The sequence below is a fragment of the Flavobacterium ichthyis genome (assembly GCF_009915155.1).
Classification (GTDB): Bacteria; Bacteroidota; Bacteroidia; order Flavobacteriales; family Flavobacteriaceae; genus Flavobacterium; species Flavobacterium ichthyis.
Genome location: NZ_JAABLM010000002.1, coordinates 115,344 through 173,014 on the forward strand (window position 1 = coordinate 115,344; position 57,671 = coordinate 173,014).

At 33.9% G+C, this 57,671-nt stretch carries 60 protein-coding genes (2 of these 60 cut by a window edge); 45 read left to right on the forward strand and 15 right to left on the reverse strand.

Features of this window, described 5'->3' with window-relative positions; genetic code table 11:
- A protein-coding gene (locus GV828_RS02215; RefSeq protein ID WP_166535836.1) for an MBL fold metallo-hydrolase crosses the window boundary here: on the reverse strand, positions 1–466 show its 5' portion. 626 nt of this gene lie to the left of the window's left edge; 466 of the gene's 1,092 nt are visible here — the first part of the coding sequence; its start codon is at positions 464–466; its stop codon lies beyond the left edge, outside the window.
- Positions 467–633: 167 nt separating this feature from the next.
- Between GV828_RS02215 and GV828_RS02220 the strand changes: the two genes are divergently transcribed.
- The 4 genes from GV828_RS02220 to GV828_RS02235 all read left to right on the forward strand — a co-directional run bounded on the left by GV828_RS02220 (position 634) and on the right by GV828_RS02235 (position 4,328).
- Positions 634–939 carry a hypothetical protein gene (locus tag GV828_RS02220; protein ID WP_166535837.1) on the forward strand — a complete coding sequence of 102 codons (306 nt, stop codon included), beginning with the start codon at positions 634–636 and terminating at the stop codon, positions 937–939.
- A 12-nt stretch (positions 940–951) separates the two neighbouring features.
- Positions 952–1,524 carry a non-canonical purine NTP diphosphatase gene (locus GV828_RS02225; RefSeq protein WP_166535838.1) on the forward strand — a complete coding sequence of 191 codons (573 nt, stop codon included), beginning with the start codon at positions 952–954 and terminating at the stop codon, positions 1,522–1,524.
- A gap of 100 nt (positions 1,525–1,624) precedes the next feature.
- Positions 1,625–3,490, forward strand: coding sequence for a DEAD/DEAH box helicase (locus tag GV828_RS02230; RefSeq protein WP_166535839.1), 1,866 nt, complete (start codon positions 1,625–1,627; stop codon positions 3,488–3,490).
- Between the two features lie 88 nt (positions 3,491–3,578).
- Positions 3,579–4,328 carry a carboxypeptidase-like regulatory domain-containing protein gene (locus tag GV828_RS02235; RefSeq protein ID WP_166535840.1) on the forward strand — a complete coding sequence of 250 codons (750 nt, stop codon included), beginning with the start codon at positions 3,579–3,581 and terminating at the stop codon, positions 4,326–4,328.
- A gap of 29 nt (positions 4,329–4,357) precedes the next feature.
- Here the strand turns inward: GV828_RS02235 and GV828_RS02240 are convergent, their stop codons facing one another.
- Positions 4,358–5,029: a TrmH family RNA methyltransferase gene (locus GV828_RS02240; protein WP_166535841.1), complete on the reverse strand. Its 672-nt coding sequence runs from the start codon at positions 5,027–5,029 to the stop codon at positions 4,358–4,360.
- Positions 5,030–5,084: 55 nt separating this feature from the next.
- On the opposite strand from GV828_RS02240, the gene GV828_RS02245 reads away from it, so the two are divergent.
- The 6 genes from GV828_RS02245 to GV828_RS02270 all read left to right on the forward strand — a co-directional run bounded on the left by GV828_RS02245 (position 5,085) and on the right by GV828_RS02270 (position 11,541).
- Positions 5,085–5,615, forward strand: coding sequence for an RNA polymerase sigma factor (locus GV828_RS02245; protein ID WP_166535842.1), 531 nt, complete (start codon positions 5,085–5,087; stop codon positions 5,613–5,615).
- Positions 5,616–6,398, forward strand: coding sequence for an anti-sigma factor (locus GV828_RS02250; RefSeq protein WP_166535843.1), 783 nt, complete (start codon positions 5,616–5,618; stop codon positions 6,396–6,398). It begins immediately after the preceding gene.
- Positions 6,399–6,566: 168 nt separating this feature from the next.
- Positions 6,567–7,256, forward strand: coding sequence for an SIR2 family NAD-dependent protein deacylase (locus GV828_RS02255; protein ID WP_166535844.1), 690 nt, complete (start codon positions 6,567–6,569; stop codon positions 7,254–7,256).
- Between the two features lie 96 nt (positions 7,257–7,352).
- Positions 7,353–8,696: an adenylosuccinate lyase gene (purB, locus tag GV828_RS02260; protein WP_166535845.1), complete on the forward strand. Its 1,344-nt coding sequence runs from the start codon at positions 7,353–7,355 to the stop codon at positions 8,694–8,696.
- Between the two features lie 345 nt (positions 8,697–9,041).
- Entirely contained in the window at positions 9,042–9,641 is a 600-nt protein-coding gene (locus GV828_RS02265; RefSeq protein ID WP_166535846.1) for an NAD(P)H-dependent oxidoreductase, read from the forward strand.
- Between the two features lie 25 nt (positions 9,642–9,666).
- Complete coding sequence (locus tag GV828_RS02270; RefSeq protein WP_166535847.1) at positions 9,667–11,541, forward strand: monovalent cation:proton antiporter-2 (CPA2) family protein; 1,875 nt, start codon at positions 9,667–9,669, stop codon at positions 11,539–11,541.
- A 37-nt stretch (positions 11,542–11,578) separates the two neighbouring features.
- Here the strand turns inward: GV828_RS02270 and guaB are convergent, their stop codons facing one another.
- From guaB to GV828_RS02285, 3 genes are all read right to left on the reverse strand, one after another.
- Positions 11,579–13,051, reverse strand: coding sequence for an IMP dehydrogenase (guaB, locus tag GV828_RS02275; RefSeq protein ID WP_166535848.1), 1,473 nt, complete (start codon positions 13,049–13,051; stop codon positions 11,579–11,581).
- Positions 13,052–13,127: 76 nt separating this feature from the next.
- Entirely contained in the window at positions 13,128–15,011 is a 1,884-nt protein-coding gene (locus tag GV828_RS02280) for an ATP-binding protein (RefSeq protein ID WP_166535849.1), read from the reverse strand.
- Between the two features lie 73 nt (positions 15,012–15,084).
- Positions 15,085–15,948, reverse strand: coding sequence for a beta/alpha barrel domain-containing protein (locus GV828_RS02285; protein WP_166535850.1), 864 nt, complete (start codon positions 15,946–15,948; stop codon positions 15,085–15,087).
- Between the two features lie 201 nt (positions 15,949–16,149).
- On the opposite strand from GV828_RS02285, the gene GV828_RS02290 reads away from it, so the two are divergent.
- Both GV828_RS02290 and GV828_RS02295 read left to right on the forward strand, forming a co-directional pair.
- On the forward strand, positions 16,150–16,749 hold the full coding sequence (locus GV828_RS02290) for a SatD family protein (protein ID WP_166535851.1): 600 nt from the start codon (positions 16,150–16,152) through the stop codon (positions 16,747–16,749).
- A 5-nt stretch (positions 16,750–16,754) separates the two neighbouring features.
- Positions 16,755–17,483, forward strand: a complete 729-nt coding sequence (locus GV828_RS02295) for a DUF3307 domain-containing protein (RefSeq protein ID WP_166535852.1) — start codon at positions 16,755–16,757, stop codon at positions 17,481–17,483.
- On the opposite strand, the gene GV828_RS02300 is transcribed toward GV828_RS02295, so the two are convergent.
- Positions 17,436–18,461, reverse strand: a complete 1,026-nt coding sequence (locus tag GV828_RS02300) for a quinone-dependent dihydroorotate dehydrogenase (RefSeq protein ID WP_166535853.1) — start codon at positions 18,459–18,461, stop codon at positions 17,436–17,438. The genes GV828_RS02295 and GV828_RS02300 overlap by 48 nt on opposite strands.
- Positions 18,462–18,826: 365 nt before the next feature.
- Between GV828_RS02300 and pepT the strand changes: the two genes are divergently transcribed.
- The 3 genes from pepT to GV828_RS02315 all read left to right on the forward strand — a co-directional run bounded on the left by pepT (position 18,827) and on the right by GV828_RS02315 (position 25,791).
- Positions 18,827–20,068 carry a peptidase T gene (gene pepT, locus GV828_RS02305; RefSeq protein WP_166535854.1) on the forward strand — a complete coding sequence of 414 codons (1,242 nt, stop codon included), beginning with the start codon at positions 18,827–18,829 and terminating at the stop codon, positions 20,066–20,068.
- Between the two features lie 132 nt (positions 20,069–20,200).
- Positions 20,201–23,023, forward strand: a complete 2,823-nt coding sequence (locus GV828_RS02310; RefSeq protein WP_235935399.1) for a gluzincin family metallopeptidase — start codon at positions 20,201–20,203, stop codon at positions 23,021–23,023.
- Between the two features lie 365 nt (positions 23,024–23,388).
- A complete protein-coding gene (locus tag GV828_RS02315; protein ID WP_166535855.1) occupies positions 23,389–25,791 on the forward strand; it encodes an alpha-ketoacid dehydrogenase subunit alpha/beta in 2,403 nt (800 codons plus the stop codon).
- A 73-nt stretch (positions 25,792–25,864) separates the two neighbouring features.
- Here GV828_RS02315 and GV828_RS02320 read toward each other — a convergent pair whose 3' ends face one another.
- The 8 genes from GV828_RS02320 to GV828_RS02355 form a co-directional block, all read right to left on the reverse strand.
- Positions 25,865–26,566: a sulfite exporter TauE/SafE family protein gene (locus GV828_RS02320; protein ID WP_166535856.1), complete on the reverse strand. Its 702-nt coding sequence runs from the start codon at positions 26,564–26,566 to the stop codon at positions 25,865–25,867.
- Positions 26,566–27,015 (reverse strand): FixH family protein, encoded by a 450-nt coding sequence (locus GV828_RS02325; protein ID WP_166535857.1) that lies wholly within the window; start codon positions 27,013–27,015, stop codon positions 26,566–26,568. Before GV828_RS02325 ends, GV828_RS02320 begins: the two co-directional genes overlap by 1 nt.
- Before the next feature lie 138 nt (positions 27,016–27,153).
- Positions 27,154–28,569 carry a cytochrome c oxidase accessory protein CcoG gene (ccoG, locus tag GV828_RS02330; protein ID WP_166535858.1) on the reverse strand — a complete coding sequence of 472 codons (1,416 nt, stop codon included), beginning with the start codon at positions 28,567–28,569 and terminating at the stop codon, positions 27,154–27,156.
- 6 nt (positions 28,570–28,575) lie between these two features.
- Positions 28,576–29,496: a cbb3-type cytochrome c oxidase N-terminal domain-containing protein gene (locus tag GV828_RS02335; RefSeq protein ID WP_166535859.1), complete on the reverse strand. Its 921-nt coding sequence runs from the start codon at positions 29,494–29,496 to the stop codon at positions 28,576–28,578.
- 9 nt (positions 29,497–29,505) lie between these two features.
- Positions 29,506–29,718 carry a CcoQ/FixQ family Cbb3-type cytochrome c oxidase assembly chaperone gene (locus tag GV828_RS02340; protein ID WP_166535860.1) on the reverse strand — a complete coding sequence of 71 codons (213 nt, stop codon included), beginning with the start codon at positions 29,716–29,718 and terminating at the stop codon, positions 29,506–29,508.
- A 5-nt stretch (positions 29,719–29,723) separates the two neighbouring features.
- The gene (ccoN, locus tag GV828_RS02345; protein ID WP_166535861.1) at positions 29,724–31,919 is read right to left on the reverse strand and encodes a cytochrome-c oxidase, cbb3-type subunit I; all 2,196 of its coding nucleotides are present in this window, start codon (positions 31,917–31,919) and stop codon (positions 29,724–29,726) included.
- A gap of 6 nt (positions 31,920–31,925) precedes the next feature.
- Positions 31,926–32,114 (reverse strand): cbb3-type cytochrome oxidase assembly protein CcoS, encoded by a 189-nt coding sequence (ccoS, locus tag GV828_RS02350; protein ID WP_166535862.1) that lies wholly within the window; start codon positions 32,112–32,114, stop codon positions 31,926–31,928.
- Between the two features lie 84 nt (positions 32,115–32,198).
- The gene (locus tag GV828_RS02355; RefSeq protein WP_166535863.1) at positions 32,199–34,583 is read right to left on the reverse strand and encodes a heavy metal translocating P-type ATPase; all 2,385 of its coding nucleotides are present in this window, start codon (positions 34,581–34,583) and stop codon (positions 32,199–32,201) included.
- Positions 34,584–34,688: 105 nt separating this feature from the next.
- On the opposite strand from GV828_RS02355, the gene GV828_RS02360 reads away from it, so the two are divergent.
- The 21 genes from GV828_RS02360 to GV828_RS02460 all read left to right on the forward strand — a co-directional run bounded on the left by GV828_RS02360 (position 34,689) and on the right by GV828_RS02460 (position 48,733).
- Positions 34,689–35,369 (forward strand): Crp/Fnr family transcriptional regulator, encoded by a 681-nt coding sequence (locus tag GV828_RS02360; protein ID WP_166535864.1) that lies wholly within the window; start codon positions 34,689–34,691, stop codon positions 35,367–35,369.
- A 360-nt stretch (positions 35,370–35,729) separates the two neighbouring features.
- A complete protein-coding gene (locus tag GV828_RS02365) occupies positions 35,730–36,113 on the forward strand; it encodes a tyrosine-type recombinase/integrase (RefSeq protein WP_166535865.1) in 384 nt (127 codons plus the stop codon).
- A 17-nt stretch (positions 36,114–36,130) separates the two neighbouring features.
- Entirely contained in the window at positions 36,131–36,529 is a 399-nt protein-coding gene (locus GV828_RS02370; RefSeq protein WP_317163805.1) for a tyrosine-type recombinase/integrase, read from the forward strand.
- A gap of 144 nt (positions 36,530–36,673) precedes the next feature.
- Positions 36,674–37,390 carry a hypothetical protein gene (locus GV828_RS02375; RefSeq protein ID WP_147405266.1) on the forward strand — a complete coding sequence of 239 codons (717 nt, stop codon included), beginning with the start codon at positions 36,674–36,676 and terminating at the stop codon, positions 37,388–37,390.
- A gap of 153 nt (positions 37,391–37,543) precedes the next feature.
- Positions 37,544–37,954 carry a DUF3010 family protein gene (locus tag GV828_RS02380; RefSeq protein ID WP_166535866.1) on the forward strand — a complete coding sequence of 137 codons (411 nt, stop codon included), beginning with the start codon at positions 37,544–37,546 and terminating at the stop codon, positions 37,952–37,954.
- Entirely contained in the window at positions 37,951–39,033 is a 1,083-nt protein-coding gene (locus GV828_RS02385; RefSeq protein WP_166535867.1) for a protein kinase domain-containing protein, read from the forward strand. Before GV828_RS02380 ends, GV828_RS02385 begins: the two co-directional genes overlap by 4 nt.
- A 185-nt stretch (positions 39,034–39,218) precedes the next feature.
- Positions 39,219–39,794 carry a Panacea domain-containing protein gene (locus GV828_RS02390; RefSeq protein ID WP_235935400.1) on the forward strand — a complete coding sequence of 192 codons (576 nt, stop codon included), beginning with the start codon at positions 39,219–39,221 and terminating at the stop codon, positions 39,792–39,794.
- Positions 39,795–40,151: a hypothetical protein gene (locus GV828_RS02395; RefSeq protein ID WP_166535868.1), complete on the forward strand. Its 357-nt coding sequence runs from the start codon at positions 39,795–39,797 to the stop codon at positions 40,149–40,151.
- Positions 40,152–40,326: 175 nt separating this feature from the next.
- The gene (locus GV828_RS02400; RefSeq protein ID WP_166535869.1) at positions 40,327–41,310 is read left to right on the forward strand and encodes an SMODS domain-containing nucleotidyltransferase; all 984 of its coding nucleotides are present in this window, start codon (positions 40,327–40,329) and stop codon (positions 41,308–41,310) included.
- Positions 41,303–42,208 carry an S-4TM family putative pore-forming effector gene (locus GV828_RS02405; RefSeq protein WP_166535870.1) on the forward strand — a complete coding sequence of 302 codons (906 nt, stop codon included), beginning with the start codon at positions 41,303–41,305 and terminating at the stop codon, positions 42,206–42,208. The genes GV828_RS02400 and GV828_RS02405 overlap by 8 nt, the downstream gene beginning before the upstream one ends.
- 189 nt (positions 42,209–42,397) lie before the next feature.
- On the forward strand, positions 42,398–43,036 hold the full coding sequence (locus tag GV828_RS02410; protein ID WP_166535871.1) for a hypothetical protein: 639 nt from the start codon (positions 42,398–42,400) through the stop codon (positions 43,034–43,036).
- Between the two features lie 198 nt (positions 43,037–43,234).
- Positions 43,235–43,600 carry a hypothetical protein gene (locus GV828_RS02415; protein ID WP_166535872.1) on the forward strand — a complete coding sequence of 122 codons (366 nt, stop codon included), beginning with the start codon at positions 43,235–43,237 and terminating at the stop codon, positions 43,598–43,600.
- Positions 43,601–43,618: 18 nt separating this feature from the next.
- On the forward strand, positions 43,619–44,341 hold the full coding sequence (locus tag GV828_RS02420; protein WP_166535873.1) for a DUF6994 family protein: 723 nt from the start codon (positions 43,619–43,621) through the stop codon (positions 44,339–44,341).
- Between the two features lie 162 nt (positions 44,342–44,503).
- Positions 44,504–45,115 (forward strand): hypothetical protein, encoded by a 612-nt coding sequence (locus tag GV828_RS02425; protein ID WP_166535874.1) that lies wholly within the window; start codon positions 44,504–44,506, stop codon positions 45,113–45,115.
- 179 nt (positions 45,116–45,294) lie between these two features.
- On the forward strand, positions 45,295–45,846 hold the full coding sequence (locus tag GV828_RS02430) for a DUF488 domain-containing protein (protein WP_166535875.1): 552 nt from the start codon (positions 45,295–45,297) through the stop codon (positions 45,844–45,846).
- Positions 45,818–46,324, forward strand: coding sequence for a DUF488 domain-containing protein (locus GV828_RS02435; RefSeq protein WP_208103126.1), 507 nt, complete (start codon positions 45,818–45,820; stop codon positions 46,322–46,324). Before GV828_RS02430 ends, GV828_RS02435 begins: the two co-directional genes overlap by 29 nt.
- A complete protein-coding gene (locus GV828_RS02440) occupies positions 46,321–46,983 on the forward strand; it encodes a dual OB domain-containing protein (RefSeq protein WP_166535876.1) in 663 nt (220 codons plus the stop codon). The genes GV828_RS02435 and GV828_RS02440 overlap by 4 nt, the downstream gene beginning before the upstream one ends.
- Complete coding sequence (locus tag GV828_RS02445; protein WP_208103127.1) at positions 46,964–47,293, forward strand: hypothetical protein; 330 nt, start codon at positions 46,964–46,966, stop codon at positions 47,291–47,293. The genes GV828_RS02440 and GV828_RS02445 overlap by 20 nt, the downstream gene beginning before the upstream one ends.
- Before the next feature lie 80 nt (positions 47,294–47,373).
- The gene (locus GV828_RS02450) at positions 47,374–48,177 is read left to right on the forward strand and encodes a phospholipase D-like domain-containing protein (protein WP_166535878.1); all 804 of its coding nucleotides are present in this window, start codon (positions 47,374–47,376) and stop codon (positions 48,175–48,177) included.
- A gap of 3 nt (positions 48,178–48,180) precedes the next feature.
- Positions 48,181–48,558, forward strand: coding sequence for a hypothetical protein (locus tag GV828_RS02455; protein WP_166535879.1), 378 nt, complete (start codon positions 48,181–48,183; stop codon positions 48,556–48,558).
- A 22-nt stretch (positions 48,559–48,580) separates the two neighbouring features.
- The gene (locus GV828_RS02460; protein WP_166535880.1) at positions 48,581–48,733 is read left to right on the forward strand and encodes a hypothetical protein; all 153 of its coding nucleotides are present in this window, start codon (positions 48,581–48,583) and stop codon (positions 48,731–48,733) included.
- A gap of 124 nt (positions 48,734–48,857) precedes the next feature.
- Here the strand turns inward: GV828_RS02460 and GV828_RS02465 are convergent, their stop codons facing one another.
- A complete protein-coding gene (locus GV828_RS02465) occupies positions 48,858–49,214 on the reverse strand; it encodes a hypothetical protein (RefSeq protein ID WP_166535881.1) in 357 nt (118 codons plus the stop codon).
- 204 nt (positions 49,215–49,418) lie between these two features.
- Between GV828_RS02465 and GV828_RS02470 the strand changes: the two genes are divergently transcribed.
- From GV828_RS02470 to GV828_RS02510, 9 genes are all read left to right on the forward strand, one after another.
- A complete protein-coding gene (locus tag GV828_RS02470) occupies positions 49,419–50,147 on the forward strand; it encodes a tetratricopeptide repeat protein (protein WP_166535882.1) in 729 nt (242 codons plus the stop codon).
- A 176-nt stretch (positions 50,148–50,323) separates the two neighbouring features.
- The gene (locus GV828_RS02475; RefSeq protein WP_166535883.1) at positions 50,324–52,129 is read left to right on the forward strand and encodes a DUF4365 domain-containing protein; all 1,806 of its coding nucleotides are present in this window, start codon (positions 50,324–50,326) and stop codon (positions 52,127–52,129) included.
- 152 nt (positions 52,130–52,281) lie between these two features.
- Positions 52,282–52,563, forward strand: a complete 282-nt coding sequence (locus tag GV828_RS02480) for a hypothetical protein (protein ID WP_166535884.1) — start codon at positions 52,282–52,284, stop codon at positions 52,561–52,563.
- Positions 52,560–52,799, forward strand: a complete 240-nt coding sequence (locus tag GV828_RS02485; protein ID WP_166535885.1) for a hypothetical protein — start codon at positions 52,560–52,562, stop codon at positions 52,797–52,799. The genes GV828_RS02480 and GV828_RS02485 overlap by 4 nt, the downstream gene beginning before the upstream one ends.
- Before the next feature lie 150 nt (positions 52,800–52,949).
- Positions 52,950–53,600 (forward strand): DUF6843 domain-containing protein, encoded by a 651-nt coding sequence (locus tag GV828_RS02490; protein ID WP_166535886.1) that lies wholly within the window; start codon positions 52,950–52,952, stop codon positions 53,598–53,600.
- 162 nt (positions 53,601–53,762) lie between these two features.
- Complete coding sequence (locus GV828_RS02495) at positions 53,763–54,263, forward strand: hypothetical protein (RefSeq protein WP_166535887.1); 501 nt, start codon at positions 53,763–53,765, stop codon at positions 54,261–54,263.
- A 197-nt stretch (positions 54,264–54,460) separates the two neighbouring features.
- Positions 54,461–55,072, forward strand: coding sequence for a hypothetical protein (locus tag GV828_RS02500; protein ID WP_166535888.1), 612 nt, complete (start codon positions 54,461–54,463; stop codon positions 55,070–55,072).
- A 156-nt stretch (positions 55,073–55,228) separates the two neighbouring features.
- Positions 55,229–56,935, forward strand: coding sequence for an AIPR family protein (locus GV828_RS02505; protein WP_166535889.1), 1,707 nt, complete (start codon positions 55,229–55,231; stop codon positions 56,933–56,935).
- Positions 56,936–57,067: 132 nt separating this feature from the next.
- Positions 57,068–57,671, forward strand: partial view of a Crp/Fnr family transcriptional regulator gene (locus GV828_RS02510; RefSeq protein WP_317163803.1) — the 5' portion only. Its footprint extends 41 nt past the window's final position; 604 of the gene's 645 nt are visible here — the first part of the coding sequence; the start codon lies at positions 57,068–57,070; its stop codon lies beyond the right edge, outside the window.

The following is a 57,671-nucleotide window of genomic DNA, read 5'->3' on the forward strand; positions in this document are numbered from 1 at the left end:
TAATTAAATAATTAATATCAGGAAAATCCTCGGCTTTAAAAATATGCGTTCCTTTAAAACCTTTGGAACCAACAGGCAAAGGCGAAACTGAATTACTAAAAACAGGATCTACCAAAAAAGTCCTTCCGCTAAGATTCATGAAATAGGATGAATGCCCAAACCATGCCAAGACATCTCTTGAATCATTTAAAGATTTTAAATTGCTTTTCAAATTGGGAATTTGACTTTCGGGAACTGCACGCTTATTTTTTGTAAAAAAAAATTTATAAAAAACTTTATAAATATTGGTATCTTCGGCAAATGATGGGGTGAACGACTGATTTTGAAATTGTGTCCCTTTATAATTATCTAACTTCGAAAACCTTAATTTTAAAGCAGCAGAAGGCGATGCGCCAAACTTTGGATGATTCATAAAAAGAAAAACACCCACAATTATAAAGATTAGAGAAACCAAGAAAAATGTCATAAAGATCTATGAAGTATTAAAGTGAATCGTCAAAGCTATTTTAAAAATTTCAGCAAACCTTTTTTATTAAGAAAATATTTAACATTCGTTTACAAAAATTAATCTGCAATTAAGATATTAACTTCGTATTTTAGTGTAAAATTTACAATTGAAATAAAATATTTACAATGAATGATAATTATAAAAATATAGTAGATGCTTTAATTAAAGAAGGTTTTATAGAATCTGAAAAGCATATAAAAAACTTAGGAAGCAAACTTGATTTTAAGATTACACAATATTCTTTAAATACATCTTTAAGCTTTAAATTTCACAACAGTGAAGAATTTATTTCTTTTCTAAATTTTTCAAATCCAGACGAATTAGACCGTGAAAAAATCAGTTTAATCAACGCTTCAATCATGGAACAAGGATTAAACCCTAATGATTTTTTCTACGTTAATTTTTATAAAAAAGAGGTCAACGAATTATAATCAATTTCAACTATGAAACTAGTTTTTGCCTCTCATAATCCAAATAAAATAATAGAAATTAAAGCGTTGCTTCCGCAAAATTTTGAAATTTTGAGTTTAGATGATATTGGCTGTCACGATGAAATTCCTGAAACCGCTGACACGATTGAAGGAAATGCCCTTTTAAAAGCTAATTTCGTGGCCACGCATTATGGTTTAGATTGTTTCGCAGACGATTCTGGCTTAGAAGTGGATGCATTAAATGGAGCTCCAGGGGTTTTTTCGGCACGATATGCGGGAAATCAAAAAAATTCTCAAGACAATAACAAAAAACTTTTACAAGAAATGCAAGGTAAAAGTAATCGAAAAGCTAATTTTAAGACAGTTATTGCCTTGAATCTTAAAGGGGAAAATTATCTTTTTACCGGGATTGTGAACGGAAAAATTGCATTAGAGCAGAGAGGAATTCATGGTTTTGGGTACGATCCTGTGTTCGAGCCAGAAGGATTTTCCTACACTTTTGCCGAAATTTCCGCAACGGAAAAAGCAAAAATAAGCCATCGAGCTCGGGCGGTTACACAACTCATTGCTTTTTTAAAAAACTAACTTACTGATTTTCAAATAATAATTAAAAAATAAAGTTCAAATTTCTGTTAGCTTTTCTCACTAATTCAACGTACCTTTGCACCCAATTTTAAATAACTTTATGAATAAATTTGAACAATTAGGATTGAGTGAGTCGCTGCAGAGGGCGATTTTAGATCTAGGATTTGAAAGTCCGACGGAGGTGCAGGAAAAGGCGATTCCCCTATTATTGGCGCAAGATACAGATATGGTTGCGTTAGCACAAACAGGAACCGGAAAAACCGCAGCATTTGGTTTTCCATTGATCCAAAAAATTGATGCTAACAACAGAAATACACAAGCTTTGGTGTTGTCACCAACTCGCGAACTTTGTTTGCAAATTACAAACGAATTAAAAAATTATTCGAAGTACGAAAAAGGAATCAACGTAGTTGCCATTTACGGTGGCGCAAGCATTACAGAGCAAGCCAGAGAAATTAAAAGAGGTGCTCAAATTGTGGTAGCCACCCCAGGAAGAATGCAAGACATGATTAACAGAGGATTAGTGGATATTTCTCAAATTAGTCACTGTATTTTAGATGAAGCAGACGAAATGCTAAACATGGGTTTTTATGAAGATATTGTAAACATTTTGGCTACTTCTCCAGACGATAAAAATACCTGGTTATTTTCGGCAACGATGCCACAAGAAGTTGCCCGAATTGCAAAACAATTCATGGCAGAACCATTGGAAATCACCGTAGGAACCAAAAATTCTGGTTCTAAAACGGTGTCGCACGAATTTTATTTGGTAAATGCTAGAGACCGTTACGAAGCCTTAAAAAGATTGGCAGATGCTAACCCAGATATTTTCTCAGTAGTTTTTTGCCGAACCAAAAGAGACACACAAGCCGTTGCCGAAAAATTAATTGAAGACGGTTACAGTGCCGCAGCTTTACACGGAGATTTGTCACAAGCCCAAAGAGATGGCGTGATGAAATCTTTCCGAGGAAGACAAATTCAAATGTTAGTCGCCACTGATGTTGCCGCTCGTGGAATCGATGTGGACAATGTAACACACGTGATCAATTACCAACTTCCGGATGAGGTAGAAACTTATAACCACCGTTCAGGTAGAACAGGTCGTGCAGGAAAATTAGGAACTTCAATTGTTATTGTTACCAAAAGTGAATTGAGAAAAATTTCGGCAATTGAAAGAATCATCAAACAAAAATTTGAAGAAAAATCAATTCCTTCAGGCATTGAAATCTGCGAAATTCAGTTACTTCACTTGGCTAACAAAATCAAGGATACCGAAGTTGACCACGAGATTGACACCTATCTTCCTGCAATTACTGATGTACTGGAAGATCTAACTAAAGAAGAATTAATTAAAAAAATGGTTTCGGTAGAATTTAACCGTTTTATTAATTATTACAAAAAAACCCGCGATTTATCAACACAATCCGCTGGTGATAGAAGTGAAAGCAGAAACGAAAAAGCGGATTCTGGACAAGTACGTTATTTTGTAAACATCGGTTCAAGAGATGATTTTGATTGGATGTCTTTAAAAGATTTCCTAAAAGAAACCTTAGATTTAGGAAGAGATGACGTATTTAAAGTAGATGTAAAAGAAGGATTTTCTTTCTTTAATACTGATGCAGAACATACTGATAAAGTAATGGAAATCCTAAACGGAATGGTTCTCGAAGGAAGAAAAATTAACGTTGAAATTTCTAAAAATGACGGTGGCGGACGAAACAGTTCTAGACGTGATCATAACAATAGAGGAAGATCTGGCGAAAGAAGTGGCGGTTTCCGTGGTGAAAGAAGTGGAACTTCAAGACGAGAAGGTGGTTTTAGATCCGAAAGAAATTCGGGTTCTGAAAGAAATTCAAGACGAAGCGAAAGTTTCTCTAACGAAAGACCAAGACGTGAAGCAGGTTTTTCTGAAAGAACACCAAGACGTTCAGAAACCACACGCTCAAAAAGACCAAGAAGAAGCTAACACATTTAGTTAATTTTCTTATAAATCCTACTATTACTGCAAAATATCTTAAAGAGTTTTACTACTTTTAGCGCTTCATAATAAGCCAATGAGATATTTTGCAGTTTTCTTTTTCCTCCTCGTTTCTGGCATTGCCTTTGCCCAAAACGAAAAAGTTTCGGCAACTATAATTAATGACATTACCTTACTTCCTATTGCCGAGGTAAGTATTATCAACATCAACAAAGTAAAAGGAACAACCAGTAATGGCGTGGGTTACTTTGATATTGCTGCAGAAGTGAACGATACACTTCATATTTCTACCCTAGGTTACAAATCCATAAAAGTTAGGGTAACGAATGACTGGTTTAAAACTAAAAGCACCAAAATTAAAATGACCGAAAAAGCTTATGCTTTACCCGAAGTTGTAGTAAACCAATATCAGCTAACCGGTTATTTACAAATTGATTACAAAATTATTCCGCTTACGCAAAATACACGCTACAGCATTTCTGGTTTAAATCATGGCTACGAAGTTTCTAATAACGGAATCTCCCGCGTGATGGGATCGCTTTTTAACCCCGCAGATGCATTGCACAATTTCTTCGGAAAAAAACCTACCGAACTTAGAAGGTTAAAAGAAATGAAAAAAGACGATGCCGTGAAAAATGTTTTGGCCTCAAAATTTGATCGTGAAACCCTTGGAGCATTGTTAGGCGTTTCGCCAAAAGAAATCGCCGAAATCTTAGAACGATGTAACTATTCGGAAACATTTATCACTACTGCCAACGATTTGCAAATCATGGATGCCATCAACGAATGTTACGAAGAATACCGAATTTTAAAGGGCAAAAGATAATAGCGTTTTGCTATAAACTAAAAAAAATATTACCCAAAAGTCTCCAAATACCGCTGATTCACACTTTCGAAATTTTTTATCGAGGCTTTTGTCCATTGTAAACGCAAATTAAAAATTTCTTCCTCGGTCAATTTCCACTCAACATTAGATTTTCGCAACCTCGAAGTCAAATTTTGCAACACAATTGCTGCCGAAACCGAAATATTCAAGCTTTCGGTAAAACCCGCCATAGGAATTTTTAAAAACCCGTCAGCAGCATCCATAACTTCGCCGGACAAACCATGTCTTTCTGTTCCAAAAAAAATTGCCGACCGCTTGGTGATATCAAAATCATCTAAAAAACAAGAATCATTATGAGGCGTTGTTGCTATAATTTGATAACCTTCCGCTTTTATTTTGGCAATACAATCCGCATTAGAATTATATCTGTGAATATTGACCCATTTTTGAGCACCCATAGCAATTTCCGTGTCGATTTTTTTTCCAAATTTTTCCTCCACAACGTGTAAATTTTGCACTCCAAAAACCTCACAACTCCTCATCACCGCTGAAGTATTATGCAATTGATATACATCTTCAATTGCCACCGAAAAATGATTGGTCCTGTTTTGAAGCACTTTTAAAAATTTTTCTTTTCGGCTATCTGTAATAAAATCTTGTAAATAATTAAAATAATGAAGTTTATCAGTAAAATCTTTCATCAAAAAATGGTTTTTTGAAAAATGTTTATTAATTTGGTGAAACTAAATAAATAATATGACACAGGAAGACCTGCTACCACAAATTTACAAAAAAGACGACAGAGCTTTTACACTATTATACGATATGTATTCTAAAAGTCTCTATGCCGTAATCCACAACCTCATTAGCGATACTGAAGAAGCCGAAGACGCACTTCAGGAAACCTTTGTAAAAATCTGGAAAAACATCGATTCTTACAATGAAAGTAAAGGAAGGTTTTACACTTGGATTGTAAACATTGCCAGAAATACTGCAATTGACAAATTACGCTCTAAAGGTTTTAACAATAGCAGAAAAAACCTTTCCTCTGACAATTTCGTACATCTCTTAGACGACACCAACAAACTCACACAAAAAATCGATACAATAGGTATCAAAGAATTTATCAAAAAATTAAAACCAAAATGCATTCGCATTATTGATTTACTATTTTTTAAAGGTTACACACAACAGGAAGCGGCAGATGAACTTGAGATTCCATTAGGAACCGTAAAAACTCAAAACCGCACCTGCATTAATGATTTACGAAATTTTTTAGGAGTATAAATGAACAATCAAGAATACATAGAATCAGGATTACTTGAGCTTTACGTTTTCGGACTACTAGACGAAACGCAAACAGCCGAAATTTCCCGATTGTCACAAACCGAACCCCAAATTCAAGCCGAAATTGTGTCAATCGAAAAAGCCATCATCAACCTTTCCGAAAGCATGTCGCCGTTTTTATCTCATAAAAACTATGGTAAAATTCGCGAAGCATTGCTTATCAAGCATAAGGTTCACGACATTAAACCCAAAACCAACATTTTCAATTTTATCGGTTGGGCTGCAGCAGCCGCATTACTTATTGGCATTGGCGTTCAATACATTTCTCTGCAAAATAAAAACGAGCAAATCGAACAAATTACCGCCAATAACGAAAAAATCAATAACGAACTCATCCAATCCAAACTCGAAAATCAAACGAGCCAAACCGCTGTTGCCGTTTTGCGCGACACCGCAAATACCGTCGTAACCCTTGCCGGACAAGAAGTTTCGCCAAAATCTCAGGCCAAAATATATTGGAACAAACAATCCAAAACCGTTTATGTTGACGCGTCAAAATTACCAACTCCTCCAAAAGGCATGGAATACCAGGTTTGGTCGCTCAAGCTCGATCCTTTAACGCCAACAAGCATCGGAATGTTGCAAAAATTTGAAGAAAACGGAACCAAAATTTTCAAAGTCGAAAACGCCACCGAAGCACAAGCCTTCGGAATCACACTCGAACCAGCTGGCGGAAGCGCCACGCCAACACTCGAGCAATTATACACTTTAGGAAAAGCATAAAAATTTTTGGGAGCGAAACATCAGTGATTTTTAACAATCGTCCGTTCCCGCCATTTTCCAGAGATTCCGCTCCAAAAAAAGGAGCGGAATGCTCTTCCCTACTGTCGGGGCTAATTGAAAATCTTGAGGCATTTTTGGAAACTTTTGGCTAAAAAAAAACAACAAAACATGAAAAATTTAGTGGTACTTTCTGGAGCAGGAATCAGTGCCGAAAGTGGTATCAAAACCTTCCGCGATGCCGATGGATTGTGGGAAGGTCACAATGTAATGGAGGTAGCATCGCCTCAAGGCTGGAAAAAAAATCCGGAGTTAGTTTTAGACTTTTATAATCAAAGACGACGCCAACTCAAAACCGTCATTCCCAACGAAGCTCACAAGATTTTAGCGCAACTCCAACAATTTTTCAATGTCAAAATCATCACCCAAAACGTTGATGACTTACACGAACGCGCCGGAAGCCAAAACGTTTTACACCTTCATGGCGAATTACTCAAAGCCCGAAGCATCGCCAACGAAAATAAAATTTTAGATTGGCAAGACGATATTAAAATTAACGACAAAGACGAAAACGGTCACCAAATTCGGCCGCATATCGTATGGTTTGGCGAAATGGTTCCTGCTTTGCAAGAAGCCGCTGTTACCATGACTTCTGCCGATATTGTGATTATTATTGGAACTTCCATGCAAGTTTATCCTGCTGCCGGATTAATTGATTATGCTCCAACCAATATTCCGGTTTACTATATTGATTTGAATCCTGCAAAAATATACGGAAGCCAGCATCACATCGAAATTATTGCCAAAACTGCTTCTGCCGGAATGAAGGATTTGAAAGAAATTTTAATTCAAAAAAAATAATTTTCACCAAAATTCAACTCGAGAAAAAACAATCGTGCTGTTGCTTTTTCACTTCGCTGAGAAAAAGTATATTTGCTTTTTCAACATCACAACACCATGACTTTAACAGAACTGAATGCGATTTCTCCCATTGACGGCAGGTATCGTAACAAAACCAAATCACTTTCTCAATATTTTTCGGAAGAAGCCTTAATTCGATACCGCGTTTTGGTAGAAATCGAATATTTTATTTCACTATGCGAAATTCCCTTGCCACAATTAGCAAATGTTGACCATGGAACTTTCCCGGAAATGCGAAAAATTTACCAAAATTTTTCTGCAGAAGATGCCAATGCAATTAAAGAAATCGAAAAAACTACCAACCACGATGTCAAAGCGGTAGAATACTTTATTAAAAATGCTTTTGACAAACTCAACTTATCAGAACATAAAGAGTTTATTCACTTTGGATTGACTTCTCAAGATATCAATAATACAGCAATTCCACTTTCTACCAAAGAAGCTTTCGAAGAAGTTTATTTGAAATTATTAATTGAACTTACTGCCAAACTTAAAGAATTAAGCGTGGAATGGAAAGACATCCCAATGTTGGCAAGAACCCACGGACAACCGGCTTCTCCTACCCGTTTGGGCAAAGAAATTGGCGTTTTTGTAGAACGTTTGGAAGAGCAAATGCGTTTACTTTTCAACATTCCGTTTGCAGCGAAATTTGGAGGTGCTACCGGAAATTTTAATGCGCATGTTATTGCCTATAAAAATATTGATTGGAAAGATTTTGGAAATAATTTTGTTGAAAATAATTTGGGTTTAAAACATTCTTTTCCTACAACACAAATAGAACATTACGATCATTTTGCCGCTTTCTTTGATGCCTTAAAACGAATCAACACCATCATCATCGACTTAGACCGAGATATTTGGACGTATGTTTCGATGGATTATTTCAAACAAAAAATTAAAGAAGGCGAGGTAGGATCATCGGCAATGCCGCATAAAGTAAACCCAATTGATTTTGAAAATTCCGAAGGAAATTTAGGAATTGCCAATGCCATTTTCGAACATCTTTCGGCTAAATTACCCATTTCAAGGTTGCAACGTGATTTAACGGATTCTACCGTTTTGAGAAATATTGGTGTTCCATTCGGTCATACCATTATTGGTTTTGAAGCAACTTTAAAAGGCTTAAACAAATTGTTGCTTAATCGACAAAAATTTGAGGAAGATCTAGAAAAAAATTGGGCTGTTGTTGCCGAAGCCATTCAAACGATTTTGCGTAGAGAAGGTTACCCAAATCCTTACGAAGCGTTGAAAGGATTGACCAGAACCAATGAAGTAATGAACAAAAATACCATTCATGTTTTTATTGATACTTTAAATATTAGCGAGGAGATTAAAAATGAATTACGCTCAATTTCACCAAGTAACTATTTGGGAATTTAAATTGTAAGAAAAAAAATATAGCAATCCGTAAGTTTTTAATGACTTGCGGATTTTTTATTTTTGGCAAATCAATTTTTTTTCGGATATTTAACAAGCCGAGTTGTAACGACATTTATCGCAATACTTGGCATTAGCCCGTCCCGAAGTTTCGGGAGAAGCAAATAGCCCGGAATTTTTTAATTTATTTTTTTGCCGACTCAAAACAGCGACTAACGGCCCCGAATGCTCGAGACGTTTTGGGGAGTTGCAGAAAAAATTTAAAAACAAGAATTTGTAGCAGAAAGCGGGAAATAGCTCCAAAGCGTGAACTTGCCAAGTAAAAAGCACCAGTTGAAAATATAAATTATGCCGAAAAAAATTTTAATTCTTTTTGCTCATCCTTTGTTTGAAAAATCTTTAGCAAACAAAATTTTGGTAGATCATATCCCTGATAACGTGGATATAACGTTTCATGACTTATATGAAAGATACCCGGAATTTGACATTGATGTCCAACGCGAACAGAATTTATTGGCGGGTCATGATATAATTATTTGGCAACATCCAATGTTTTGGTATGGTTGTCCACCGCTTTTAAAACAATGGATTGATATGGTGTTAGAACATGGCTGGGCTTATGGAAGTCAAGGAAATGCCTTGAAGGGTAAAATTATTTTTCAGGTAATTACTACTGGTGGAAAGAAGGAAAATTATAGCAAAACGGGACGTGACCATTTTACAATTCCAGAACTTTTACAACCATTTTGTCAAACGGCTGAGGTATGTAAAATGAAATATTTACCACCTTTTGTGGTGCACGGAACTTTTAAAATCACGCGGGACAAATGTGAGGAATTTGGGGTATCATATAAAAAGTTATTGAACTTTTTATTGGAAAATGAGTTGGATATGAATGTTATTAGCGAGCATTTTTATTTAAACGACTTTATAAAAAAAGAATTGTAAATCTGCGAAAACAAACTGACTATATATGGAAACTAATTTTTTTCTTCAAGCTATTGTGTATTTAACTGCAGCAGTAGTTTGCGTTCCGGTAGCAAAAAAAATGGGATTGAGTTCAGTGTTGGGTTATTTGTTTTCGGGAATTATCATTGGGCCTTTTTTATTGGGATTTATTGGAAGTGAGGGTCAAGATTTGATGCATTTTGCAGAGTTCGGGGTGGTGATGATGTTGTTTTTAATTGGTTTAGAGTTAGACCCTTACAAGTTTTGGCGAATGCGAAAATTTATTTTGGGTATGGGCTCAATTCAGATGGTTGCCACTACTGCAATTATTTTTATTTGTAGCTCCATAATATTTGACTGGAATTGGCAAACGGCTTTATCAATCTCGTTAGCTTTATCTCTTTCATCTACTGCAATTGTTTTGCAGACACTTAAAGAAAAAGGGCTTTCTCAAACTTCTGTAGGAAGATCATCGTTTGCAGTATTATTGTTTCAGGATATTGCTGTAATTCCAATTTTAGCAATAATTCCCATATTAGCAACAGGGCAAAATGTGATTCCTACGGAAGATGTGGATAAAAGTATTATTTCGGAATTTGACGGATGGCTGCAAACGTTAATTGTGACTGGTAGTATTGCCGCCATTTATTTTATTGGAAAATATATAATTGTGCCATTGTTACATGTAATTGCTCGTACAAGATTACAAGAACTTTTTACAGCTTCGGCATTATTATTAGTTTTATCAGTCTCTTACTTGATGCAATTAGTGGGGTTAAGTCCTGCATTAGGAGCTTTTATGGCTGGAGTGGTTTTAGCTAACTCCGAATTTAGGCATGAACTTGAAGGCGATATTGCACCATTTAAAGGGTTGCTACTGGGTTTATTTTTTATAGGTGTTGGAGCTTCCATTAATTTTCAGTTAATTATCGATGATCCGGCATTTATATTGATATTCGGATTTATCTTAACGATGGTAAAGTTTTTTGTTTTTCTTTTTATTGGAAAAATTTACAAGAAAAAGATTGACCAAAATTTTCTTTTTTCAATTGGGTTAAGTCAAGCTGGAGAATTTGGTTTTGTAATCATGAGTTTTTCGATGAAACTCAACATTATTCCAAATATTCTTGGTAATGAAATTATGGCTATCATTGCCATTAGTATGATTGCTACGCCATTTTTGTTGTTAATTAATGAAAGGTTAATTGATCCTTATTTTGGAGTGACTGAAAAAAAACAAGAAAATTTTGATGACATCAATGAAACCAATGATGTAATTATTGCAGGATTTGGAAACTTTGGAAGTACTATTGGTCGTTTATTAAAAACAAACGGAATTGCAGCTACGGTTCTTGATATGGATTCTGACAGAGTTGATTCGCTGCGCAAAATGGGCTTTAAAGTATATTATGGTGATGCTACCCGACTTGAACTATTAAAAGCGGCTGGATGTGAAAACGCAAAATTATTTATTGCTGCAATTGATAATCCTACTGTAAATTTAATTGTAATAGAATTATTAAAAAAACACTTTCCCCATTTAAAAATTTTGGCAAGAGCTAAAAACAGGAATGATGCTTTTGAACAAATTGATATTGGTTTAAAAAATATTTACCGCGAAAATCTTTATAGTGCGGTTCATCTTGGCGTTGATGCGTTAGTTTATATGGGGCAAAGGCGATATACCGCAACAAGACAAGGACAGCGATTTATAAAGTATGATGAAGATGCTACCTTTAGATTGGCACAAAAACGCCATGATAAAAAAGCATTTATGGTTTCGGCATTAGAAGAAATTGAACTGCAAGAACAGCTTTTAAAAAGTGATCTTTTTAATTTTGATGGCGCTCGTGATCATGCTTGGGACAGCGAATCTTTCAAAAAAGAAATGCCGGAATAAAAAAACCGAAGTTTAAAAACTTCGGTTTTTGTACATTTTATCTGGAGTAGTTAGGTGCTTCCTTGGTAATCGTAACATTGTGTGGATGACTTTCACCAATTCCGCTGGAAGTAATTCGTACAAAACGTCCGGTTTCTTGAAGGGTTTTGATATCTTTTGAACCACAATAACCCATTCCAGCACGAAGTCCTCCTATAAATTGAAGCATGCTTTCGAACAATTCGCCTTTGTAAGGAACGCGACCTACAATTCCTTCAGGAACTAATTTTTTAATATCATCTTCAACATCTTGAAAATAGCGGTCTTTTGAACCCTCTTGCATGGCTTCAACAGAACCCATTCCGCGGTACGATTTGAATTTTCTTCCTTCAAAAATAATGGTTTCACCCGGAGATTCTTTTGTTCCTGCTAAGAGTGAACCTAACATTACGCAATCAGCTCCAGCAGCAATTGCTTTGGGAATATCGCCTGTATAACGAATTCCACCATCAGCAATTACAGGAATTCCCGAACCTTTGATAGCAGCGGCAACTTCTAAAACAGCAGAAAATTGGGGAAACCCAACTCCTGCAACTACTCTTGTTGTACAAATTGATCCAGGTCCAATTCCCACCTTTACGCCATCCGCACCATTTTCTACCAAATATCTTGCGGCTTCGGCTGTGGCAATATTTCCTACAATGACATCGAGTTCAGGAAAATTTTTCTTGACTTCTTTTAAAACATCCACCACACCTTTTGTATGACCGTGAGCCGTATCGATAATTACAGCATCAACACCAGCATTTACTAAGGATTCTGCACGTTTTACAGCATCTGCGGTAACGCCAATTGCAGCCGCAACTCGCAGGCGACCAAATTTATCTTTATTGGCAATTGGTTTTTGCGTAAGCTTTGTGATATCTCTAAAAGTTATTAACCCAACTAATTGAAAATCAGTATTTACTACTGGAAGCTTCTCAATTTTATTTTCTTGCAAAATACCTTCGGCAACATCGAGAGTGGTACCTTCTCCTGCGGTAACAAGATTTTGAGTAGTCATCACTTCTTGGATGGACCGTACATTATTTTTTTCGAAACGAAGATCACGGTTGGTTACAATTCCTTTTAAAATTTTATTTTCGTCCACCACCGGAATTCCACCAATACTAAATTCTTTCATGGCTTGTTTGGCATCACCAACGGTAGCATTCATCGGCAAAGTTACCGGATCGATAATCATTCCGGATTCTGCTCTTTTTACACGTCGAACCTCAGTCGCTTGTTGCTCGATTGTCATGTTTTTGTGCAAAACGCCAATGCCGCCTTCGCGAGCCATAGCAATTGCCATCGCACTTTCGGTAACGGTATCCATTGCTGCAGAAACGATGGGAACGTTGAGCGAAATATTTTTAGAAAATTTAGATTTGATGCTAACTTCGCGCGGTAAAATTTCGGAGTAATTAGGAATCAGCAAGACATCGTCGTAGGTTAATCCTTCGCCGACAATTTTAGTTGTGTGTGCTTTCATTGTCGCAATTTGTAGTTAAATTGCGTGCAAATATAGCTAAATAATGACAAAAAAGAAAGTAGGAATTGATAAAAAATTATGGTTGTGCTTGCTGAAACGAAATAATAAATTCGGTTCCTTTTTCAGCATCTACCGAGACATTAAATTTGCCGTTATTGTCTATTAAAAATTGTTTCACTAATAACAATCCTAGACCTGTACCTTCTTCATGATCAGTTCCTTTTTCGGAAAGCATTCGTTTATCAAAATTTAAAATTTCTGCAACTTTAGTGTCAGACAAGCCTTTCCCTGAATTGAGAATGTGCACATTAATAAGTGATTGATCTTTAGTGAAATAAATTTCAATATTACCTTTTAAAGGTGTAAATTTTATTGCGTTAGAAAACAAATTATTTAAAATCACTTGAACATGCCCTTTATCAGCATAAATTTTAAAAACATTGGTAGGTTTTTTTAGCGAAATTGTTATTTCTTTAGCGTTAGCAGAAATTTGAAAAGCAGCTAATGAATCATTGATAACTTTTACGATATTGATGTTTTCTGGAGTAGTTTTTGCGCCTTCAAGTTGTGTCATGGACCATTGCAACAAATTATTCATCATTGTCGATGTTCCATTCACTTGAGTCACTAACATGGAAGCAATTTCTTTAAGTTCTTCACTTGAAATATCACCTTCATCAATCATTTTTAGCACTTGCTGTATTGAATGAATTGGCGCTTTCATATCATGCGAGAAGATGGAAAACAATCTATTTTTAGTTTGGTTAACTTCACTTAAAATTTGGTTTTGTTCCGAAATTAAAGCCTTTTGGTTTTCAATATCTATATTTTTTTGTTCTAATTCTAAATATAAACTTTCTTTTTGCTTGCTATTTTTTTTATGTTGGTAAATAATAGTTAGTAAATACAACATAAAAAGAATGATTGAAATAGAAAATATTCTAATGTTATTTAGTTTTTGTTTTGACGATTCGTTTTTTAAAAGTAATTGTTCGTTTTCGACCTCACTTTTCTTGAGTTGAATCATGTTTATTTCCTTAACTTTTTCCTCGTTGTAAAGTGAATCTTTATAAATCAAACTTGTTTTTAGATAATTAAAAGCCAAATCGTCATTGCTTTTTTGATGATAAATCTCGGCTAAAATTGCTGCTGAACGTACAATATCCCATTTTGCATTGAGTTTTTTGGCGTATTTGTAACCTTCTACACCAAATTGTTCTGCCTCCGAAACATTCCCTTTTTCAAGCAAAACTTCTGCCATACCTGTCATAGCAAAAGATTTTTCCCACAAGTTTGTTTCAGGTTGTGTGATAACCTTTTGGTAATAATATAATGCTGAATCTTTGTTCCCCAATAGCGAATGAACATTCCCTAACCTATTGATATTCATTATGTAAATATCTTCAAAATTATATTTTTGGGAAATTGCATTAGCTCTTTGAAAATTTTTATAAGCGTCTTGATTTTGATTCAGTTCACTTTGTGAGATTCCAATATTAAAGTGATTTTTGGCAACCATCAAATGGTCATTTAAGCCTTTAGAAATTGTAAGTGATTTTTTAAATAACTCAATTGCTTCAAGATTATGGCCTAAACCTTGTTGTACCAAACCTTGACCTAAAAGACTTTTTGCGATACCTTTTTTGTTGTTTTCTTTTTCGTAGATGGTAAATGCTTGAAGGTATTTTGCGATAGCGATATCATAAAATCCAGTAATATAATTTCCGGTTGCTTCATAGTACAAAACATCAGCTTTTAAGAGCTGATCAGAAGATTGATTACTAATCTTTTCTGCTTTCCTAATGAAATTTTCCGCTTTCTTATAATCGTTATAAAAATAGATTTTGGATTGTTCGAGGTAATAATTTACGGAATCCCGCTGTATATCAAGGGAAGTTGCATTGACTTTGGTAAAAGCCAAAAGTAAAATGATACAGAAATGTAATATAGATTGGGGCAAACTATATGTTTTTGAAAATTAGATATTTACTGAAGGGTGGTACTCAATAAATTGTAGCCAAAAATATAAAAAATTAATGATAAAATGTAAAAATTTTTGTGGCTTCATTATAAGCGCTTTCAAAACTCATTGGGCTTGTATGAGTGGTTATTTTTTGGGTAGCAAAGTATGACAACATTTTCTCGGTAGGCATGTTCCCGGTTAAATCATCTTTTGCCATCGGGCAACCACCAAAACCTTGAATGGCACCGTCAAATCTGCGACATCCGGCTTTGAAAGCAGCATCAATTTTTTCGAACCATTTGTCTGGTGTGGTATGCAAATGCGCTCCAAACTCAATGTGAGGATATTTTAAAATTAAATTTGAAAATAAGTAATCAATTACCTCTGGAGTTGAAGAACCAACTGTGTCACTTAATGATAAAATTTTTACGCCAAAACCTGCTAATTTTTCGGTCCATTCCCCTACGATTTCCACGTTCCACGGATCGCCATACGGATTTCCAAAACCCATGGAAAGGTACGCCACCACTTCTTTAGATGATTTATCGGCAATTTCTAAAATTTCTTGCAAAGTGATAATTGATTCAGCAATGGTTTTATGGGTATTTCGCATTTGAAAATTTTCGGAAATAGAAAACGGATAACCTAAATATTGAATTTGCGAATATTGTGCAGCAATTTCGGCACCTTTTGTATTAGCAATGATAGCAAGAAGTTTGCTTCGTGTTTTAGACAAATCAAGTTGTGCCAAAACTGCAGCACTATCTGTCATTTGCGGAATTGCTTTTGGCGATACAAAACTTCCAAAATCTAAAGTATCGAAACCCACGCGTAAGAGTGATTGTAGGTAATCAATTTTTTTTTCAGTAGGAATAAATGTTTTGATTCCTTGCATAGCATCACGAGGACACTCGATAATTTTTACTTCTTCCATAGAAATTCAAAGGTAGAAAAAGAAAACTTTTTTACGAAATCGTTTTTTTTATTTTTAAAACAAATCATTTTACTAATTATTACATAAAAACGTAATAATTCACATTATTACATAAAAGCGTAATAATTAGCTTTATTACATAAAAACGTAATAATTAAAAATATCTACGTATATTCGTATTAATACTTTTTTGAAAATTATATGACAGCAATAATTTTGGGCGACATCATTAAGTCACGAAAAAATAAATCCGCTTGGCTTGAGGGATTAAAATCATTGCTCAACCAATACGGAAAATCGCCTATTAACTGGGAAATTTTTAGAGGCGATCAGTTTCAGGTTGAGGTTAAACCCGAAGAGGCTCTTTTTGTAGCGATTAGAATTAAATCGTTTTTACGAAGCATAAAATGTGATGCCAGAATGAGTATTGGTTTGGGCGAAAAAAGTTTCAAAGCCAAAAAAATCTCCGAAAGTAATGGAACCGCGTTTATCAATTCCGGAGAAACTTTTGAAACGTTAAAAAAAGAGCGGAAAACTTTAGCCATTACTTCTGCTGATGAAAACTGGAACATAGAAATGAATCTTTTACTACGTTTTGCTACAACTATTATGGACAATTGGCCTTCTCAAACCGCCGAATTTGTGATTTTTGCATTAGAAAATCCACAACTTTCACAAGAAAAAATTGGCGAAAAATTAGCAATTAATCAAGCAGCTGTTAGCAGAAGGAAATCACGCGCTCAATTTGATCTCATCATGGATTTAAATGATTTTTACCAAGAAAAATTAAAAAATTTATAACGAAAATGGTTTTTATACAATTATTGATTGCGCATTTTGTTGGTGATTTTTTATTACAACCCAATTCGTGGATTAAGCACAAAATAGCGCATAAAGAAAAAAGCATTTACCTGATTATACATTGCATATTACACGGAATGCTTAGCTTTTTATGGGTTTTTGATACCAAATTCATTCCGTATGCTTTTGCAATTATCGTATTACATTTTATCATTGATGTCAGCAAACTTCGGTTTCAAACGCCTAAATCAGCAAGACTTTGGTTTTTTCTCGACCAATTTTTTCACCTGATTGTTTTGGCGGCTGTGACTTATTTTTACAGCCAAATTAATCTAAATGAAATTTTTATCAACTACAAAAAATTGTGGATTATTATTTTAGGAATTGTATTTTTAAGCAAACCTACTTCATTAATAATCAAAACATTAATTTCTATTTGGACACCAGAAGAAGCAGACAAATCCGGGCATTCATTACAAAGTGCTGGAAATTATATTGGCATTTTAGAACGCTGGTTTATCTTGTGTTTTATTCTCACAGGTCATTTCGAAGCAGTAGGATTTTTACTTGGCGCAAAATCAATTTTCAGGTTTGGCGATTTAAGAATGGCACGCGACAGAAAACTAACAGAATACGTGTTAATTGGAACACTTTTAAGTTTTGGGATTGCAATAGGTGTATCGCTGTTAACGCAAACGTTGCTCCAAAATTTTTCGGTTTATTTTCTTGATTAAACTTGGTCCCTCGTAAATAAAACCAGTGTACAATTGCACCAAACTCGCGCCAGCATTGAGTTTTTCAATGGCGTCTTCCGCAGAATGAATTCCTCCTACTCCAATAATTGGAAACGCTTTATTGCTTTTTTCCGATAAAAAACGGATGACTTCGGTAGAACGTTTTGTCAAAGGTTTTCCTGATAATCCCCCCATTTCTACCTGATTTGGAGATTGTAAACCTTCACGAGAAATCGTTGTATTTGTGGCAATTACACCTGCAATTTTAGTTTCGGCAACAATATCGATAATGTCTAAAAGTTGTTCGTCAGTTAAATCTGGAGCAATTTTTAGCAAAATGGGTTTTGGTTTGGCTTTCGCCGAATTTTTATTTTGCAATGTTTGAAGCAATTGCGTTAACGGCTCCTTGTCTTGTAACGCCCGAAGATTTGGCGTATTTGGCGAACTCACATTCACAACAAAATAATCAACGTAATCAAACAAGGCTTCGAAGCAAATTTCATAATCCGAAGCTGCATTTTCATTTTCGGTAACTTTATTTTTACCAATATTTCCACCAATTAAAACGTTTTTATTTTTTTTCAAACGTTCTGCTGCGGCAAAAACACCACCGTTATTAAAACCCATGCGGTTAATGATGGCCGAATCTTCTTTTAAGCGAAATAATCTTTTTTTAGGATTTCCTTCTTGTGGTTTGGGTGTCAAAGTACCTATTTCAATAAAACCAAAACCAAGATTTGATAATTCTTTGTACAACTTCGCGTCTTTGTCAAAACCAGCGGCAAGACCAACGGGATTTTTGAATTTCAGTCCAAAAACTTCTGTTTCTAAACTTTTGTGTTTTACTTCGTAAAGTGAGTTAAAAACACTTGAAAATCCTGGAATTTTATTTAAAAATCGAAGTGATGAAAAAGTAAAATAATGAATTTTTTCCGGATCAGACTGAAACAGAATCGGGCGAATGATAGACTTGTACATGTTGTGTTGTTGTTTGTGCAAAAATAGGTAATTTGAATTTATTTTTAAGGGGAAAAGATGGAAAGGAAATTGAAAATGGTAGTGTCATTTGATAGTATCATTTTGTAAGAACTACTTTTTTATTGACACTTTGGTTTTAGCCCTGATTGAAGCGGAAATCCTTGCGGAAGCAAAATCTATTTTTTCCCGCCAAAAAAGAGCGACGCGAGGAGCTCCTTTTTTGGCGTTGGAAAAAAAGATTTTGCGAGGCTAGATTGTAGCGAAAAGCAGGAAATAGCTCCTAAAAATGCAATAAAAAAGCAGGATTTCGGCAGAAAAAAACAAAAAAATTGTAACTTCGCCACTCTAATTTTTATACTGAATTTATGCAACATATTATTGACCGTTTTATTAGTTATGTAACTGTTGATACGGAATCTGACCCGAATTCTGACACGACCCCAAGTACTGAAAAACAATGGGATTTGGCGAATCAACTGGTGGAAGAACTGAAAAAAATTGGCTTGCAAGACGTGACAATTGATGAAAATGCTTACATCATGGCGACGCTTCCGAGCAATGTGGATCATGAGGTTCCTACGATTGGATTTGTGTCGCATTTTGACACAACGCCTGATTTTACTGGTGCTAACGTAAAGCCACAAATTTGGGAAAATTATGATGGCGAAGATATTATTTTGAACAAAGAACAAAATATTGTGCTTTCTCCAAAATATTTTGAGGATTTGTTGCTGTACAAAGGGCAGACGATTATTACCACTGACGGGACAACGCTTTTGGGTGCCGATGATAAAGCGGGAATTACGGAGATTGTGACGGCAATGGAATTTTTGATTAACAACCCCGAAATTAAACACGGAAAAATTAGAATTGGGTTTACGCCAGATGAAGAAATTGGTCGTGGGGCTCATAAATTTGACGTGGAAAAATTTGGCGCAGATTGGGCTTATACTATGGACGGAAGCCAGATTGGCGAATTGGAATACGAAAATTTTAATGCGGCTGGCGCCAAAATTACTTTTAAAGGAAAAAGCGTGCATCCGGGTTATGCCAAAGGCAAAATGATCAACTCGATGTTGATTGCCAATAAATTTATTTCGAAGTTACCTAAGAACGAAGTTCCGGAAAAAACTAAGGATTACGACGGTTTTTTTCATGTTCATCATTTGAACGGTTCGATTGAAGAAACGGTTTTGGAATTAATTATTCGCGATCATGACAAGAAAAAGTTTAAAAAGCGTAAAAAGTTGATTAAAAAAATCACCAAGAAAATAAACAAAAAATTCGCAAAACAATTTGGTGGAGATATTGCTGTTGCTGAAATTAAAGACCAATATTTCAACATGAAAGAAAAGGTAGAACCGGTGATGCACATTGTAGATATTGCCGAAAAAGCAATGCGCGAGTTGGGAATTGAACCGATTATCAAGCCGATTAGAGGTGGAACTGACGGTTCGCAATTATCATACATGGGATTGCCTTGCCCGAATATTTTTGCGGGTGGTCATAATTTTCATGGAAAATATGAGTATGTTCCAGTGGAAAGCATGCAAAAAGCGGTAGAAGTGATTGTAAAAATTGCTGAATTGACTGCTGAGAAAAAATAATTTTTGCACTGAGTAATTTAAAGAAAGGATTTGTGTTTACAAATCCTTTTTTATTTCTTACAATACGATAAACTTGTATTAGGTTTTCAACGTAATTATACTTAAACTTGCTATTGCTATTGAAATAAAAAATTGAAAATTTTCCCTACTTTATTACTGACGTTTTTAGTCATTACTTTTTTTGAAGTGAACGCACAGCATCGCTCAGAAATTGTGGTGCATATCGGCGATGACCAAAAATCTGCAACGGTTTGGCAAAAATTACTATACCATAATCAGTCTCAAGATACGCTAACTTCCGTGGTATTAAATGACTGGAATCACGCATATTCTAGCCGTGAAACACCTTTAGCCAGAAGATTTTCGGATGAATTTGTTAGAAGTTTTTACCTGGCTAACGAATCTGAAAGAGGGAAAACAGATTCGATTGCGTTTTTTTCTGACAAAAATATACCGCTAAACTGGCATCGCTTCAACAAACATCTTGACGTAATTGAAGTCAATTTGCTCGAAAAATTAGCGCCAAATCATTCGACTGAGATTATTTTTATCTATAAAATTATCTTTCCAAAAGACAGGTTTACAAAATATGGCTGGAACGACAAGGGTGAACTTACCTTAAAAAATTGGTTCTTACATCCTGCTCGTTTTGAAAATCATCAATTTGTGATTTACAGCAACCAAAATTTAGACGACATTCCTAATGCCGTTGCCAATTTTCAGGTTACTGTAAATTTTCCTGAAAAATTATGGCTTACTTCGGACTTGAACATTACCGCTGATAAAATTGAAAATAATCAAAAAACAATTGTGCTTCAGGGGAAAAACCGAGTGGATTTCAGCCTTTCTATCGAAAATAAAAATTCTTTTTTAAGTTATAAAAACGAAGTGGTTAAGGTAGAAACCAATTTAAAAGACGATAAGTTAGATGACATTCAAAAAGCTTTAATCATTGATCGTGTCACAAAATATGTTGATGAACATATTGGCAAATATCCATTTGAAAAAATTATTGTTTCGCAAACGGATTATGATCGAAATCCTTTTTATGGCCTGAATCAATTGCCCGCTTTTTTGGCACCATTTCCAGACCAATTTCTTTTTGAATTAAAATTTTTGAAAACTTACTTGAACAATTTCCTTAAAAGTTCGCTTAAAATGAACCAGCGGTATGACAATTGGGTTTATGATGCCATCCAAATTTATACCATGATTAACTACATTGATGAATTATACCCCAACAGTAAAATGATGGGAAATATTTCGCAATGGAAACTGTTAAAAGGTTACAATTTAACCACCATTGATTTCAACCAGCAATACAATTATTTTTACATGTTGATGGCGCGAAAGAATCTCGATCAAGCGTTAGGCGAACCTAAAAATACACTGATAAAATTTAACGAACAAATTGCGTCAAAATATCGCGCTGGACTGAGTTTGAAATATTTAGATAATTATTTAGATGACAACACTGTAGAAAAAAGTATTCAAGATTTTTACAAAGAAAATTTAGACCACTCCACCACCCGACACAATTTTGAATATTTTTTAAAGTTTTATGCTCCTAAAAATATTGATTGGTTTTTTAGCAAACTTATTGACTCACGTGAAATTGTGGATTATAAATTTAAAAATGTCAAAAAAACTAACGACAGCATCATTTTCACCCTTAGAAACAAAACCGGAACTAAGGTGCCGGTTCCCATTTTTACAACTAAAAATGGAGAAATTCTGAGCAAATTTTGGATCGAAAACGTATCGAAAGACTCCACTTTTACCATCTCCCGAAACGGGGCTGACAAAATTGTAATCAACCAAAATAACGAAGTTCCGGAATTTAATTTGCGAAACAATTGGAAATCGCTCAAAGGGTTTTTGGCACAAAATCGTCCTATAAAATTTAATTTTATGAAAGATTTAGAAGATCCTTATTACAACCAAATTCTTTATGTACCAACCATTGGTTATAATTTTTACGACGGATTAACGCCAGGAATGAGATTTCATAACAAAACCATTTTAGAGAAACCCTTTATTTTTGACGTCAATCCTATGTTTTCAACCAAAACTAAAACTTTAAGTGGTTCTGCCTCATTTGCCGTCAACCAATATAACCGAAACAGCAATCTTTTTCACATCCGCTATCATGCAAGTGCATCATATTTTCATTATGCTCCAGATGCCACTTACACCAAAATAAATCCTTCAGTAACGCTGCGGTTTCGCCCCAGCGATTTTCGCGACAATCGAAAGCAAGCCATACAATTTCGTCAGGTTTTAGTACATCGCGAAAAAAGTATTTTCCAAACCGAAAACCTCGAAAACTACACGGTTTTTAATGCCAAATACGTCAATACCCGAACCGAAATTACCAACCATCTGAACTTTGTAAGTGATTTTCAAATAGCCAACAAATTCAGTAAAATTTCGGTAGAAACTGAAGTTAGAAAACTCTTTGACGACAATAGACAACTCACGATTCGAGCATTTGCCGGAGCATTTTTATACAACAATACAAATTCAGATTTTTTCAGTTTTGCGCTCGACAGGCCAACCGATTACTTGTTCGATTACAATTACTATGGTCGTTCAGAAAGTACCGGAATTTTCTCACAACAACTTATTTTAGCCGAAGGCGGATTTAAATCAAAACTTCCATATCAATTTGCTAACCAATGGATTACGACAGTAAATTCAGGCTACAGCATTTGGAATTGGGTGGAAGCCTATGCCGATTTTGGTTTGGTCAAACAAACCCAAAACAACCCAAAATTTGTGTACGACAACGGCATTCGCCTCAACCTCCTTCCGGATTATTTTGAGCTTTATTTCCCTGTTTACTCTAACAATGGTTGGGAAATTGCCCAACCTAATTACCATCAAAAAATCCGATTTATCGTCACTTTAAGCCCGTCAACTCTAGTAAATTTATTTACACGCAAGTGGTTTTAATGATTTTTTTTTGAAGCTAGTTCCTGCTATTCGCTGCAAGTCCTCACCAAAAAAAAACATTTTCCCAACGCCATAAAAAGAGCTTCCGCTGGTCGCTTTTTTTGTCGGGAAAAATAAGTTTTTTTTAGTTCCGGGCTTTCCCGCTACTCCCGAAACTTCGGGACGGGCTAAAACGTTTGCGTAAAATAGCACAATCGCAATTTATCCCAAATAAAATTATATATAAATCACCATAAATAAAATTTTGATAAATATTCTGTAATTCAAACAATTAAAAATGGATTTTTATTAAAAATAATTCAATTGCTTAACATTTGTAAAATCGAGCAAATTGCTTAAATTTGTTACCTCAACAATTGAATGTTATGACGCAAACAGCCGCAAAAAAAGAATTGTCTTTCGAAGATTTCAAAGCCGAAATCCTCAACGATTATAAAATAGCCATCACCAGCCGCGAGTGTAGCCTTTTAGGACGCCGTGAAGTTTTAACCGGAAAAGCCAAGTTTGGAATTTTTGGTGACGGAAAAGAAGTCCCGCAATTGGCTATGGCAAAAGCCTTCAAAAATGGAGATTTCCGTTCGGGTTATTACCGTGATCAAACTTTTATGATGGCAATTGGACAACTCAATATCCAACAATTTTTTGCCGGATTATACGGTCATACTGATCTTGAACACGATCCCATGTCAGCCGGAAGACAAATGGGAGGCCATTTCGCCACACATTCACTCAATGAAGACGGTTCGTGGAAAAATTTGGCATTGCAAAAAAATTCGAGTTCAGATATTTCGCCAACAGCCGGACAAATGCCGCGTTTATTAGGTTTGGCACAAGCCTCAAAAATTTATAGAAACGTATCCGGAATCCCAAACAAAACAAATTTTTCCATTAACGGAAACGAAATTGCTTGGGGAACCATCGGAAACGCCAGTACTTCCGAAGGTTTATTTTTTGAAACCATCAATGCCGCTGGTGTTTTGCAAGTGCCAATGGTGATGAGCATTTGGGACGACGAATACGGAATTTCGGTTCATGCCCGTCATCAAACCACAAAAGAAAATATTTCAGAAATTTTGAAAGGTTTCCAGCGTGATGAAAAAAATGGTTACGAAATTCTTACCGTAAAAGGTTGGGATTATCCGGCATTGATTGCTACTTACGAAAAAGCGGCGGCAATTGCCAGAGAAGAACACGTTCCTGTATTGATTCACGTTCAAGAATTGACACAACCGCAAGGACATTCGACTTCAGGTTCACACGAGCGTTATAAAAATGCAGAAAGGTTAGAATGGGAAGGCGATTTTGATTGTATTCGTCAGATGAAATTGTGGATGGTGGCAACCAATATAGCTTCAACCGAAGAACTTGACGAAATTGACGCTAACATCAAAAAAGAAGTTTTAGAGGGTAAAAAAGCAGCCTGGAACGCTTTTACCGAACCTACAAAAAAGGAACAAAAAGAACTACTTGAATTGTTAGAACGAGTAGCTTCAGCCAGCGATAATAAAGTGTTCATCGAAAAAATGGCTTCGGAATTAAAATCAATTAAAGAGCCTATTAGAAAAGATATTTTGGTAACTGCCAGAAAAGTGCTTCGCTTATTGGTTAGCGAAAATTCTAAAGCAGAATTGGCAAGATGGATTGAAAATTACATCGAAAAAATCCAGCCGAAATTCAGTTCGCATTTATTTTCACAATCATCAGAAAATGTTGATTCGATTACAGAAACACTTCCAAAATATGAAGAAAATGCCGAAGAGGTTGATGCCAGATTGATTATCCGCGATAACTTTGACGCCATTTTTAGTAAATATCCTCAAACTTTAATTTTTGGTGAAGATGCCGGAAACATTGGTGATGTTAACCAAGGTTTAGAAGGAATGCAAGAAAAATACGGCGAACTTCGTGTAGCTGATGCGGGAATTCGAGAAGTCACTATTTTAGGACAAGGAATTGGGATGGCAATGCGTGGTTTGAGACCTATTGCCGAAATTCAATATTTGGATTATTTACTTTACGCCATTCAAATTATGAGTGACGATTTGGCTACCTTACAATATAGAACTAAGGGAAAACAAAAAGCACCATTGATCATTAGAACGCGTGGACACAGATTAGAAGGAATTTGGCATTCGGGTTCACCAATGGGAATGATTATTAACGCCATTCGTGGAATTCACGTTTTGGTACCAAGAAATATGACAAAAGCGGCTGGATTTTATAACGCTTTGCTCGAAGCTGACGAACCTGCTTTAGTGGTGGAATGTTTAAATGGTTACCGTTTAAAAGAAAAAATGCCGAGTAATCTAGGTGAATTTAAAACACCAATTGGCGTGGTTGAAAATATTCGTGAAGGAAAAGATATTACCGTGGTTTCTTACGGTTCTACGTTAAGATTGATTGAACAAGCCGCAAAAGAATTGCAAGAAACCGGTATAGACATTGAAATTATTGATGTCCAATCATTATTACCGTTTGATAAAAATCATGACATTGTAAAATCTTTGTCTAAAACCAATCGATTGTTAGTGGTAGATGAAGATGTTCCAGGAGGTGCTTCGGCATTTATGTTACAGCAAATTTTGGATGAGCAAAATGGTTATAAATTTTTAGACAGTAAACCGGAAACTCTTACGGCAAAAGCCCACAGACCTGCTTATGGAACTGATGGTGATTATTTTTCAAAACCTTCTGCGGAAGATATTTATGAAAAAATTTATGCAATTATGCACGAAGCCAAACCGCAACAATTTCCATCATTATATTAAATTCAAAAGCCTTTCTGTTTTTAGAAAGGCTTTTTTTATGTCGAAAAGAATTTAAGCGCCAATATTATCAAATTCAAAAACAATCCGGCATTGATTTTATAAAAAGACTGATGTTTCCGGGTGAGATGTAATCAATTTGTAGTCCCAAACCTCTTAGGATAAAAAGTGTTCCTAAGAAAATACCGGCAATGGGAATAATTTTTCTAATTTGATTTCGGATTTTATTCTGAAAAAATTGACTGATTAAAACAGCAACGCTCATCAGCGGTATTGTTCCTAATCCATAGAATATCATATAAAAACCACCTCCGAAAATATTTTGCGTAGCGATAGCTCCAAAAAGCGCGGCATACACCATTCCACAAGGTAAAAACCCATTTAAAATACCAATGCTAAAAATGGAACTATTGTTTTTACGTTTAAATTGGTCGCCTAATTTTTGCTTTACTTTAAAAATAAATCTTGCGATAGGTTTTGAAAAATTAATTTGGCTGAATTTTCTCTCGGGAATAATTACAATTAAAATCATCATTACTCCTGATAAAATGGATAAATTTTGCTGTAATCCCGCCAATTGTAAACCTTTCCCGAAAAGCCCAAAAATAATTCCGAGTGTGGCGTACGAAATAATTCTGCCGAAATGATAGAGTAATATTTGGAAAATTCTTTTGCCTTCATTGGTTCGATCCACGGGAAGCATCAACGCGATTGGACCACACATTCCAATGCAATGCAAACTGGAAATTAAACCGAACAAAAAGGCTGCAATCCACATTATTTTATGATTAAATTTTCCTTAGTTAAAAAATTATTTTCGCCGTAACTCCAATCGATTGTAATGTTCCAGCGGCCGTCAACCAATGCGGTTTTAGGTATGAGCAAAAAAGAATCAGACAGCGAAATATTTTTTTCGAAATCTAATTTTTGGTTTGACGGCCTGTAAAGGAACACTTTCCCCTTGATCTTTTTAAAGTTGAAATTTTTGGGGAAATGAACTAAAATCCCTTCTGAAAGTGTTTCGATTACTACTTTTTCCTGCAAATTTTCTGCGGCAATTTCTTTATTAATTTGGCTTTGCAGATTATTCTCATGTCGGTAATAATCTTCTAAAACCAATTCATTATCATATTTGCTATCTGACTGAACCAGAAACACGAAAAATAAAATAAAACTCATGAATAATGCAAATGCAATGACGATTCCGGTACCCCAATTTATTTTCATCTTTTTAATTTTTTAAAAAACGAATGACCAGCGAAATTGATCAACCAACCTTTTTGCCTCGAGTTGAAATAACACGTTTTGTATGGGCAAAACGATGTTTTTTTCGGAAGCATTTGCCAGCCATTCGTTAACTTTTTTTTACTTAAAAACTCTCGGACCCAAAAAATTAGTGTTTTGAGTTTCTATCAATTTTTCGTTTTCAAACACGCCAATTGTTATTTTAGTTTTATCGGCTTCCAATAACTCTGGAACAATCTCTACAAACAAAGTTCCTTGAGACATTCCTTCTTTTTGGACGGAAATTGTAGGTTTTCCAACTAATTTTATTTCGCCCACAGGTTCAATTAATTTAAAACTGATATTTTTTTTGTCTTCATGCGTTTTATTCACCAGTTTGAAAGTGTAAACATTGCTGATCTTGTTGCCTTTGTGTTGGAAAAGTTGTCCGGGTAATCGCAAAATTGATACATCTAAATTTGACCTTAAAAATAATAATCCTACTAAAATTCCGCATAAAATGGCTAAAACAGCCGCATAACCTTTCATTCTTGCTGTGATGATGAACTTTTCTTTTTTGATAATTTCATCTTCAGAAGCATAACGAATCAAGCCTTTTGGAAGATTTACTTTTTCCATAATTGCATCACATTCGTCAATACAAGCCGTGCAATTGATGCATTCAAGTTGGGTCCCGTTTCTAATATCAATTCCGGTGGGACAAACCGCAACACATAGTTTACAATCAATGCAATCTCCTTTTCCGGTAAGATTCCTGTCTTCGGATTTATTAAATTTTGCACGACCTTTTTCTTTTTCGCCACGAACATGATCATACGCCACAATCATGGATTTATTATCGAGCAAAACGCCTTGCAATCGACCGTAAGGACAAGCGATGATGCAAACTTGTTCTCGAAACCAAGCATATACAAAATAAAAAACTGCGGTAAAAATGAGCAATGCAATAAGCGTTGAACCGTTATTTGCCGGACCTTGAATCATGAGTTCCAACAATTCGTCACTTCCAATGATGTAAGCCAAAAAAACATTGGCAATCATGAAAGAAATGACAAAAAAGAGCAACCATTTAAGGCTTTTTTTGCGGATTTTTTCTGCGTCCCATTTTTGTTTGTTTAACCGAATTTGTGCTCCACGATCTCCTTCTATCCAAAACTCGATTCGACGGAAAACCATTTCCATAAAGATAGTTTGGGGACAAATCCATCCGCAAAAAATTCTACCAAAAGCTACGGTAAATAATGCCACGAAAATCACCCCGATGAGCATTGAAATTACAAACAAATAAAAATCTTGTGGCCAAAACGGAAACCCAAAAATGCTAAATTTTCTATCGATTATGTTGAAAAGTAAAAATTGGTTTTCGTTTATTTTAATGAATGGTGCAGCAATTAAAAATGTTAAAAGAACGTAACTGGCAATTTTTCTTTTTTGGTAAAACTTACCGCTAGGAATTTTAGGAAAAACCCAAACCCTTTTACCGGTTTCGTCCACCGTTGAAATATTGTCGCGGAAAGATTCGTTATATTTTGTCATTACAAATTATTTTACCAAAGCCACTGTTTTTTCAGCAGGTTTTTCGGCGTTTTCTTCTATGTATAAATCCCCTTCAGGCGCTTTTGCATCGGTAGGATTTGTACCTTTCAAAGAAATTACATAACTGGCAACTTGCTGAATTTCTGAAGGTTTAAGTGTTCCTTTCCAAGCCACCATTCCTTTTCCATCTCTTCCACCTTCAGAAATGGTATGAAAAATATTTTTAATTCCCCCGCCTAAAATCCAATGTTCATCGGTAAGATTTGGCCCAATTGATCCTCCTCCATCCGGACGATGACAAGCCACACAGTTCGTTTCGAAAACTTTTTTTCCGGCGGCAATTTCAGAGGCATCTGTAAGCAATGTAACCGATTCGGCATCGATTAAATCTTTTGCATTTTTCTTGTATTCTTCCACCGCTAATTTGGCTTCAGCCATTTCCACCTGGAATTCTTCGCTTTGACTTGGCGAGCCAAAAATGTGGTATTTTGCCATATAAATGACTCCAAAAATGATACATGCATAAAAAAGATTTTTCCACCAAGGCGGTAAATCGTTATCGAGTTCTTGAATGCCATCATAATCGTGATGCAACAAAATTTCGTTTTCGAGTTCCAATGGTCTTGTTTTTACAAACCAGCTTTTAACTTTTAAAAACGCTTTATTTTCGCTTAAATTAAAACTTTTGGCTTCTTCCAATTGTTTTTTCTGTTCGTCAGTAAGCAAATGATAAGTGACATTATCAACGGCAGAAACCACCATTTCTATGGCTATCAACAGAAATAAAAATACTGCCAAAAACAAGGCGACCATTGGATATTTTACAAAAGCAGGACGATCACCTGAATCAATAAAAAATTCCATTGCGCCAAAAACTATGGCGAAAATTACCGGAACTCTAACGTATATAGGAATGTTTTTTTTCATGGCAAAAATTTATTTTGAAGCTAATTTTGAACTTGTTATAGCATCTTGTTCGGTTTCGTCAAGAAGTGGCAACTGACTTAGTTCATTTATTTTTTCTTTTTTGTAAGTAAAAACCCAAGTGTATAATCCTAAAAAGAAGAAGAAAAAAATCAATAAAGAAATGATAGGAAAAACTTCAATTCCGGAGATGGTTTCCATGTTATGTTTGATAAACTTCAGCATTTTGATTATGGTTTTGGTTGCACATTTTCTTTTACTTTAATATCAGTTCCCATTCGTTGTAAATAGGCAATTAAAGGAATGATTTCGCGGTTTCGCATTGGAACAAATGCTTCTCCTTTGGCTTCTGCTTTTTTGCGACTGGCTTCGTAGCTTTTTACAAAATCCGGATCTGCATGTAAGTTTTTCTCAATTTTTTCGGCTTGTTCAGCAATCGATTTTTGGGCATTGGCAATTTCTTCATCCGTATAAGGAACCCCGAGTTTTACCATGACTTGCATTTTTTTCTGAGTTTCAGAATAATCCATTGGTTCATTGTCAAAAAGCCATTTATAACCAGGCATCACCGAACCTGCCGATGTACTTTGCGGATCCCACATGTGGTTAAAATGCCAATTATCAGAATATTTGCCTCCAATTCTCATTAAATCCGGACCTGTTCGTTTTGAACCCCATAAAAACGGATGGTCATAAACATATTCGCCAGATTTTGAATATTCGCCATAACGTTCTACTTCACTTCTAAACGGACGAATCATTTGTGTATGACAACCCACGCAACCTTCGCGGATATAGATATCACGACCTTCAAGTTCTAATGGCGTGTATGGTTTTACAGCTGCAATTGTAGGAATGTTTGATTTTACCATCAAAGTGGGAACAATTTGAATTATTCCTCCAATTAAAATAGCTATGGTTGCCAAAACGGTTAACTGAACTGGTTTTCTTTCTAACCAAGGATGAAATTTTTCTCCTTTTAATCTTTTGGCAGAAATTTTTTGCAAAGCTGGTGCTTCAGCTAATTCATCTTCAATGGCTTTTCCTTTTTTAACGGTTAGCACAATGTTGTAAATCAACACACAAAGTCCAATAATATAAAGTGTTCCACCAATGGCTCTCATCCAGTACATTGGCATCATCTCGGTTAAAGTTTCAAGGAAATTTCCGTAAACTAGAGAACCATCAGGATTAAATTGTTTCCACATTGACGCTTGTGCAAATCCGGCAACATACATTGGCAAAGCATACAAGGCGATTCCTAAAGTTCCAATCCAAAAGTGGAAGTTTGCTAGTTTAGTTGAATGTAATTTTGATTTAGTCATTCTTGGAATCAACCAATAAATCATCCCGAAAGTCAAAAAACCGTTCCAAGCCAAAGCTCCAACGTGAACGTGAGCCACAATCCAATCCGTAAAATGGGCAATGGCGTTTACATTTTTTAAAGAAAGCATTGGACCTTCAAAAGTAGCCATACCATAACCTGTAATGGCAACTACGAAAAATTTTAAAACAGGTTCTGTTCGCACTTTGTCCCAAACACCTCTCAATGTTAGCAAACCATTGATCATTCCTCCCCAAGATGGTGCAATCAACATAATTGAAAAAACAACGCCTAAATTTTGAGCCCAATCCGGTAAAGAAGAATACAATAAATGATGTGGTCCAGCCCAAATGTAAATGAAGATCAAGGACCAAAAATGTATGATTGACAATCGGTACGAATAAACCGGACGGTTAGCAGCTTTTGGAACAAAATAATACATTAATCCTAGAAATGGCGTGGTCAAGAAAAATGCTACTGCGTTATGACCATACCACCATTGCACCAAAGCATCTTGAACACCAGCATAAACCGAATAACTTTTTAAAGCATTTACAGGTAATGAAAGTGAATTAAAAATATGCAAAACCGCAACCGTTACAAAGGTTGCTAAGTAAAACCAAATGGCAACATACATGTGGCGTTCTCGACGTCGTAAAATAGTTCCAATCATATTAATACCAAAAACAACCCAAATAATGGCTATAGCAATATCAATTGGCCATTCGAGTTCGGCATATTCTTTAGAGCTGGTGTAACCTAAGGGCAAAGAAATAGCCGCTGCTACAATGATAATTTGCCATCCCCAGAAATTAATATTGCTCAATAAATCGCTATACATCCTGGTTTTTAGCAAACGTTGCATCGAATAATAAACTCCGGCAAAAATGGCGTTTCCAACAAATGCAAAAATTACTGCATTAGTATGTAAAGGTCTTAAACGGCCGTAACTCAACCACGAAATTCCATCAGTGATGTTGGGAAAAAGATACATGGAGGCTACTAAAAGACCCACAAGCATTCCTACCGCTCCAAAAACTATTGAAGCATATAGGAATTTTTTTACAATTTTGTTATCGTAATAAAATTGTTGCATTTCCATAAAAAATTAGTTTTCTGTTTTGATTTTAGATTGTTTTGGTTTGGATTCATTTTTGAGTTCATCATCGAAGAGCATTCTAACCGATGGTGTATAATCATCGTCATATTGCCCTTTTTTTACGGCTCTGACAAAAGCGGTTAGAAAAATAGCGGCAACGATGATGCTAATAGAAATTAGCACATAAATAACACTCATACCTTATAATTTATTTAACAAAATTACCATCGGGTTTTTCTAAAAAACATGATAATTGTCATCTGGATTTAATTTTCTCTTTTATTATTTTTTAAAAATTTTACTTGCGTACAAATTACTCATGAGCGTTGTAAAACTTACAATTGTAACCGTACTTAATGGCATAATTATCGCAGCAATTAAAGGTGATAATTTACCTAATGCTGCAAATGAAAGTCCCACGATATTGTAGATAATCGATAGTGCAAAACTCATTTTTATCACTTTCACGGCATTTTTCGATAATGTTAAATATTGGTGCAATTTTTTAAACACCGATGCATCTAAAATTCCATCACAAGCGGGTGAAAAAACATTTATATTTTCTGACACTGAAATTCCCACGTTACTTTGAACCAAAGCGCCAGCATCATTCAAGCCGTCGCCAATCATCATGACATTTTTTCCCTGAAGCTGAAGATTTTTGATAAATTCCATCTTTTCTTCAGGTTTTTGATTGAAAACTAAGTGTGTGTTTTTTGGCAATAAAGTTTCGAGGATTTCACGTTCGCCGTCATTATCACCAGAAAGAATGATGATTTTGTAGTTGTTATTCAAATTTTTAAATAGCAAATTCAAGCCATCCCGATAATGATTTTCAAAAATAAATTTGCCGAAATATTGCTCATTGATACTGATGTGGACATTGGTTTGCCGCAAAGCTGAAACTTCGGTGAAACCCACAAAATTTGCCGAACCTAACTTTATTTGGTAACCTTCTGTAAAACCTTGAATTCCTTTGCCGGTGATTTCTTCAAAATCGTTAATTTCAATTTTATCTGAATCTGGTAAAAAATCATATAATTGTCTTGAGAGTGGATGATTAGAACCACGAAGCAAGTTTTTGAGCATTGCTTTTTGGTCCGCAGAAAAGGAAATTCCTTCGTAGTTGATTTTTGTTTTTTGGTTGGTGGTAATGGTTCCCGTTTTGTCAAAAACCAAAGTATCCACTTTTGAAAGTTGCTCGATAACGGTAGCATTTTTAAGGTATAATTTTTTTCTACCGATGATACGCAAAACGTTTCCAAGCGTGAACGGAGCCGTTAAAGCCAAAGCACATGGACAAGCTACGATGAGAATTGCGGTAAAAACGTTGAACGCTATATTTGCATCAATAAAAATCCAGTAAGTGAAACAAACTATGGAAAAGATGAGCAAAATAGGTGTAAAATAGTAACTTATTTTGTCGGTTATCGTTTTAAAGTTCTCCCGGTTTTTTTTGGCGAAAGCCTCATTACTCCAAAGTTGTGTGAGGTAACTTTGAGAAACAGAATTTAAAACCTCCATTTCGATGGTGTTGCCCAAATGTTTTCCTCCTGCAAAAATTTTATCTCCAGAATTTTTATAAATTGGCACGGCTTCTCCTGTTACGAAACTGTAGTCAATTTGCGTATTTTGGCTCATTAAAATTCCGTCTGCCGGAATCAGTTCTTGGTTTCTGATGAGTAACCTATCCCCTTTTTTTACTTCGTAAACTGGCGTTGAAACTTCGGATTTATCAGGATTAATTTTGGTAACGGCAATGGGAAAATAGGATCTAAAATCTCTTTCAAAACTTAAAAAATCGTATGTTTTATTTTGGAACAACCTCCCTAAAAGCATGAAAAAAACTAGTGCCGTCAAACTATCAAAAAATCCTTGACCGTAATCGAAGACAATATCTACTGTACTTCTTACGAACATGACGATGATTCCAAGTGCGATGGGAATATCAATATTAAAAATTTGCGTTCTCAAGCTATTATATGCCGAAATGTAATAACCACTTGCCGAATATAAAAATGACGGCAGAGAAAGTGTGAATATCAACCAGCGAAAAAAATCTTTGTAATGGTTGATCCAATACTCGTTTACTTCAAAATATTCTGGGAAAGAAAGCAACATGACATTGCCAAAACAAAAAAATGCCACGCCAACTTTATAGAGCAAACTTCTGTCTGACTTTGGTTTAACCGAATTATAATTTTCTAAACTAATGTAAGGTTCGTAACCAATTGAAGCTAAAAGTATTACAATATTTTTAAGCGAAATTTTCTCGGGATTGAAAATAATCCGCACTTTTTTCTCCGGAAAATTAGCTTCTGATGTATTTATTCCTTCTTGAAGCTTGTGTAAATTTTCCAGAATCCAAATACACGAACTACAATGTATATGTGGAATGTAAAGTGAAACCACGCACGTTTCATTTTCTTGAAAATCAAGTAGTTTTGCAACGATTTTTTCATTGTCTAAAAAGTTGAATTTTCCTTGTACATTTTGCGGAATGGCACCCGGGTTTTTTGCAAAATCATAGTAAGCTGTAAGATCATTTACCGAAAAAATTTCGTAAACCGTTTTACAACCTACACAGCAAAAATTTCGTTCGTGGAACAAAATTTCTTGATTTTTTTGAATACCTAAACCGCAATGGAAACAATTATATGTGTCCATAATTTGCTCATTTTTACCTGATGCAAAGTTTTGGCTTATTATTGCCAGAAAACATGATAAATGTCATCGTTTTTCATAAATTTGTACCACTAAAATTTTGATTTCGTGAGTAAATGTGAACAATGCATCGTTCGGGAATTCAGCTCTTTAAAAGCTTTAAACAAGGATGAGCTTTTAAAAATTGCAGGTTGTAAAACTTCGTACACTATTAAAAAAGGTGAAGCTCTTTTTGAGGAAGGCGAAATGGTCAATGGCATTTTTTGTGTGAAAGATGGTGTTTGCAAACTATCAAAATTAAGTTCAAATGGAAAAGACCAAATTGTTAAGTTAGTTTCAAAAGGCGAACTTTTAGGACAACGGTCAATGATTAGTGATGAACCGGTAAATCTTTCGGCCGTAGCTTTAGAAGATATGCAGGTTTGTTTTATTCCGAAAAATGAAATTATGGGTATGTTTAACCAAAATTCGAAATTCTCAATGAATGTGGTGAAGTCCATTTGTGGTGACTTGAAGGACGCGGACGATCATTTAGTAAACATGGCGCAAAAGCCTGTAAAATCTCGTTTGGCAGAAACTTTATTACAATTACACGCACAATTTGGTATAAATTTAGATGGTTCTTTAAAAATTCAGCTTTCTCGGGAGGAAATTGCCAGTATGATTGGTACGGCAACGGAAAGCTGTATCCGGTTACTTTCAGATCTTAACAAGAATAATGTGATTGAACTTTCGGGTAAAAAAATTATGATTAAAGATTTTTCGCAGCTGAAAAAGTTGGTTGATTGATTTCTGGGTTAATAATTTTGATTTGGGCAATTTGAGTATTTTTTGCGAAAGCGAAATTATTTTTCGGATTATTAAAAATGTTATTTTTGTTATTTTCAATAACTTATAATTTTATTTATGATTTGGGAAGCGAAATTTATAAGCCATAAAAACGAGATTAGAATTGCGGTGATTTTTGAGAAAAATGCTGATTTGATCAAAAGAATTAAGCGAATTGATGGGGCGAAATAGAGCCAAACGAAGAAAATTTGGCACTTGCCGAACTCGTTTGAAAACAGATTTCGGTTTAAACTTGAAGAATCGAAAACTCACCCTACTCTACTTTCAACGATTAATGAAGTGGAAAAACTTCGGTTTTGGATGCAATCTAAGAGATATAGCGAGAATACCGTTAAGGTTTACTGCGAGGCTTTACGCTTGTTTTTAAATTATTTTGGCGAAAAATCTGTTAGTGAAATAACGAATGAAGATGTAGTGGTGTACAATAATTCGTATGTATTAAAGAATAATTTATCGGCTTCGTACCAAAACCAGATTGTAAATGCGTTGAAGTTGTACTTTAATATTGTAGAGGAAAAGTCTATTGATTTAGAAAAAGTACATCGCCCGAAACGCAGTAAAGTTTTGCCAAATGTTTTAAGTAAAGAGGAAATAAAAGCTATTTTAGAAGCACATCGAAACATAAAACACAAGGCGATGCTTTCGATGATTTATAGTGTGGCTTACGTCGGGGAGAATTATTAAATTTAAAACTGAGCGATATTGACTCAAAAAGAAACATTGTTTTGCTGAAAAATTCGAAGGGGAAAAAGGATAGAATTGTGCCTTTGAGTCCAAAAATTTTATTGTTATTACGAAGGTATTATGCAGATTGTAAACCGAAGTATTGGTTATTTGAGGGGCAATTTGAAGGAGAACCATATTCAGAAAAGAGTTTACAAAGTGTTTTAAAACAAGCATTGCACAAAGCAAGTATTAAGAAACCTGTTACATTACATTGGTTACGTCATAGTTATGCCACCCATTTACTGGAAAATGGGACTGATCTTCGATATATTCAAGAGCTGTTGGGACATAGTAGTAGTAAAACAACAGAAATATATACTCATGTGAGTACAAAAAGTATTCAAAGAATTAAGAGTCCATTTGACGATTTATAATTTTTATTAATATATTTACCATTGTAAAACAGTTTGGCATTAGACAGACCTATACAGCATGAAATAGTTGTATAGGGATGATTATATCAGACTTATCAATGAGTTAGTGGCAAGCATATGACCGACCAAAATAAACAGACAGAAATGAAGAAAGCAATATTTACAAATCTGACATTGATACTTTCATTGACACTTGGTTTCATATCTTGTAATCAAGAGACAAAATCAAATAATCAGACTACCGTAACTAACGACAAGACTGACACTATCATTGTGAAACATAAAAACGACTTAAACAAATCTTATGAAGTAGGATTTTTATCAAAATCGTATTCTTATTATTGGCTTGTAGGTAATGACACTTTGGATTTTTCAGTAAACGCAAGACAATATGAAAAAGACAGCACTCTACATTTGAGCATACATCATAAAAAACCAATAATATTTACAACAGCATTGACAAGAATAAACGAATGTTTACCTCAAATTAAGGAAGACTTCTACTTGACAAAACTCAATTCACTATATTTTAGAGACCCAATTTATTATTTTGATTTAGTGAAAGAGCTTTCAACAGAATATGAAAAACAATTCGGAAGGAAAAACATTAGCTACGAGAAACTTAATGACTTTCTTTTAAAATCAAAAGTGAATAAACAACTTGACAACTTTGTAAGCCCACTAGACAAGAAGATTAAGCGTTATAGCATTGAAAAATTTCATTTAACGGACAAAAAATATTTTGGAGAATACTTGCCAAATGTTGACTTGAAAGAATATCCAGAATTTGCAATTAATGGGATGGGACTTTATATTCAACTAGAAACGAAAAGACAAAATGAAGATAATGCCAGCCACTAACAGCCGTTTTGCAAAAGCGGGGGTTTTGTGCTTCTATGACAGTGAAGTGCTAAATTCAAGCTTTGTGCATTTAATGAAGTTTAGTGCTGAAAATCCCCGCCTTCGCAAAGCGCCAAACCGTTATATGCCATTTTAAACGAACACCTACCATAAATGAAAGCAATAGGAATAGAAATTGACAACGACAGAGCAATATTTTTTGCTTTGGAGGAAGTTGGAACTGACAAAAAAAACATCACAAATAATTTTAAGCAATTGAAATTAAATGATGATAAAGACAATTCGGAAATACAGAATTTTCAATCTATTGTTTTTAGCCATTTTGATTCTATAAATCCTGATAGAATTGCAATTCTTTCTAGACAAGGCAAAGGTCCTTATGCATCATCTTCCATTTCTTTTAAAATTGAGGCTTTAATTCAATGTTATACTAAAAAGAATATTGAATTTGTTTCACCACAAGGATTAACTGCCTTTTACAAAAAAAATACTTTTGATGTTGCTATTTCTCACAATTATCAAGAAAAGGCAGCAAAACTATCAAATAGCCTTCTTAAGAAATGAATGATTCAGCTGTAGACCCAAGGATTAAGAAATTCCTATCAGAGCAAGAAGACTTTTTGATTGACAGATATTCAAACAAAGGTGGTTTTGGCGAGTTATATTTTGGTAAGCGAAATATATTGGGAGATAGAGTTGCTCTAAAGTTTTATAATGTAAAAGATGGTTCTGGACACGAGGAAGCAAAACTTTTACTTACAATAACACACGATAATATATTACCAATTTTAGATGCAAGAATGATTGATGATGAAATCTCATTCTATTTGACACCTGAAATGAGCGGTGGAGATTTGCAAAATATTATTGATAATTATATTGTTGACACTACGATTGGGATAGAAATCGTTACAAACATTCTCAAAGCACTAACTGAACTTCATAAGAATGGAAATTCACTTGTTCATAGGGACTTAAAAACGGGCAATATTTTAGTTGACTTGAAAGACGGGGTAAAAACTTATCTCGCTGACTTTGGAACCATACGAAAGTTGCCTAATAATCAAGATTATGTCGCTGCTTCAACTTACTCATTTCTCTACAGACCTTGTGAAGCACTATTGGATAACAAATATTTTAAGACATCTGACATTTATCAAGTAGGAATTATTTTATATCAAGTTTTGGGTGGCAAATTTCCAATGAAAACACCTCACGAATGGTTAACAACAAGAGAACTTAAGAAGTATTATTCTTTTTCAACTGATGGAGAGAGGTTTGATTTTTTGAGGTTTACTTTAAACAATCTTATAATAAAGGGTAAACTTCTAAATTTCGATTCATTGCCACCATTTATTAATGCTCGATTGAAGACTATTATTAAAAAAGCAACAGCTATTGACCAAACTAAGAGATTTCAGTCTACATCCGAATTTATGAAAGCCTTGTTTGATTATCAAAAGACAGCGAAGAGATGGTGGCTTGAAAGTGATGTGATAAATGCGATTTGTCCCAAATCCAAAACTAAATACAAAATATTCAAAGATAAAGGTGGATTTTTGATACAACATTCAAAGGACGGAATTAATTGGAGAAAAAAATCACAAGGAACATTGAAAGAATTACTCAAAGAACTAGAATAAAAAACGGCATATAACAGCAGTTTGGCAAAATGGCGGGTTTAGTACTAATTTCAACAGCAGTTCTTCGATTGAACTTTTGTATAAAACTGAACATTTGTGATTCTAAATCCGCCACTTCGCCAAGCTGCAAATCGTTACAGGATATTGTATGACAATCTGTGCGTTAAAAGAACAAACAGAAGAAAATGGAATATTTAATTATAGCAGTTTTATTAATTATCTTATTTTTAGTAACTTTGCGGAAAGAAGAAATAACTAAAACAAAAGTTGTTTACATATCAAAACAAGATAATAACAGTATTATGAGTTATAGTCCAACAACAATAGCAAATTACTTCATACAAGAAAAAGCCAAATTTGGTAAGTTGACTTCAATGAAATTAATAAAACTAGTTTACATTTCTTACGCTTGGTATATCACATTAAAAGGGAAAGAAAATCCATTAACAACTGAGAAAGCTCAAGCTTGGAAATACGGTCCTGTATTCCCTTCTTTATATAAAGTGATAAAGAGCGAAGGCACTATAGAAGTTGAAAAACCTTTGCCTAACGATAAAGAAGAAGTTATTATAAATGAAGATGCTGAATTTTTAGACAAGATTTGGAGTCTATATGGAAAATATAACGGTGTAGAGTTGAGTGCTATGACACACGCAGAAAATACTCCTTGGAGAGAAGTTTATTGCAGAGATTGTAATTCAGAAATTCCAGACGATTTGATAATTAGACACTATACTCCGAAACTAAAATCTGCTTCGTAAGTGATTGATTTAAATAGATTACCTGATACGATTCCTGATAACTTCAGAGATGCGGATATTGACGAAGCGGTTTCTGATGTGAAATCGTGGAACAAAGATATTTCACCTGAAGAAGAAAGATACCGTGGAAATACAATTTTAAGAGATAATTTAGCAAAGGTTTTTACTATTGTTATAATATTTTGGTTAGTATCTGTTATTCTGATTTTAGTCGGTAATAATTGTAACCATTATAATTTAAGCGACACAGTATTAGTGACCCTTTTGACTACTACTACGATACAAGTTTTAGGATTGGTATATATCATACTTAAAGACTTATTTCCAGGCGGAAAAGATAAAGAAAAATCCGAATAAACAATATCGACAAATAACAACATCCTGTAACAGCGGTTTTGCAAGATGCGGACTAAAGGAATAATTTAATGGAGATTTTGTACTTGCGGAGTACAGTGATAAATATTAACAATCGGCAATTCGAGTTCCGCACCTCGCAAAGCCACAAAACGTTATCGGCAATATTCTAAAAACTATGGCACAAACAGTAGATTCTGCATTTAATGAATTTAATCGTGATTCTGTAAATTTAAATCCTGACAGGACAACTAAAGCTATTTCTAGCCGTGATTGGCTATGGGGACAATTAAACACATTAGATTCTAAAGAGGATTTAGATTTCCCGTTTAAATATCAAGATAAGCATATTAAATTTGGTTCCTTTGCAAGGAAAACTAAAATTAGAGAACTTGACGATATTGATATAATGTTCTGCTTAACTGCTAATGGAGCAACTTATCTTCAATCTGGAAGCGTGTATTATATACATACTCTTAATGCTGGAGATAGACTGAAAAAATTATCAGATAACGATGTGCTAAATTCAAGAAAAGTTGTTAATAAAGTAAAAAATTCACTCTCAAAAATTGAACAATACAACTCTGCTGAACTTCATTCAAGAGGTGAAGCAGCAACCTTAAGTCTTCAAAGTTATGAGTGGGTTTTCGATATAGTTCCTTGCTTTTACACCGATACTAATTTATACTTAATTCCAGATGGAAATGGAAATTGGAAAGCAACTGACCCAAGAATCGACCATGATTTAATTTCTTCTACAAATCAAAATTATAATGGACAAGTTTTACAATTAGTTAGAACATTAAAATATTGGAATAGACACAATTCATCTTGCACTATCGGTTCATATTTATTTGAACAATTAATTATCAATTTTGTAAATTCAAAAAGTGAATTGCAACAATGGATTGATTTTAATATTAGAGATTTTTTTGATTACTTGAAAACTTACATCTATTACGATGTTAATGATCCAAAAGGAATCCAAGGGAATTTAAATAATCTGTCATTTGAACAGAAGAAATCAATCTCAGAAAAAGCAAATTGGGCTTATGAAAAAGCTAAGGAAGCTATTTCGGCAGAAACCTCTGAAAAAAATCAAGAAAAAGCTATTAATAAATGGCGTGAAATATTTGGAACAAAATTCCCAACATATGGATAGAGGAAAAAAAATATTTGAAAAACAAAATATTGATATAAATATAGACAGACTTCTTGCACAAAGAAGACTATATACTAATGCAAAAAAAGTTAATTACTTTTTAATCGTATTAACTATCATAATTCCAATTATTATTTCATTTATTACTAATTTCTCTAAGATCGAAATTAATGAGAAACACTGGATTTTTGTTTTATTTACTGTTATTGCTATATTATTAGAAAAAATTTTTGAAATTTATATCGATAGATGCAAAAAAACAGCTGCTTCTATTCAAGAAGATTTTGACACAACAATCTTTCCGTTAAAAACAAATGAATTATTAAACACTACATTTGTTGATGCAGATGTAATTAGAAAATATTCTAGGAAAGATAGAAATAATCCTAATAAGATAACAAAAGTAACAAATTGGTATTCTAAAGAAATTCAAATAATTCCTACAAATGTTGCCATACTTTTCTGTCAAAGAATGAATATCTGTTATGACCAAAATATAAAAAAGAAATATAATCATCTTCTAATATTTTTATCAATACTAACATTTCTAATACTTCTGGGATTAGCCTTATCAAATGAATTTTCATTAATGAAGTTTATGATAGAGGTAATATTACCATCAATTCCGATTTTCACTTTTACATATAAAGAATATAACACTAGCTTGGAATCAGTCGATAATCTTCAAAAGTTAAGAGAAATCATTGAAGATAATTTAAAATCTATATCCATTAATGATACTATTGATGAAGATGAACTTAGAAGAATACAAGATAGAATTTATCAAAATAGAATTTTAAGCCCTTTAATTCCAGATTTTATATATAGTATTCTATGGACAAAATTAGAAGACCAAATGAATTATTCAGTAAAGACAAAAATTGAAGAAATGCAATAAAAATACTGCCGATAACAAGGGTTTGCCAAAAGCGGGGCTGAAGTTCTTCGATTGAAGACTTTTGCAAGGTTCAAGATTAGTAATTCTATAAAACTTTTGTGTTAAAAATCCCCGCCTTCGGCAAGCCCCGAAACGTTAGCGGTAATACAAACCGACAAACCACAAAAAAGAAAATAAGTATAAAAAACTATGACTGAAACAAGCGAAAAATTCACAAAGGATACTTTCAAATTTCATAAAGACAAGTTTCAACAACATTTGAAATCTATTAATGAAATCCAAGATTACACTATCATATATAGTAACTTTCTTTTAGAATTTCATCCATACTTTTCGGAAATGAACCAAATTGGAAAGGCAACTTTGTATAAAAGAGTACCTAAAGATTTGAAAGGCAAAATGGAAAATAGGTTTGTAAAAGAAACTTTATTTTTCTCAACCCAACTTGAAGAAAACTGGTTGAATGCCTGTTTTTACCAAATAAAAGATGAGAACAATAATAACATTGTCCTACAGTATGGCGGTAGCATTAAGAAACCTGAACTAAATCAAATTTATATTTCAATTTTTGACAACAACAGACTAACAAAAATATTGTCTTACCATTCAGATAAAAACTTTATGGAAGACATTTATAGTTACGACAAACAAGGAAGAATTGAGCAAATAATCAGAGAAGGATATTGGGGCAGTTCTAAAAATATTCTTCCAACAAGAACTTTCCGATTTGACTACGACGAAAATGACGAACCAACAATACTTAGTAAACAACTCAAAGCAAACGGACAAAACGAATTTGAACAAGTTTTTCCGAAAGTAAAGCGTTAAACCCAACAAAAATGTACTACCGCTAACAAGGGTTTTGCAATAGTGGGGCGAAACTGCAAAGTTCAACGGTAGTTCTTCGGTTCAACTTTTGTGCAAAATTGAAGATTTTTGCTTCGATTGCCCCACCATCGCAAAGCCCCGAACCGTTAGTGGCAAGCATAACACACGACAACGTAACATAGAAAAGACATAAAAAATATGAGCAAAATTTTAGGACTTGACCTTGGAACAAACTCGATTGGATGGGCAATTATAGACAACAGTTCAAACAAAATAATTGACTGCGGAGTTAGAATATTTCCAAACTCATTAAATAATGAAAGGTATTTAGCAAGACAACAACGAAGAGCAGAAAATAAAATGGTTCAAAGAACTTTTTTAACTAAACAAATTCGAGTTTTACTTAGACGAACACACCCTATTATATTAACCTTATATTTCACTTCTTTCGTAACTGCTCTTCTGACAATTTTGAATTTTAGTAATTGGGAGTTTTGGTTCAACTCTTTTTTGACAGCTTTACTTGCAACGCTTACTCTTTTACATTCTGACATTAAAAAGTAAAACCAATTTTAAGTACAAATGCTAATTGACACAACTTTTAACGTTTACACGGACGCAAATGGTGGCGACCCAGACAGAACAAGTCCAACACTTCGCTCATATCATAAAATATTATGGAGTAAACCATTGCCAAACGGAAAAACATTGGAATTGGACAACAAAAAAAGCGGAGCGTATTTATATCACAAATCGGAACTTGGAGAATTCAATTTAGGAAGTGATGCTATAACTCACTCGTACAGAAATCAGACGAGAAAACAATGGTTGATAAAACAAATTTCAAACGAAGTAAACGAACTCTTTGACATTGGTTCGACAATTGGTGCTTATACGCTTTTTCCGAAAAATAAAATAGATAACAAGTTTACAATCAATCAAGCTCGTGGAGTAAACAGCTTAATTGACGACAGATTTGACTTGACTTTGGAGTGTATCAGACTTTTTTATGAAGGACAACAAAGCCCACTTTACGATACATTACTAAGATATGAAAACTTCTTTAACTTGTTCGTGAACTTTAAAGGTTACATTGACTTCTTTTTACTGAACGACCTTGTTGACGAAAGTGAAAATATTCGATTTTACTTGCCGTTTGACAACTTTAAAACAAAGCCGACATTTACAAGCGTTGACGAATATTTAGTTTATAAGAAAAATGTAACAGACTTCATAAATGCACGAAATAAACGAATTGACAACTATGCCAACAAACAGACGACAGAACAGAATGCCAGCCACTAACAGCACCTACCCAAAAGTGGCGTCTCAGTGGTTAAATCAAGTTTTGTGCTTCTATCAAAGCTTGTGCTTGGTTGACAGTGAAGTGTTTCTAAATCGCCACCTTCGGGTAGCTGCAAACCGTTACCAGCAATTTAACCGCAAATCATAGAAAATCAGCCGTATATGATGAATTTCAAAGAAATTGATGAAAGAATTAACTACTTTCAAGAAGAACTAGAATTTAGCGCAAGATTGCTAAAAAGTAGAGAGATTTCTAGTGAAATAAATGCTGAAATATCAGACAATAAAAAAATGCAAATTGAGTTTTTTTCTTTTGTAACCTCAAGTTATATTGATTTGCTTTGTACTTATAGAAATCTCAAAAGAGCGAAATCAGATTGGGAAAAATTTTACAACATAAAAATTGCTTATTTATTCATTTACGAAACAATTAATACCTATCATAAATATAAAGGAGAAGTTTATAAAACTGTTACAAAGGAAGAGAAAGAAATTTATAAAAACTTCTTTGATATGCTTAACAGAGAACTTGCAGAATTTAAAATCACATACGATTATGATAATGTAATGGCGAAAGTTAGAAACAAATCATCAGCTCATTATGACAAAGACTTTTTAACTTATTATTCTAGTTATGAAATAATAGAAAATCCACAAACAAAAGAAATTATTCGAGATTTTTTATATTTTATTAATCCATTACATTATTTCACTTTTGGATTATTAAAAGGAGAAGTTGATGAATTTTTATTTATAAACAGTTGGATGATATAAACTGCTGGTAACAGCCGTTTGGCAAGATTGCGAATTTTGTTGTAAATTCACGTTTACGTTTCGCAAGAAATATTATCTTTAACGGAAAATATACGGTTACGAAATTCGCAACCTCGCCAAGCGGCAAAACGTTAGGGTGCATTTTAGAACAGACCGACAAAAAATCGTAAATTTGAACTATGAACGAGACGACAATATATTCAATAGGACACGGAAACAAAAAGATTGAGGACTTCATCAAAGAACTCAAAACTTTTGAAGTACAATTTCTCCTTGACATTCGGTCGAAACCGTTTTCAAAGTGGAATCCACAATTCAATCAAAATGAATTAAAGTTCAAACTTGAAGAAAATGGTATTAAATATGTTTTTGTTGGAGACACCTTAGGAGGTCTTCCTGAAGACAGAAGCTGTTATGACTATAATGGAAAAGTCGTTTATGACCTTATCAAAGAAAAAGACTTTTTCAAAGAAGGACTTGAAAGATTGACAACTGCAAATGAAAAACATATTAAGCTTGCAATTATGTGTAGCGAATCAAAGCCAGAAGAATGTCACAGAAGTAAACTAATTGGTCAAGAATTGCTTAAAAAGAAAATATCCTTAAAACATATAGTTTCTGACAAGTTAGTTAAAACACAAGAAATGGTTATGGCAGAACTAACCAAAGGAAAGGGAACGGTTGACCTTTTTGGTAACGAAATTGACTTCACATCACGAAAATCATATTAAAATGGAATTTTTTACAATAGGAGTCTATAACTCAACTGAACAAGAATACTTTAAGAAACTCACAGACAACAATATTGACACATTTTGTGACATTAGACAGCGAAGAGGTGTTAGAGGTTCGCAATATGCTTTTGTTAACAGTAATAGACTTCAACAGAAATTGAATGAACTTGATATTAAATACGGACACGTTATAGACCTTGCCCCAACAAGTGAAATAAGAGACCTCCAAAAAGAAGCAGATGAACAAAAAGGCGAATTAAAGCGTGACCGTAACAAATTGGGACAGGTTTTTACAATCGCATATAAAGACAGAATTTTAAGCAAATTTGATTTTGATTCATTCATAGACAAGTTAGATGAAGTAGGTGCAAATAGAGTGGTTTTATTTTGCGTTGAGGAAAATCCGGAAGCTTGTCATAGGTCAATAGTGACGGACAAATTGGAAAAACTCGGATATAAAATTACGCACCTATGAAAGACATCGTTTTAATTTTGTCAAAGACAAAAATGAATAATAATCAAGTTTGCGTTGGTGGTTTAACACTAAGCGGTAGGTATGTTAGATTAATGGATGAAAATGGTAATAATCAACCAGAAAACACTGACTTAGAACCAAAACAGGCTTGGGAAATAGAATTTGAAGAGAGACCTAATAATACACCACCTCACGTTGAAGATATTTTAGTTAGAAATAGAGTTCGCAAAGGAAATTTAAAGGATGGTATAACAATCAAAGATTTTATTGAAAAGCGAAACATTCCAATATGGAGTGGTCACCCTGATGAACTTTTTGATAAATTTATTCAATGGACTCAAAGTGGAAGTGGTTATATTGATAAAAATGGAGGTATTCCAAACCATAGTGTTGGTTTTTGGATAAGCGACAAAGATTTAAAGCGAAAAGACTATCAAGGAATTAGGTATCAATATCCCTCAACAAATGGTTGGCGTAGTTTGAAATTTAAAGGAACAGAAGAACCTGTTGACGTTATACCTGCTGGAACTTTACTAAGAGTTTCGCTTGCAAGATGGAAAGCTTTTAATGAAGGAGAGCAACCTAAATGTTGGCTTCAACTTTCAGGCTGGTACGACTTGGGAGAAAGTTCCAATGAAGATGACGACTTACCATTTTAGAAGAAAAACACACCCTAACAGGCGTTTGGCTCAATGGCGGGTGAAGTGGTTAATTGAAAATTCTGCCTCGCATCAACTTTTATGGTGTATTGACAGTTTTCTGCTCCGAAATCCGCCACTGCGCCAAGCGCCAAAACGTTATACGCCATTTCCTGCGGAAATGACTCAGATCGTTCACATGTGGCAAGACACTTTTCGGTTTGCAAAAACTTTTTCGGAATCAGGAAACGACCGCATAACAGGCGTTTGGCAAGATTGCGAATTTTGCAGTAAATTCACGTTTACATTTCGCAAGAAATTTTATCTTTGATGGAAAATAATCGGTTCCGAAGCTCGCAACCTCGCCAAGCTGCAAACCGTTACCAGCAAGCATAACAGAAGACACCAACAATGAAATTATCAGACTTGACAATTGAAAGTATAAAGGAATTTATTTCGGGCGACAATGGCTTGACTCCTGGACTTACTGGACCAAATATTTTAAAGTTATTTAATAAGGTTGGCTTCAAAGACGTATATAAGTGGGGGGACGGTGGAATGCCTAAAGGTTTAAGTCGAAATGCTTATGTTGTTGAAAAATTAGGTGAGATAAACGGAACGAAAGAAATGAAAAATCTTTTAGAAATAGTTTTTGATCCAAGACACTTTGCAATTGATACTAAGAAAAATATTGAAAAAGCAGTTGAAAAAATTAATCCGTTAATTCAACAAGACGGTTTTCGACTTGAAAATATTGATGGACGATATCGAGTTATTGGGGCGAACCTTCCAGACGAAATTGAAGTTGAAATTCACTTTGAAGACATACAAAACCAAATAATCGAACAAATTAAAACTGCCAAATTTTCTATTTGGATTGCGGTTGCTTGGTTTACAGACAAGACGTTATTTGACCTTTTAATTGCCAAAAAACAAGAAGGTCTTAATATTCAAATTATCGTAATTAATGACGACATAAACAAAAACTACGGTTTACCTTACGAAGAACATTTTGAGACATACCGTGTAAATCCAACTGGAAAGTATCAAAACATAATGCATCATAAATTTTGTGTAATAGACCTTAAGACAATTATTCACGGCTCTTACAACTGGACAAATAAAGCTCGCTGGAATAAAGAGACAATTTCTATTGACATAAGTAGGGAACTTGCCGAAAAATTTGCATCAGTATTCATAACCTTAAAAACATAAATAATGGACTTACAAAAGATTAAAGAAAAAGTAGATTCAATCTCTAAAAACAAAAGCATTCACGAACAGGAAATTTATTCAGCGATTGATTCGTTTTTAGAATCGAACTTTAATTATGAAGTTCCTTCTGATGAAGTTATTCCAATCTTAGAAGAAATCAAAAAGAAAATCCTTGTTAAACTTTATCGAAGCGATAGACACAGAATTGGTGTGAATCGGGCAACTAAATACGACCAACTTTTTGATTTAGATGGTATCGAAATGAAATATTTAGACCGAGCATTTACAGAATTAGAATCTGATGGACAAGTTTCAAGTGTTATGTTTGAAATTTCGTTGACTGAAAAGGGAATAATGACCGTAAGAAATGCCAGCTGGTAACAGGCGTTTGGCTCAATGGCGGATGAAGTGGTTAATTGAACATTCTACCTCGCATCAACTTTTGTGGTGTATTGACAGTTTTCTGTTCCGAAATCCACCACTGCGCCAAGCGCCAAAAACGTTGTACCTCATTGTAACCAAAAATCCGTATAAAACAATGGTATATCGTTACTAAAAAACTAAAACACTAATGAGTGAAAATGAAAAATTCCAAGCAGTATTTACTTGGAACTTAAAAAAGCCGACATTTGAAGTTGGAGAGAACACAACACCAAAAGAAGAACTAAATTATGAAATGCCTAACTGTTCTCCACAAAAGACAGAATAGATTCAACGGAAGGTAATTGAACTTTATCTTCAGCTAAACCTAAATCATAACTATGTTTCTTAATAGAAAATTGAATGAACTTTGCTAAAAAATCATTATCAAATTCTATATATGTAGTTTGTTCAAAATGTAAAATAATCTGTTCTTGTCTTTCATAACTATTATTAGTTTCATCAGTTAAAACAGATTGTACAGAGATTAAACTTCCGTTTGGATGTGGTTCACTTCCAAAATCATATTTAGATGTGTGTAATTGTTCTTTATTTGTAGCTTGACCTTGTGGAGAATCTGCTCTTGAAACTAAAGTAAAGTTTATATTTTCTAACATAATAAATAAGTTTTTGCCGAAAGTACTAAAATAAACTAAATTTGACAAGCGGAAGTATGAAAAAAACAACGAAGGTACAACAGTGGTTTTGCTCAATGGCGAAGCCAAGGATTTATCAGAAAAGTTTCGGCGAGAAACTAAAAAACAGTAAAAATTTATTAACGGTAGTGCTTAATCCTCGCCACTAAGCAAAGCCACAAAACGTTGTGCGACATTGCAAACGACGACCTGATTAAAATAGAACATTTTATGGAATATAATGATTTTAGAAAATTCACTTATGCAACTACTTTTGATTCTGCTTTCAAAAGAGCCGAAATTGCATTACAAAACAAAGACTTTGAAGGAGCTATTTTAGATTTCTCGCAAGCATTAGAATTTGAACCAAATTCTATAGAAGCGAATGTTCATAAAGCACTTTGTTTAATCGCTTTAAAAAGATACACTTCAGCAATTCCAATAGCAGAAAAACTTATTAAGTTAGACCCAGATTCGTCTACTCATTATGCAACGTTAGCAACTTGCTATTTTGAAATGCAAAAATATGTTGAAGCAGATAATTACTTTAGTAAAGCAATAGAAATTAAACCTGATGATTATCCTTTGTATGTTTACAGAGGAGAATCCAGATTTAAAGCAAAAAATTATTCGGCGGCTTTTTTTGATTTCACAAAATGTATAGAAATGCAACCAACAATTTTAGGAGCGTATGATTTTCGTGGTAGAACAAGAGGAGTTTTGAAAGATTATAAAGGAGCAATCGCTGATTTTTTACATATTCTAAATCATAAACCAGATAGTGGTGAAATCCTTTTTCAATTAGGTGTTTCATATCTTCATGACAATCAAATTGAACTTGGTGAGAAAGCTTTGAGAAAAGCCGAAAAATTGGGATTGCAAAAAGCCACAGACATTTTGAATAGCAAACATTAAGCAACGATCGCACAACAGCGGTTATCAGCTATAGCTGGTTTTTCTTAAGTTGTTCTTCTTTTTTCACGCAAAACTATTATCTTAGCAGACAGTACGCAGTTCGTTGGCTTCGCTACAGACTGATAGCCGCGAAACGTTAGCCCTCATTATAAAGCAGACCGACACAGAATAAAATTATGAGCAAAAAAAAGCCAATACAAACAGACGAGCAAAGTTTAGGTGATATTGGAGAGAGAACAGTTCAGCTTATACTAACAAAATATAAGTGGACTGCTGATATTATTAACAGTGATTTTGGAGAAGATATTGATTGTAATGTCTTTATCAATAACACTAGGACAAATTATCATTTACGTTGTCAAGTAAAATCAACAACTAAGGACAGCGATTATGTGAAAAAATTAAATGACGGTGATTATAGTGTTTCAATTAGTTCAGGTTTGTTGAAAGCTTGGTTATCAAGTTATTTCCCTGTATTCTTGATTATTTACGAAGAAGATTCTGATTTGTGTTATTGGACAAATCCTGTTAAACAAATTCTTGAAAATCCATCTAAGCTTGAAAGAGATAATCCTTCTATTAGAGTTTCGAAAGATAATTTGTTTAATATGGAGTCTAGAGATAGTGTGTTAAGCGAAGTAAAACAATTTTATCATAAGATTCAGCGATTAGAGGAAGCAACCGTATCATGTAAGGTTACACCAGTACTGATGCCCAATTATCGTGTTATACCATTTCATCATTTTTCACAATATATTTATGATGAGAGTAATTTAAAAGCTGAGATAGGAGGCGATTTCTTAGAATTGCTACCATCATGGATGACTATATTAAAAAGACTTGACCCATCAAATGCATTGCCATCTATTAAGTTTAGTTCAACCAAAACTGACTTAGATGATTTTCTGACAATGTTAAAACAGAAATTAAAGAATTTTAATTATCCAACGAAAGAAAACGAGTGGATTTCATTTGTAGTAAGTCCAATTGAAATAGAATCAAATAATTCATCATGGTTTAATCAACTTACATTTTGGACTTCATACTCTAAAATTGGAGAAAATTTAGTTAATGATGTTGAGTATAATTTTGAAGTCCCAACTGGTTTTCTTGGTCAAATAAGTCGGAGAGCTAGGAGCTGGGACTATTGCCATTATGTGAGTCCAAAGAAAGATTTTGCTATTCAATTTTTCAGTTGTAATGAAGTTACTCCTTCACTTCAAAATATTGACAAGGTACATAGTCAAAACATTAAAGGACAATTAGTTTTTTGGGAGTGTAAGAAGGAAGAGTTAGAAAATGTTGCAAAAATAATTTCAAACTATGAGTTAGTATTAAAGTTAATTGACGATAGTACAGAATTTTGTTTAATCGCCATTACGAACCCGATGTTTGAACCATTTATGGGTATGTATAGTGTTGCAATGGATTGGGATAGCTTTGAAAATGGAGGTGTGAGAAATAAGTTGGAGAAGAACAAATTGGTTAATATTATTCCAGGGAATGAATACAAAGGAAAAATTCCTGATTTTTTAGACGAGGTTTTGAATAAATTTGAAAATAGGAGTTATAAAAAGGCAATTGTAACTGAAATGGAATTTATAGCTGGATTCCCTTTGATGCATGACGAAAGGGAAATTCATGTTTCTAGATTTCAAATGATTCAGCCAATGGAGGCTCAAAAAATTGAAGTAAAAACAAAAAATATTAAGACTGAAGTAAATAGAAAGAATTTCCAAATTGATTTCGGATTAAAGGATGATTCAATGTGGAATTTGCCAATTTATGAATTATTAATTTCGTGGTCTCCAAATTTACTTAAATCATCTAAGGATGATTTTCTTGAAATGGAAACAGAAATCTTGAAAATTATGGATGATATTATGCCAACAAAACAAGACGATGAAATTCAATTAAAAAATACATTTGAAATACTCCACATTGCTGGAGAAATCGGATTTGAAAAGAATAACGAGGGCTAACAGGCGTTTGGCAAAAAAGCGGGTTCAGTGGTTAAATGAAGCTTTGTGCTTCGTATCAAACTCAGTGCTGGCAGACAGTTTAGTGCTTCGAAATCCGCTTCTTCGCCAAGCGCCAAAACGTTACCGGCAAGCTCACAAAAAATACCTTAAAAATGTGTCAATTTAACTTTCTAATAATAGAAAATAATGCTGTCGAAAATGTAATCATAGAAGTTGGAAAAGCTTCTGATTTTCGGTTTCAAAATGTATTGACAAAATTTTCAATTCCTAATCTAAATTCTTATGTAACTGATCTTGGAGAAGATAATTGCAATTGTGGTTCTGTAATTGGTTGCAGTAAATGGAGAGAAGATGAAAAATTCAACATAGAAAAAGATACTCAAAAAACCGCATCGAGCAATTATTACTTAAGAAACAAGAGCAGTTTAATTTGAAAAAAAATCAAACTAAAAACTCAGAACATAAAGAAGCTGAAAAATGGATTAAGTTTTTCAATGAGTTGAAAAAAGAAAAGTTTGCAAATAAAGTTGGATTAATTTTTCATCAATACAAAAGTCAAGTTTCAGAAGAACTTGTGAAAATAGAGGAAGATAATTTGGATGTAGAAAAAGTGAATTTAGAAACTTTGAAAAGTATGATGGAAAACAAATTATACTGGATAAAATTATAAAGCCAGCCGGTAACAGCGGTTTCGCGCTATTGCTAGTTTTTCTTGATTTGAACTTCTTTCTTCACGAAAATATTTTATCTTAGCAGAAAGTACTCAAGCCGCTGGCATCGCAACAGTCGCAAATCGGCAAACCGTTAGCGGGCATTGTATATGAGACGACAGACAAATAAAATATTACTTTGGACAGGACTGATAACATTATTCATTGGTATCGGACTGAACATTTTAATGTTTGTATCACAAGCCTGGCCGACTTATTTGTTTTTCATTTTATGCGGTATCGGACTAACACAAATCTTAATTGCAATAGGGTTTAAAAACATAAAGACTGGTTGGCAGATATTTTGGGGACTTTTACCATTTCTTGTGCTTTACGGACTTATTGAAAAAGACAGTGCTTCCTATGACATTTTTCTAATTCCGGACAACTACAAAGGACAAGTAGTTATTGAATACGGAGTTCAAGACGGAGCAGAAAAAGAATTTGACGGAAAATGGAGAATTTACAGAATTCCAGACAACGGATACTTAAAGACAAAGTTTACAATCAAAGGCAATTCTATAAGACTCTCAGGTTCCAAATACTTTTATGTGGACAAAGGCGGAAATAGAAAAGAAATTAAACACTATTGCGAACATTGCAAAGACAAAGACACAACAAGCGTTCAAGTAATTTATGGTTCATTAGGAACAAGTAACGACAAAACATTTCAGGACTTCATTATTGATATTCCAAATAGTGAATACAAAAATAAAGACTATTCAATACAAAAAACATTTGACCGACTTGACAACGAATAAAGAACAACGACCCGCTAACATGGGTTTTGCGATAGTGGGGCGAAACTGCAAAGTTCAACGGTTGTTCTTAGGTTCAACTTTTGTGAAAAATTGAAGATTTGTGCTTCGATTGCCCCACCATCGCAAAGCCGAAACGTTATAGGCAACCTTAAGAAAACGATAATGAGATTGTTACCAAAACAAATATGGAAGGAAGAGTTTCAATACTATTCAGACAAATCTGTTGACGGATTGAAATCTGAAATTCAACAACTTTTTGACAAAACAAAAGGTTGGAATTTTTCAGTGAACTTGACAGGAGAGTTTATATCAGAGTATGAGTTTAAAATGACTCCAAAATGGCAATTCGCTATTATCAAAAGCTTTGAAAGAGAAGTGTCTTATCTTAATGGACAAATCTTTTCTGATGAATTTAAACGGACACGTGTAACCTTTACTGTTCGACCAAATTCAATTTTTTTAATTTTCTTCTTTGTGTTTCCATTGTTTGGATTGTTCACATTAACAACAGACAACATAAAAGGAGATATAAACGATGCTCGAATTGTGGGTGCCGTTTTCACCTTGACTGTGCCTGCATTAATGTTAGTATTTGGACACTTTGCAAAACAAGGAATTAAGAATCGGTTTGTAAAAACATTTGACTTAAGACCAGTTGTATAAATTGGTAAAATGACCGACAGAAAGGCTGCCTATAACACGGGTTTTGCGTCAGGCGGGCTGACGTGCAATCTTGGAGCTTTGTGCTTCTAATGAACTTTAGTAATAAAATGAAACTTTGTGCTCCGAAACCCGCCCGAACGCAAAGCCCGAAACCGTTACCAGCAATTTAACCGCAAATCATAGAAAATCAGCCGTATATGATGAATTTCAAAGAAATTGATGAAAGAATTAACCACTTTCAAGAAGAACTAGAATTTAGCGCAAGATTGCTAAAAAGTAGAGAGATTTCTAGTGAAATAAATGCTGAAATATCAGACAATAAAAAAATGCAAATTGAGTTTTTTTCTTTTGTAACCTCAAGTTATATTGATTTGCTTTGTACTTATAGAAATCTCAAAAGAGCGAAATCAGATTGGGAAAAATTTTACAACATAAAAATTGCTTATTTATTCATTTACGAAACAATTAATACCTATCATAAATATAAAGGAGAAGTTTATAAAACTGTTACAAAGGAAGAGAAAGAAATTTATAAAAACTTCTTTGATATGCTTAACAGAGAACTTGCAGAATTTAAAATCACATACGATTATGATAATGTAATGGCGAAAGTTAGAAACAAATCATCAGCTCATTATGACAAAGACTTTTTAACTTATTATTCTAGTTATGAAATAATAGAAAATCCACAAACAAAAGAAATTATTCGAGATTTTTTATATTTTATTAATCCATTACATTATTTCACTTTTGGATTATTAAAAGGAGAAGTTGATGAATTTTTATTTATAAACAGTTGGATGATATAAACTGCTGGTAACAGCCGTTTGGCAAGATTGCGAATTTTGTTGTAAATTCACGTTTACGTTTCGCAAGAAATATTATCTTTAACGGAAAATATACGGTTATGAAATTCGCAACCTCGCCAAGCGGCAAAACGTTACCAGCAATTATAAAAAAACACTATGGATAGAATTACACAAAGCTTTATCAAAGAACTTTTAGAAACCGAAGAATTAACTTCAAAAGGAGAATCAAAAGATTTTGAAAAACTAGCTAATTATTCAATAATTTCTAATGAATATAATAAAACTTTTGACTTAAACTTTGTGACAATTGGTGATGGTGATGATACAGGTGTCGACGGAATATCAATTATTGTGAACGGAGTTTTAGTTGAAAATACAGAAGAAATTGATGACCTTATTGAAAAAAATGGAACAATAGAAGTAGATTTTACCTTTATTCAGTCAAAAACATCTTCCAATTTTTCAACTTCCGAATTAAATACTTTTATTTTTGGTGTTAAAGATTTCTTTTCAATTTCTCCCAAATTAAGAAGAAATGAATCGTTGCAAAAATTCGCAGATTTAGCAAATCACATCTATAATAATGCACCTAAATTGAAAAACAATCCTACTTGTAAATTATTTTATGTTACAACAGGAAAATGGGTTGGTGATACAAATTTGATTGCAATAATTGAATCTGGCAAAGAGGATTTAGAAAGCACAAACTTATTTGATTCAATTGATATTATACCGATTGGTGCAAGAGAATTAGCTACTTATTACAGAAAAACAAAAGAAAGCGTAAGTACAACTATAACTTTTACAAATAGGTTGACAATTCCAGAAATTTCTGGAATATCAGAGGCGTACATCGGTTTAATTCCATATTCAGAATTTTTGAAAATTGTTGCGAATGAAGACCAAAATCTTTTAAATGTTTTTGAGGATAATGTAAGAGATTTTCAAGGAGAAAATAATGATGTTAATAGTGGCATTGCTTCCACTATTACAAACGAAGGTTCAGAAATATTTAGTGTTCTAAACAATGGAATAACAATAGTTGCCAGTAAAATTTCTCCAACTGGTAATCAATTTACAATTACTGATTATCAGATTGTAAATGGATGTCAGACAAGTAATGTTTTATATAACAATAGAAACAGTACTAATACACCTAACGTTGTTATACCAATTAAATTAATAGCAACCGAAGATGATGAAATAAAAACAAGAATTACTTTAGCGACAAACAATCAAACTCCAATTAAAAAGGAACAATTGGCTTCTTTAACTCAATTTCAAAGAAGTTTAGAACAATTTTATAACTCTTATGAAAATGATAACAAGCTTTATTATGAAAGACGTTCAAAACAGTATAATTCTGACACAACCGTAATCAAGTCAAGAGTAATAACAGTACCATATCAAATTAAGTCGTTTGCTGGTATGTTTTTAAATGAGCCACATAATGTAACAAGTTACTTCGGTTCAATTGTCAGGAAGTTAAATGATGGTAAAATTCAAATTTTTGATAATGACCATTCTTATTTTCCATATTATACAAGTGCTTATGCTTATTATAAATTAGAAACTTTATTTAAACGTGGTTTAGTGGATTCAAGCTACAGAAAAGTAAAATTTCACTTACTTATGCTATTTAGAATGCTGAATGAAAAGGAAGATATGCCAAGATTAAATAGCAAAAAAATGGAACAATATTGTAAAGTTTTATTAGATATTTTATATGATGACGATAAAGCAATTAAAGCCTTTAAGAAGTGTTGTAAAGTGATAGACGAAGCTGACTTTGATAAGGCAGACAAACAAGACGTTAAATTAGTATCTAAAACAAAAAATTTGATAGATTACATTGAAAAATAACTGCTGGTAACATCGGTTTGGCAATATGGCGGCTGAAGTGCTTCTATGAAACATTTGTGCAAAGTTCAACAGCAGTATTTCTATTGAACTTTTGTGCTAATAATCCGCCACATCGCCAAGCCGAAAACCGTTGTGCGTCATATTAAAGCGACTGTCAAAACTATAAAAAATTATACAGAAATAATTTTGAACGAAAATATATATAAACCCTTATTTGAAACTTTTGAACAGTTCATTGTTCTTAGTGACCAAGACCGACAAATCATCACAGAAATTTTCAAACCTTTAGAGCTGAAAAAAGGAGCCTATTTTTCTGAAATGGATACATTAAATAAAAGGGTGGGCTTTCTTGTTAAAGGGCTTGTTTATTACTACGTGATTAAAGGAGATGACGAATCCATTACCGATTTTACCAAGGAAGGAGAATTCGTATCAGAATATCATACGTTTATTAATCAAACAAAAGCTACACAATCGATCAAAGCTATTGAAGACTGTACATTTTTAGTTATGGATTATAATGCCATACAAAGACTTTACAACGAAATAAAAGAGGGAAATAAATTTGGTAGAATGGTCTTGGAACATCGGTTTGGAATAGTCGTCAATCAGCTGCTTTCACTATATATGCATAACCCAGAAGAGCGCTATTCGTTTTTTATAAAAAACTATCCAGACCTGGTTCAGCGTGTTCCTCAGTATTTAATTGCAGCTTTTATTGGTGTAAAACCACAGT

Bases quoted from the DNA above. Each gene is read 5' to 3' on its own strand.
- GV828_RS02250 (WP_166535843.1), top strand. From the start codon at position 5,616: ATGAACAATCAAGAATACATAGAATCAGGATTACTTGAGCTTTACGTT.
- GV828_RS02365 (WP_166535865.1), top strand. From the start codon at position 35,730: ATGCAATCTAAGAGATATAGCGAGAATACCGTTAAGGTTTACTGCGAG.
- ccoN (WP_166535861.1), bottom strand. From the start codon at position 31,919: ATGGAAATGCAACAATTTTATTACGATAACAAAATTGTAAAAAAATTC.
- GV828_RS02315 (WP_166535855.1), top strand. From the start codon at position 23,389: ATGACGCAAACAGCCGCAAAAAAAGAATTGTCTTTCGAAGATTTCAAA.
- GV828_RS02460 (WP_166535880.1), top strand. From the start codon at position 48,581: ATGAAGTGGTTAATTGAACATTCTACCTCGCATCAACTTTTGTGGTGT.
- GV828_RS02490 (WP_166535886.1), top strand. From the start codon at position 52,950: ATGAGACGACAGACAAATAAAATATTACTTTGGACAGGACTGATAACA.
- GV828_RS02480 (WP_166535884.1), top strand. From the start codon at position 52,282: ATGTGTCAATTTAACTTTCTAATAATAGAAAATAATGCTGTCGAAAAT.
- GV828_RS02255 (WP_166535844.1), top strand. From the start codon at position 6,567: ATGAAAAATTTAGTGGTACTTTCTGGAGCAGGAATCAGTGCCGAAAGT.
- GV828_RS02325 (WP_166535857.1), bottom strand. From the start codon at position 27,015: ATGAAAATAAATTGGGGTACCGGAATCGTCATTGCATTTGCATTATTC.
- ccoG (WP_166535858.1), bottom strand. From the start codon at position 28,569: ATGACAAAATATAACGAATCTTTCCGCGACAATATTTCAACGGTGGAC.
- GV828_RS02300 (WP_166535853.1), bottom strand. From the start codon at position 18,461: ATGTACAAGTCTATCATTCGCCCGATTCTGTTTCAGTCTGATCCGGAA.
- ccoS (WP_166535862.1), bottom strand. From the start codon at position 32,114: ATGAGTGTTATTTATGTGCTAATTTCTATTAGCATCATCGTTGCCGCT.
- GV828_RS02245 (WP_166535842.1), top strand. From the start codon at position 5,085: ATGACACAGGAAGACCTGCTACCACAAATTTACAAAAAAGACGACAGA.
- GV828_RS02440 (WP_166535876.1), top strand. From the start codon at position 46,321: ATGAAAGACATCGTTTTAATTTTGTCAAAGACAAAAATGAATAATAAT.
- GV828_RS02295 (WP_166535852.1), top strand. From the start codon at position 16,755: ATGGTTTTTATACAATTATTGATTGCGCATTTTGTTGGTGATTTTTTA.
- GV828_RS02355 (WP_166535863.1), bottom strand. From the start codon at position 34,583: ATGGACACATATAATTGTTTCCATTGCGGTTTAGGTATTCAAAAAAAT.
- GV828_RS02405 (WP_166535870.1), top strand. From the start codon at position 41,303: ATGGATAGAGGAAAAAAAATATTTGAAAAACAAAATATTGATATAAAT.
- GV828_RS02380 (WP_166535866.1), top strand. From the start codon at position 37,544: ATGAAAGCAATAGGAATAGAAATTGACAACGACAGAGCAATATTTTTT.
- GV828_RS02385 (WP_166535867.1), top strand. From the start codon at position 37,951: ATGAATGATTCAGCTGTAGACCCAAGGATTAAGAAATTCCTATCAGAG.
- GV828_RS02335 (WP_166535859.1), bottom strand. From the start codon at position 29,496: ATGAAAAAAAACATTCCTATATACGTTAGAGTTCCGGTAATTTTCGCC.
- GV828_RS02240 (WP_166535841.1), bottom strand. From the start codon at position 5,029: ATGAAAGATTTTACTGATAAACTTCATTATTTTAATTATTTACAAGAT.
- GV828_RS02285 (WP_166535850.1), bottom strand. From the start codon at position 15,948: ATGGAAGAAGTAAAAATTATCGAGTGTCCTCGTGATGCTATGCAAGGA.
- GV828_RS02235 (WP_166535840.1), top strand. From the start codon at position 3,579: ATGAGATATTTTGCAGTTTTCTTTTTCCTCCTCGTTTCTGGCATTGCC.
- GV828_RS02425 (WP_166535874.1), top strand. From the start codon at position 44,504: ATGATGAATTTCAAAGAAATTGATGAAAGAATTAACTACTTTCAAGAA.
- GV828_RS02400 (WP_166535869.1), top strand. From the start codon at position 40,327: ATGGCACAAACAGTAGATTCTGCATTTAATGAATTTAATCGTGATTCT.
- GV828_RS02420 (WP_166535873.1), top strand. From the start codon at position 43,619: ATGCTAATTGACACAACTTTTAACGTTTACACGGACGCAAATGGTGGC.
- GV828_RS02450 (WP_166535878.1), top strand. From the start codon at position 47,374: ATGAAATTATCAGACTTGACAATTGAAAGTATAAAGGAATTTATTTCG.
- GV828_RS02505 (WP_166535889.1), top strand. From the start codon at position 55,229: ATGGATAGAATTACACAAAGCTTTATCAAAGAACTTTTAGAAACCGAA.
- GV828_RS02415 (WP_166535872.1), top strand. From the start codon at position 43,235: ATGAGCAAAATTTTAGGACTTGACCTTGGAACAAACTCGATTGGATGG.
- GV828_RS02270 (WP_166535847.1), top strand. From the start codon at position 9,667: ATGGAAACTAATTTTTTTCTTCAAGCTATTGTGTATTTAACTGCAGCA.
- purB (WP_166535845.1), top strand. From the start codon at position 7,353: ATGACTTTAACAGAACTGAATGCGATTTCTCCCATTGACGGCAGGTAT.
- GV828_RS02375 (WP_147405266.1), top strand. From the start codon at position 36,674: ATGAAGAAAGCAATATTTACAAATCTGACATTGATACTTTCATTGACA.
- GV828_RS02445 (WP_208103127.1), top strand. From the start codon at position 46,964: ATGACGACTTACCATTTTAGAAGAAAAACACACCCTAACAGGCGTTTG.
- GV828_RS02455 (WP_166535879.1), top strand. From the start codon at position 48,181: ATGGACTTACAAAAGATTAAAGAAAAAGTAGATTCAATCTCTAAAAAC.
- GV828_RS02410 (WP_166535871.1), top strand. From the start codon at position 42,398: ATGACTGAAACAAGCGAAAAATTCACAAAGGATACTTTCAAATTTCAT.
- GV828_RS02390 (WP_235935400.1), top strand. From the start codon at position 39,219: ATGGAATATTTAATTATAGCAGTTTTATTAATTATCTTATTTTTAGTA.
- guaB (WP_166535848.1), bottom strand. From the start codon at position 13,051: ATGAAAGCACACACAACTAAAATTGTCGGCGAAGGATTAACCTACGAC.
- GV828_RS02340 (WP_166535860.1), bottom strand. From the start codon at position 29,718: ATGCTGAAGTTTATCAAACATAACATGGAAACCATCTCCGGAATTGAA.
- GV828_RS02220 (WP_166535837.1), top strand. From the start codon at position 634: ATGAATGATAATTATAAAAATATAGTAGATGCTTTAATTAAAGAAGGT.
- pepT (WP_166535854.1), top strand. From the start codon at position 18,827: ATGCAACATATTATTGACCGTTTTATTAGTTATGTAACTGTTGATACG.
- GV828_RS02500 (WP_166535888.1), top strand. From the start codon at position 54,461: ATGATGAATTTCAAAGAAATTGATGAAAGAATTAACCACTTTCAAGAA.
- GV828_RS02465 (WP_166535881.1), bottom strand. From the start codon at position 49,214: ATGTTAGAAAATATAAACTTTACTTTAGTTTCAAGAGCAGATTCTCCA.
- GV828_RS02225 (WP_166535838.1), top strand. From the start codon at position 952: ATGAAACTAGTTTTTGCCTCTCATAATCCAAATAAAATAATAGAAATT.
- GV828_RS02475 (WP_166535883.1), top strand. From the start codon at position 50,324: ATGAGCAAAAAAAAGCCAATACAAACAGACGAGCAAAGTTTAGGTGAT.
- GV828_RS02495 (WP_166535887.1), top strand. From the start codon at position 53,763: ATGAGATTGTTACCAAAACAAATATGGAAGGAAGAGTTTCAATACTAT.
- GV828_RS02320 (WP_166535856.1), bottom strand. From the start codon at position 26,566: ATGTGGATTGCAGCCTTTTTGTTCGGTTTAATTTCCAGTTTGCATTGC.
- GV828_RS02430 (WP_166535875.1), top strand. From the start codon at position 45,295: ATGAACGAGACGACAATATATTCAATAGGACACGGAAACAAAAAGATT.
- GV828_RS02290 (WP_166535851.1), top strand. From the start codon at position 16,150: ATGACAGCAATAATTTTGGGCGACATCATTAAGTCACGAAAAAATAAA.
- GV828_RS02265 (WP_166535846.1), top strand. From the start codon at position 9,042: ATGCCGAAAAAAATTTTAATTCTTTTTGCTCATCCTTTGTTTGAAAAA.
- GV828_RS02230 (WP_166535839.1), top strand. From the start codon at position 1,625: ATGAATAAATTTGAACAATTAGGATTGAGTGAGTCGCTGCAGAGGGCG.